Source organism: Stenotrophomonas sp. YJH_SMC_57 (assembly GCF_059369755.1).
On sequence record NZ_JCAFSZ010000008.1, the window covers coordinates 171053 to 228723 of the forward strand.

Genomic DNA, 57671 nt, shown 5'->3' on the forward strand with positions numbered 1-57671 from the left:
TCCGCACCGCGAAGAAGCAGCAGACCATCGTCGCCAAGCGCCGGCCGATCACCAAGGTCCGGGCCCAGCTGAGCAAGCTGGCCAAGACCGAGGGTTACACCATCGAGGAACTGTTCGGCGGCGCCCCCGCTCCGCGCGCCCGCAAGGTCGCCACTGCGACCAAGGCGCCGTCCAAGACGGCAGGCCGCAAGCTGGGCAAGGTCGCCCCGAAGTACCGCAACCCGGCCAACCCGAAGGAAACCTGGACCGGCCGTGGCAAGCAGCCGCGCTGGATGGCCGAGCTGACCGCCAAGGGCAGCAAGAAGCCGGAAGATTTCCTGATCAAGAAGGCCTGAGGCCAGATCGGTATGCAATGAAGAACGCCGGCGAACGCCGGCGTTTTTTCATTTCCCTGGAGGTGTGTGGAGCAACGGTCCACACCCACAGGAAGCAGCGCAGAAGGGCGATTACAGGGTTTTACGCGCGGGCATCAGCAGATTGCCGAACAGCAGGCCGGCGACCAGTGCCATCACCACGTTGAGCACGGTGAGGAACACGCTCTGGCCGGCACCCACGTCCTGTTGCTGGACCAGGGTCAGCACGCCACGCAGGCTGGTGCTGCCGGGCACCATCATGATGATGCCCGGCAGGCGGATGATCGCGCCGGGGCGACCGACCAGGCGGCCGAACAGATTGCCGCCGGCGGTCAACAGCATCGCCGACAGGAAGATGCCCGCCGGTGCCCCCCAGGCATGGCCACCGAACTTGGAAATGGCATAACCGGCCACCGAGGCGGCGATCACCCACGGGTAATCGCGGCGGTTGGCCTTGAACAGCATCGCGAACGCGAACGCGGCGGTCAGCAGCGAGCCCCACTCCACCCACGGCCCCTGGGGCCGCGCCGCACGGATCACCGGGTCCAGCCCGAGCACGTCTGCCAGGGTCACCGCGATCATCGCGCCGACGCTGAGCTTCATGATGGTGGTGAGTGCACCGGCGAAACGCGCGGTGCCCGACACCCAGTGCTGGCTGGCCAGTTCATTGACCGCATTGGTCAGCGACATGCCCGGCAGCAGCACCACCAGCGAGGCGATGATCACCGTGTTGAGGTTGAGCGCGCCGATGAACGACGCGACCAGGGTGGCGACCAGGCCCGCCAGCAGCGCGGCCAATGCTTCGGCCGCCTCGCGGGTGGCCGGGCGGCGGTCGGTGACCATGCCGAGCAGGCCGATCATCAGGCCGATGACACCGGCGGTGGCGATGTCCAGCCACGGCAGCTTCCACATGCCGGCCACACCAGCCGCGCCGAGGCTGAACGACAGGATGGTGCGCAGCTTGCCGCGCCGGCCCGGATCCTTGTCCAGCTGGCGCAGCGCGGTGTGGCCCTGGGCGATGCTCATCCGCCCGTTGGACACTTCCTCGGCGATATGGTCGGCGACGCTGAGCTTGTGCAGGTCGTTCTCGCCGGGCGCCAGCCGGATCACGCGGGTGATGTCACTGGAGCCGATCGCCTGCGCCGGGTCGCTGAAGCTGAGGATGATACCGGTGGGATTCGACCACGGTTCACAATCCAGATCGAGCTGGCGGGCCAGTGCCACGACTGCCGTTTCCAGGCGCTGGGCCGTGGTGCCGTAGCTGTGCAGCCGTCCGGCGATCTCGGAAACGAAGGCCACGCGCTGCGCGTAGGTGGCCTGGGGCGTGGGGATCGTGTGAGCGTCTGCGGACATGCGCCGTAGTATTACCTAGGCCGGGCCTTACCGGAGAAATTCATCCGAGTTCGACGCGATGCCCAAGACAGACCGGTTATGCTGCGACCCGAATGGCCCAAGTGACCCCGAACCTCGCCCCCCAGCTCGAACAGGACGCCCATGACCCGGGCCTGATCCGCCTGTCCGGCACCTGGACCCTGAAGACCGCGCTGGCCGCGGCCGAAGTCCTGCGCGGCGTTCCAGAAAAACTGACCGGCATCGATGCCACCGGCATCGAGCAGATGGATTCGGCCGGCGTGCTGCAGGTGCTGCGCGTGGCGCATCGCGCCGATCTTGGCGAGGATGCCCTGCAGTTCCGTCAGGACCACCAGGCGCTGGTCTGCACCATCGAGGAAGTGGCCGACGACAGGCCCAAGCCCAAGCGCGATTTCGGCGTGCTGGCGGCACTGGAGCGTCTGGGTGTCAGCGTTCATGCCACCGGCCACAACATCAAGGCACTGTGCAGCTTCCTCGGCGAGAACCTGGTCAAGGCGGCGCGCCTGGTCAAGGAACCCCGCCGCTTCCGCCTGACCGCCACCGTGCACCAGATGGAGCAGGTCGGGCTGGATGCGGTACCACTGGTGGCGCTGCTGTCCTATCTGGTCGGCGCGGTGATCGCCTTCCTCGGCTCGACCATCCTTCGTGATTTCGGCGCCGAGATCTACGTCGTCGAGCTGGTCAACATCGCCTTCCTGCGCGAGTTCGCCGTGCTGCTGACCGCCATCGTGCTGGCCGGCCGCACCGCCAGCGCCTTCACCGCGCAGATCGGCGCGATGAAGGCGCGCGAGGAGATCGATGCGATGCGCACCCTCGGCCTGGACCCGGTCGACCTGCTGGTGCTGCCCCGCTTGCTGGCGCTGCTGGTGACCCTGCCGCTGCTGACCTTCATCGCAATGGTTGCCGGCCTCGCCGGCGGCATCACCGTCGGCGCATTCGACCTGGACATCCCGCCACAGATGTACATCGCGCGCATGCACGAGACGATGGAAGTGCGGCACATGCTGGTCGGCCTGTCGAAGGCACCGGTGTTCGCGCTGGTCATCGGCCTGATCGGCTGCCTGGAAGGACTGAAGGTGGAAGGCACCGCGCAGTCGGTCGGCGAACGCACCACCTCCAGCGTGGTGCAGACGATCTCGCTGGTGATCATCATCGACGCCTTCGCGGCGTTGTGGTTCATGCACATGGACTGGTGACATGAGCACATCCGCCCGCCCCGAAATCCTCGACATGCGTGACGACCAGGGCCATGAACTGGCGATCCGCGTGCGCGGCCTGGTCAATCGCTTCGGCAGCCAGACCGTGCATGAGGACCTGGACCTGGACGTGCGCCGCGGCGAGATCCTGGGCGTGGTCGGCGGCTCCGGTACCGGCAAGTCGGTGCTGATGCGCTCGATTCTCGGCCTGCGCACGCCCGACGAAGGGCAGATCGAAGTGCTGGGCCGCGACGCACGTGCCGACGATCCCGAAAGCCGCCTGCACATCGAGCGCAACACCGGCGTGCTGTTCCAGGACGGCGCCCTGTTCTCCTCGCTGACCGTGGGCGAGAACGTGCAGGTACCGCTGAAGGAGCACCATCGTGAGCTGCCCGAGCGCTGGCACTACGAACTGGCACTGCTGAAGGTGAAGCTGGCCGGCCTGCCCGCCGACGCGATCAACAAGCTGCCGTCGCAGCTGTCCGGCGGCATGCGCAAGCGCGCCGGCCTGGCGCGCGCCCTGGCGCTGGATCCGCCGCTGCTGTTCCTGGACGAACCCACCGCCGGCCTCGACCCGATCGGCGCGGCCGCGTTCGACCGCCTGATCAAGACCCTGCAGGAAGCGCTGGGACTGACCGTGTTCCTGATCACCCACGACCTGGACACGCTGTACGCCATCTGCGACCGCGTTGCCGTGCTGGCCGACCGCAAGGTGGTGGCCAATGCACCGTTGCCGGAAATCGAGAAACTGGATCATCCGTGGATCCAGGAATACTTCCACGGACCGCGTGCGCGTGCCGCGCGCGGCGAACAGATCGAGAGTGCCTGAGCCATGGAAACCAAAGCCAACTACGTGCTGATCGGCGCGTTCACCCTGATCACCGGCCTGGCCCTGCTGGCCTTCGGCCTGTGGGCCGCCAAGTACTCCTCCGACCGTACCTGGCAGGAATACCGCGTGGTGTTCCGCGAAGCGGTGACCGGCCTGTCGGTGGGCAGCCCTGTGCAGTACAACGGCATCGCGGTCGGTTCGATCACCGAACTGAACCTGGTGCCGGACGATCCGCGCCAGGTGGTCGCACGCATCCGCCTGAACTCGACCACGCCGGTCAAGACCGATACCCGCGCCAAGCTGGCGATCACCAGCCTCACCGGCCCGTCGATCATCCAGCTCAGCGGCGGTACGCCGCAGTCGCCGGCGCTGACCACGGTCAACAAGGACCCGGCACCGATCATCCCGACCACGCCCTCGGCGCTGCAGAACATCACCGACGTGGCCAACCGCATCGTCGAGCGCATGGACCAGATCCTCAGCGACCGCAACGTCGCTTCGATCAATGCAACGCTGGCCAATCTTGAAACGATCAGTGGTGGCCTGGCCGATCGCGACCAGGGCACCCAGGCACTGCTGCTCAGCGCGCGCGATGCCGCACGCAGCCTGGACACCACGCTGAAGACCACCAACGGCACCATCGAGCGCCTGGACAAGAACCTGGTGCAGCAGCTGCCGGGCATCATCGACAAGCTCGACGCCACGCTGGGCAAGCTCGATTCGGCCGCCGGCAATGCCGATTCGATCCTGGGCGAGAACCGTGCAGCGATCAACAGCTTCGCCAACGACGGCCTCGGCCAGCTTGGCCCGACGCTGACCGAGCTGCGTGGCCTGATCCGCGACCTGCGCCGGGTCAGCGACCGCCTCGAGAACAACCCCGCGCGCTACCTGCTGGGCCGCGACGCACCGAAGGAGTTCGAACCCAAATGAGCACGACCACCCTTCCGCGCCTGCTGCTGGCGGCCTCGATGGTCACCCTGCTGGGCGGCTGCTCCATCCTTGGCAGCAGCGAGAAAACCGCAGTGACCCTGTACTCGCCTGCCGTGCAGGTGAAGGCCGATCCCGCGTGGCCACAGGCCAGCTGGCAGCTGGTACTGGCCAAGCCCAGCGCCGCGCGCATGGTCGACAGCCCGCGCATCAACGTGCGCCCGACGCCGTCGCAGATGGAGATCTACAAGGGCGCCAGCTGGGCACAGCCGGCCACCGACATGATCGAGGACACCCTGCTGCGCGGTTTCGAGGACTCCGGCCGGATCCGCGGCGTGGCGCGCAGCAGCGCGGGCATCCGTGCCGACTACAAGCTGTCCACCGACGTGCGCCGCTTCGAATCGGATTACCAGGGCCAGGCCACGCCGACCGTGGTCATCGAGGTCAACGCCAAGCTGATCCACGTCGCCGACCAGCGCGTGGTCGCCGACCGCACCTTCCGCCAGGCGCAGCCGGTCGGCAGCACCGACGTCCCGGCGGTCACTGCCGCGTTCGAACGCGGCCTGCAGCAGCTGGCGCAGGACGTGGTCGGCTGGACGCTGGTGAGCGGGCAGGCCGACCAGCCGGGCATCACGCGCTGACCCCAGGTAGCGCCGGGCGATGCCCGGCGGCCGCCCATCAGCGCGGCGCAATCCAGCGGAACGTCAGGTTGATGCGCTCTCCCTGCACCCGTGCCATCTTCGGTAGTGCGTGCTGGTAGAACCGCTGGGTCTGTCCGGCCATCAACAACAGATCGCCATGGCCAAGCAGGAACTCTGCCTTGCGCGTCGTGTCGTCTCGCCGCCGCAGCAGGAAACGCCGGGCCGTCCCCAGGCTCAGCGACGCGATCACCGGCGCCGGGCCCAGTTCGGGCTCGTCATCGCTGTGCCAGCCCATATGGTCAGTGCCGCCGCGATAGCGGTTCAGCAACACGCTGTTGAAGCAACCGATGCCCGCGGCCTGCAGGCGCTCACGCAGGGCCTGCAACACAGGTGGCCAGGGGTGTGGCACGAACTCGGCACCGGAGTAACGGTAGCGGGCCTGCGGGTCGCCGATCCAGCAGCTCAGCCGCGGCGAATCCACCCAGTTGCCGAACATGCGGATGCGATGGACTTCCCATGCCACTTCGGCCTGCAGCGCGGCCATCAGCCGGTCGGCGTCAGCCGAAGCCAGCCAGCCCGGCAGGTGCTGGACATCGGCATCGGGCAGGTCGTGGGGGAACAACATGGCTACACGCTAGCATGCTGGCGTTTGCCGTCACGGCCGCCAGCACCGAAAATGAACCCATGACCGTCGCCCTTATGCTGATTCACTCCGCTTGCCCTCCTCCGCGGGGCCTCGCCCGATGAGCGTGCGCCAGTCGCTGTTCCCGTTGCTGCGCGCCGTGTTCCGGGCCATGCCACTGTCCCAGGCGCAGCGTGACCGGATACGTACCCGCCTGCTGGCGCGGCATGGCGACTGGGTTCCGCCGCCACCGAAGGGTCAACAGGATTCCGCTGGCCCGCGTGCAAGCGCGCAGCTGCGCTGGCGCGCCGACGAGCCCGCGATTGGCCATCGCACATGGCAGCAGCAGGCGTTACCCACCTCGATGCCGGCAACCCTGGTCGCGTTCTACCTGCCGCAGTTCCACACGTTCCCGGAGAACGATGCCTGGTGGGGCAAGGGCTTTACCGAGTGGCGCAATGTGACCCGCGCCCTGCCGCAGTTCGAGGGGCACATCCAGCCGCGTCTGCCTGCCGACCTCGGGTTCTACGACCTGCGCAACCCGCAGGTGATGCGTGATCAGGCGCGCCTCGCCGCTGAGTACGGTATCGGCGCGTTCTGCTTCTACTACTACTGGTTCAGCGGCCGCACCCTGATGGAGGACCCGCTGCGTCAGTGGCTGGCCGACGACCGCATCGATCTGCCGTTCTGCCTGTGCTGGGCCAACGAAAACTGGGCACGGCGCTGGGATGGCCGCGATGAGGACATCCTGATCGGCCAGCAGCACAGCGCAGAGGACGATCTGGCCTTCATCGCCCATGTCGCGCCTTACCTGCGCGACCGGCGCGCGTTGAAGGTGGAGGGGCGGCCGATGCTGCTCGTCTATCGCCCGCACCTGCTGCCCGACGCCCATGCGACAGCCGAGCGCTGGCGTAGCTGGTGCCGCGACAACGGTGTCGGTGAGATCCACCTGGCCTACGTTCAGGGCTTTGAACGGCCGGATCCCCGCGACATCGGCTTCGATGCCGCCGTGGAATTCCCGCCGAACATGAGCAACCCGCGTTCCCTGTCGGCACAGCAGTGGCTGCTCAATCCGGCGTTCAACGGCGATGTCCGCGACTGGCGCGAACTGGCCGCAGAGATCGCAGCCCGGCCGCTACCGGACTATCCGCTCTATCCCGGCGTGAATCCGGGCTGGGACAACGAGGCACGGCGCTCCGGCCGCGGCCGCGTGTATCTGCACGCCTCACCGCGTGGCTATCGCGATTGGCTGCGCACCACGATCCATGAACGCCTGTCCGCAGTGCCGCAGACGCAGCGAATGGTCTTCATCAATGCCTGGAACGAGTGGGCCGAAGGCGCCGTACTGGAACCGGATGCACGCCTCGGGCATGCCTGGCTGCACGCTACGCGCAATGCGTTGATATCGGCCCCGGCACTGCGTCAGCAACCGGCAGTGCACGTCCACGCCTGGTATCTGGAGACCCTGCCGGAGGTACTGTCCGCGCTGCGCGAGGCAGCCCTGGACTGGACCATCGTGGTGACCACCCCGGAGCACCAGCTGGACCAGGTCCGGCGCGCCCTGCTGGATCACGGGTTGCAGGGCGACGTCATTGCCGTGGACAACCATGGCCGCGACATTCTTCCCTTCCTGCAGGTCGCCGAGCGGCTGATGCAGGCGGATCATGATGTTGTGCTGAAGCTGCACACCAAGCGCTCGACCCATCGCAACAATGGGGACCAGTGGCGGCAGGAACTGCTGCAGCGCCTGATACAGGATGGACGTGCCGCGCGCATCCACGCCGTGTTCCAGGCCGACCCCGGCCTGGGCATGGTGGTGGCGGAAGGACATCTGCTGCCCGTTGCCGATTTCGTAGGTGGTAACGGTCCTGCGCTGACAAGACTGCAGGCGCGGCTCGGGCTGAGCAAAGCCATAGACGCCAGCCAATTTGGTGCGGGCAGCATGGGCTGGTGGCGGCTGCAGGCACTTCGCCCGCTGCTGGACGCGCACCTGTATCGCAGCGACTTCGATTCCGAACAGGGCCAGGTCGACGGGACGCTGGCGCATGCTATTGAACGCGCGTTCGGCGCCTGCTGCGAACACGCCGGACTGCGCATCGCAACGGCGGCAGCGTGCCTTGGTGAGGCCGACAACAACGACGGCGAATATGCCTACGCGCGGCGCAGTTGAGGGCAAACGAAGGGGGCGCAAGCGCCCCCTGTTCACATCAATCAGGCGCGCTGGAACGGTACGCCGGTCTTTTCCGCCAACTCGCCATCGCTGACGCCCGGTGCCGCTTCCACCAGCAGCAGGCCGTTGTCGGTCACGTCGAACACGGCCAGGTCGGTGATGATGCGATCGACCACACCGACGCCGGTCAACGGCAGCGTGCATTCGGACAGGATCTTGTGCTCGCCGTTCTTGGCGGTGTGCTCCATCAGCACCACCACGCGCTGCACGCCGGCCACCAGGTCCATCGCACCGCCCATGCCCTTGACCATCTTGCCGGGCACCATCCAGTTGGCCAGGTCGCCCTTGGCCGTCACCTGCATGGCGCCGAGGATGGCCAGGTTGACGTGACCACCGCGGATCATCGCGAAGCTGTCGTGGCTGCCGAAGTAGCTGGCACCGGCACGCGCGGTGACGGTCTGCTTGCCGGCATTGATCAGATCGGCGTCGACTTCAGCGTCGGTGGGGAACGGGCCAATGCCGAGCAGGCCGTTTTCCGACTGCAGCCACACATCCACGCCTTCGGGAATGTGGTTGGCCACCAGCGTCGGCAGGCCGATGCCCAGGTTCACGTAGGCGCCATCGGTCAATTCCTGGGCAGCGCGGGCCGCCATCTCATCACGGGTCCACGCCATGTCAGTTGCCCTCCGCGCGGATGGTGCGCTGTTCGATGCGTTTTTCAGGGTGTGCGTTGTGCACGATGCGGTGCACGTAGATGCCCGGCAGGTGCACCTGGTCCGGATCAATGGCACCGACCGGCACCACTTCTTCCACTTCCACGATGCAGACCTTGCCGGCCATCGCACAGGCCGGGTTGAAGTTGCGTGCGGTCTTGCGGAACACCAGGTTGCCGGCCTCATCGGCCTTCCAGGCCTTGACCAGCGCCACGTCGGCGCGCAGCGCGGTCTCCATCACGTAGTGCTTGCCGTCGAACTCGCGGGTTTCCTTGCCTTCGGCCACCACCGTGCCAAAACCGGTGGCGGTGAAGAACGCCGGAATACCCGCGCCACCGGCACGCAGGCGCTCGGCCAGGGTGCCCTGCGGGTTGAACTCCAGCTCCAGCTCACCGGCCAGGAACTGCCGCTCGAACTCCTTGTTCTCGCCCACGTAGGACGAAATCATCTTCTTGATCTGGCGGGTTTCCAGCAGCTGGCCCAGGCCGAAGCCATCGACACCGGCATTGTTGGAAATCACGGTCAGGCCCTTGGCACCGCTGTCGCGCAGGGCGGCGATCAGCGCCTCGGGAATGCCACACAGGCCGAAGCCGCCCACGGCCAGGGTCTGGCCATCGGCGACCACCCCCTGCAGGGCCTCCGCCGCACTGGCGAAGCGCTTGCTGCGCTTTCCGCCGGTCGTTGCCGGGTTGCTCATCTACGCCCTCACCTCGTTGATGTAATCCGCCCATTCTAGGCCAGCACTGCAACCGGTCACGTGGCGTTGCGGCATGGAAACGATTCCCATACAGGTCTGGGACTACAATCGCAGGCTGAGCTCCCCAAGGATCCGATCGATGCCCCTGCCCGCCTTCAAGGCCTATGACATCCGCGGCCGCGTGCCGGAAGAACTGAACGAAGCGCTGGCTCGCCGCATCGGCGTGGCGCTGGCGGCGCAGCTTGCGCCAGGCCCGGTGGTACTGGGCCACGACGTGCGCCTGACCAGTCCCGCGCTGCAGGACGCGCTGGCTGCAGGCCTGCGGGGTACCGGGCGCGAAGTGATCGATATCGGCCTGTGCGGCACCGAGGAAGTCTATTTCCAGACCGACCACCTGGGTGCGGCCGGCGGCGTGATGGTCACCGCCAGCCACAATCCGATGGACTACAACGGGATGAAACTGGTCAAGGAAAACGCGCGTCCGATCAGCTCCGATACCGGCCTGTTCGCGATTTCCGATGCGGTTGCCGCCGATACCTCCGAGGCGCAGGCGCCGCGCGCCGGGCAGAGCGCCCAGCACGACAAGCGTGCGTACATCCAGCACCTGCTGAGCTACGTCGATGCCAGCAAGCTGCGCCCGCTGAAGCTGGTGGTCAACGCCGGCAACGGCGGCGCCGGTGCCATCGTCGATCTGCTGGCACCGCACCTGCCGTTCGAATTCATCCGCATCTGCCACGAGCCGGACGGCAGCTTCCCCAATGGCATTCCCAACCCGCTGCTGCCGGAAAACCGCGCCGCCACCGCCGATGCGGTGCGCGAACACGGTGCTGATTTCGGCATTGCCTGGGACGGGGACTTCGATCGCTGCTTCTTCTTCGACCACACCGGCCGCTTCATCGAGGGCTACTACCTGGTCGGCCTGCTGGCCAAGGCAATCCTGGCGCGCAACCCGGGCGGCAAGATCGTGCATGACCCACGCCTGGTCTGGAACACCGTGGACATGGTCGAGCAGGCCGGCGGCGTGCCCGTACAGTGCAAGAGCGGCCACGCCTTCATCAAGGAGAAGATGCGCGCCGAAGACGCGGTGTACGGCGGCGAGATGAGTGCCCACCACTATTTCCGCGAGTTTGCCTATGCCGACTCCGGAATGATCCCGTGGCTGCTGATCGCCCAGCTGGTCTCCGAAAGTGGCCGCTCGCTGGCCGACTGGGTCGAAGACCGCATGGCTGCCTACCCGTGCAGTGGCGAAATCAATTTCAAGGTCGCCGATGCCAAGGCCGCCGTCGCTCGCGTGATGGAGCACTTCGCGGCGCAGTCGCCCGTGCTGGACCACACCGATGGCATCAGCGCAGATTTCGGTGACTGGCGCTTCAACCTGCGCAGCTCCAACACCGAGCCATTGCTGCGCCTGAACGTTGAAGCCCGAGGCGATGCTGCGCTGATGCAGGCGCGCACCGACGACATTTCCCGCCTCATCCAGCAGTAACCGAGGAACACATGAGCAGCATCCAGCCCGTCATCCTGTCCGGTGGATCCGGTACCCGCCTGTGGCCGCTTTCGCGCGAGGCGTACCCGAAGCAGTTCCTGCCTTTGGCGGGCGAGCTGACGATGCTGCAGGCCACCTGGAAGCGCGTGGCGCCGATCGCCGCGCGTGGGCCACTGGTCATCGCCAACGAAGAACACCGTTTCGTCGCCGCCGAGCAACTGCAGCAGGTCGGCGCCGAGCCGGCCGCGATCATCCTTGAACCGGTCGGCCGCAACACGGCCCCGGCCATCGCCGTTGCCGCGCTGGAAGCCACCCGTGACGGTGGCGACGCACTGCTGCTGGTGCTGCCGTCCGACCATGTGATCACCAACGAGGCCGCCTTCCGCAGCGCGGTGCAGGCCGCAGCCGGTGCCGCCGAGGCGGGCAAGCTGGTGACCTTCGGCATCGTGCCGACCGGACCGGAAACCGGCTACGGCTATATCAAGGCCGCCGAAGGCCGGGGCCTGCGCGCGGTCGAGCGCTTCGTCGAAAAGCCTGACCTGCAGACCGCCTCCGGTTACGTCAGCAGCGGCCAGTACTACTGGAACAGTGGCATGTTCCTGTTCAAGGCCTCGCGCTACCTGCAGGAGCTTGAGCGCTTCCATCCCGCCATGCTGGCCGGCAGCCGCCAGGCCTGGCAGCAGGCGCGCCGCGATGCCGACTTCACCCGCCTGGACAAGGACGCCTTCACTGCGGTTGCGTCCGATTCGATCGACTATGCAGTGATGGAGAAGACCGCCGATGCGGTGGTGATTCCACTGGATGCCGGCTGGAACGATGTCGGCTCATGGACCGCGCTGCGCGATGTCTCGCAGCAGGACGGCGATGGCAACGCCCACCAGGGCGACGTTATCGCCATCGACTGCCGCAACACCTACGCCTACGCCCAGCGGTTGGTGGCCCTGGTCGGTCTGGACGATGTGATCGTGGTCGAGACCGATGACGCGGTGCTGGTCGGCAAGGCCGACCGCATGCAGGAGGTCAAGACCGTAGTGGCACAGCTGAAGGCCGAGGGTCGCAGCGAAGCCACCTGGCATCGCAAGGTCTATCGCCCGTGGGGCGCCTACGACTCGATCGACAACGGCGAGCGGTTCCAGGTGAAGCGGATCACGGTCAAGCCCGGCGGCACGCTCAGCCTGCAGATGCACCACCATCGTGCCGAACACTGGATCGTGGTCAGCGGCACCGCCGAAGTAACTCGGGGCAATGAGGTCATCCTGCTCAGCGAGAACCAGAGCACCTACATTCCGCTGGGCGTGACCCACCGCCTGCGCAACCCCGGCAAGCTGCCGCTGGAACTGATCGAAGTGCAATCCGGCAGCTACCTCGGCGAAGACGACATCGTGCGTTTCGAGGATACCTACGGGCGCAGTTGACCCGGCGCCCGCTGGTGGCTGCCGACCGTTGGTCGGCACGTCGCCTACCGGGTCAGGCAATCTCCGCCATCACCCGCTTCAGGCCGTCCTGCCATGCAGGCAACGCGATGCCGAAGTCCTGCTGCAGCTTGCGGTTGTCCAGCACCGACCAGGCCGGGCGCTTGGCCGGGGTCGGGTACTCGGAACTGGCAATCGCCTCGACCGTCGGCACCTTGGCCAACACGCCAGCCGCCAACGCTTCGGCGAAGATCGCCTCGGCGAACCCGTGCCAGCTGGTCTGGCCGCTGGCGGTCAGGTGCCAGGTCCCGGACAGCTGCCCCGGATGCTGCAGCGCCTGCACGGTGACATCAGCGATCAGCGCGGCAGGCGTCGGCGTACCGATCTGGTCGGCCACCACCCGCAACGCGTCGCGCTCGGCGCCCACCCGCAGCATGGTGCGCAGGAAATTCGCGCCATGCGAGGCATACACCCACGCCGTGCGGAAGATCAGATGACGGCCGCCGGCCGCGCGCACCGCATCCTCGCCATCGCGCTTGCTGGTGCCGTACACGCCCAAGGGCGCGGTCGGCTCGTCCTCGCGGTAGGCCGCGCTGCCCTGGCCATCGAACACATAGTCGGTGGAGTAATGCACGAACGGCACATCATGTGCCGCGCACCAGCGCGCGATCACGCCCGGCGCCTGCGCATTGGCAGCGAAGGCAGCTTCGACCTCCTGCTCGGCACGATCAACGGCGGTATAGGCGGCGGCATTGACCACCACTGTCGGCTGCAGGCGGTCCAGCAGTGCCGTCAGGCTGTCAGGCTGCGCAAAATCCGCCACTTCGCAGGGGCTGCCGTCGGGCAACTGGCCGCTGCGGGTGGTCGCCACCACCGCACCCAGCGGCGCCAGCGCGCGCAGCAGTTCCTGGCCAACCTGGCCGTTACCACCGAACACCATCACCGTCATGCGATGTATACCGGCAGTCGGTCTTCGGCGATGTCCTTCAGGAACGGCGCGTTCTCGTCCTTGGCCGAAAGCGTTGGTGCGCTCACCGGCCAGTCCACCGCGATGTCAGCGTCGTTCCAGCGGACACCAGCATCGAAATCCTTCAGATAAATCTCGGTGCACAGGTAACTGAACACCGCACGCTCGGACAACACGGCAAAGCCATGGGCAAAGCCCTCCGGGATCCAGAACTGCTTCTTGTTCTCCGCGCTCAACACCACCGCTTCCCACTGCCCGAAGGTTGGCGAGCCGCGACGGATGTCCACGGCCACGTCGTAGACCTCACCTTCCAGGACGCTGACCAGCTTGCCCTGCGGGCGCGGCCACTGGTAATGCAGGCCACGCAAAACCCCCTGCGCCGAGGTCGACACGTTGCTCTGCACGAAGCGGTCCGGCAGGCCCAGAGCAGCAAAGCGCTCGGCATTCCAGGTTTCGAAGAAATAGCCGCGTGCATCGCCGAACACGGCCGGTTCGATCACCACGCAGCCCGGCAACTTGGTTTCAATCACTTTCACGGAACGACTCCACGCAATGCGAGTTTGTGCAGGTACTGGCCGTAGCTGTTCTTGATCAACGGCGCGGCCAATGCTTCCAGCTGTTCTGCGCTGATCCAACCCTTGCCGAAAGCAATTTCTTCAGGGCAACACACCTGCAGGCCCTGGCGGGTCTGGATGGTCTCGATGAAGTTGGATGCCTCCAGCAGCGACTGGTGGGTGCCGGTATCGAGCCAGGCGTACCCTCGACCGAGCGCTTCCAGGTGCAGACTTCCCTCGTGCAGGTAGCGCTGGTTAAGGTCGGTGATCTCCAGCTCGCCGCGCGGCGACGGCTTGAGCTCGGCGGCGTAGTCGCTGGCATTGCCGTCATAGAAGTACAGGCCGGTGACCGCATAGTTCGACCGCGGATTCTCCGGCTTCTCGACCAGATCGATGACCTTGCCGTTCTTATCGAACTCGGCCACGCCATAGCGTTCCGGGTCGTTGACCCAATAGCCGAACACGGTGGCCCCATGGCTACGCTGATCGGCACTATCCAGCACTTCGCGCAGACCGTGGCCGTGGAAGATGTTGTCGCCCAGCACCAGGCAGCTCGGCTTGCCGGCCACGAAGTCGCGGCCGATCAGATAGGCCTGGGCCAGTCCATCGGGGCTCGGCTGTACCGCGTACTGGATGTCCATGCCCCACTGTGAGCCGTCGCCCAGCAGCTGCTGGAACAGCGCCTGCTCGTGCGGGGTGTTGATGATCAACACCTCGCGGATGCCCGCCAGCATCAATACGCTCAGCGGGTAGTAGATCATCGGCTTGTCGTACACCGGCAGCAGCTGCTTGCTGACGCCCTTGGTGATCGGATACAGCCGGGTGCCGGAGCCGCCGGCCAGGATGATGCCTTTACGCTGCGTCATTTTCTCTTCCGGATTCAGGCCGCAGTGCCGATGCGCTGCAGGCGGTAGCTGCCGTCGAGCACGCCGTTGACCCATTCCTGGTTGTCAAGGTACCAGTCGACGGTGAAGGCAATGCCCTGCTCGAAGGTATAGGCCGGCTCCCAGCCCAGGTCGTTCTTCAGCTTGGACGCGTCGATCGCGTAGCGGCGGTCGTGGCCCGGGCGATCGGCCACGTAGGTGATCTGGCTGCTGCGCGGCTGGCCGTCCTCGCGCGGGCGGCGCTGGTCCAGCAATGCACAGATGGCCTGCACCACCTCGATGTTCTGCTTCTCCGAGTTCCCGCCCACATTGTAGGTTTCGCCGACCTGGCCCTTGGCCAGCACGGTGCGGATCGCTTCGCAGTGGTCGGACACGAACAACCAGTCGCGTACCTGCTTGCCATCGCCGTACACCGGCAGCGGCTCGCCGGCCAGCGCCTTGGCGATCACCAGCGGGATGAGCTTCTCCGGGAAGTGGTACGGGCCATAGTTGTTCGAGCAGTTGGTGGTCAGCACCGGCAGCCCGTAGGTATGGTGGAACGCACGCACCAGGTGGTCCGAGGCCGCCTTGGACGCCGAGTACGGAGAGTTCGGGGCATATGGCGTGGTTTCGCTGAACTTGCCGGTTTCACCCAGCGTGCCATACACCTCGTCGGTGGACACGTGCAGGAAGCGGAACGCCGAGGCCTGTTCTGCCGGCAGCGCCTTCCAGTAGTCACGGACCGCTTCCAGCAGGCCAAGCGTGCCCACCACGTTGGTCTGGATGAAGGCGCCCGGGCCGTCGATGGAACGGTCGACATGGCTTTCGGCGGCGAAGTTCAGCACCGCGTCCGGCGTGTGATCGGCCAGCAGCCGGGTCACCAGCGCGGTGTCACCGATATCGCCCTGCACGAACACATGGTTGGGATTGCCGTCCAGGCTGGCCAAGGTCTTCAGGTTGCCCGCGTAGGTCAATACGTCGAGATTGATGACCTTGATGCCGCGAGCAACCGCCTCGAGAACGAAATTTCCGCCAATGAACCCGGCGCCGCCGGTGACAAGCCATGTGGGCACTACCCATTCTCCTGTTCGATATTCCATTACCGGAGCGCACACTGCGCCCGATAGAGCGACACAGGATACATCGCAGGCCTGCTCCAGACTGCCCGGATGACGTGAACGTGACAGGTTCAGGAACGCCTCCTGTCGGCCAGCATGCTGCGCCGCAGCACACCATACGCATTCGCATGGTCGCGCCGGGCCAGCTAGAATCGGGATCCCACCCCCGAACCGGTTGCTGTTGCAGGACCGGATGTTCCCCCAGCAAATGTGAGCCGGCCGGCGGCCGGCACTACAAGGACCCCGTACCAGATGAAAATCCTCGTCGCGTACAAGCGCGTGGTGGACTACAACGTCCGCATTCAGGTCAAGCCGGACGGTTCCGGCGTGGTCACCGACGGCGTCAAGCTGTCCCCCAATCCCTTCGATGAAATCGCCCTGGAAGAAGCCCTGCGCCTGCGCGACAAGGGCATCGCAAGCGAAGTCGTGGTTGCGACCATCGCACCGGGCGACGCCCAGGCGCACCTGCGCAACGGCCTGGCCATGGGCGCCAACCGTGCCATCCATGTGGTCACCGACCAGGCCATCCAGCCGCTGACCGCCGCCCGCACCCTGCTCAAGCTGATCGAGAAGGAACAGCCGGACCTGGTGATCCTGGGCAAGCAGGCGATCGACGACGACGCCAACCAGACCGGGCAGATGCTGGCCACGCTGTGGGGCCGTCCGCAGGCGACCTTCGCCAGCAAGCTGGACATCGCCGACGGCAAGGCCACGGTCACCCGCGAGGTCGATGCCGGCCTGGAAACGCTCGAAGTGGACCTGCCGGCGGTGGTCACCACCGACCTGCGCCTGAACGAACCGCGCTTCATCAAGCTGCCGGACATCATGAAGGCCAAGGCCAAGCCGCTGGAGACCCTGCAGCTGGCCGACCTCGGCGTTGAAGCCGCCGATACCTTCAAGACCACCCACTACGCCGCGCCGTCCAAGCGCAGCAAGGGTGTGATGGTCAAGGACGCAGCCGAACTGGTTGCCGCACTCAAGCAGAAGGGGCTGCTGTAATGAGCAAGATTCTCGTCATCGCCGAGCACCACGACGGCAAGCTCAATGCCGCCACCGCCAAGACCGTCAGCGCCGCCGCCGCCATCAGCGGTGCCAGCATCGACGTGCTGGTGCTGGCCGCCGATCCGGCCGCCGTCGCTGCGGAAGCGGCCAAGATCGCCGGCGTCGCCAAGGTCCTGACCGTGGCCAACGCCGCCAATGCACAGGCCATCGCCCAGGTGCTGGCACCGCAGATCGCGCAGCTGGCCACGGGCTACAGCCACGTGTTCGGCCCGTCGACCACCTTCGGCAAGGACCTGATGCCGTGCGTGGCCGCCCTGCTCGGCGTCAACCAGGTCTCCGACCTGATGAGCGTCGAAGGCAGCCACACCTTCAAGCGCCCGATCTACGCCGGCAACGCGATCATCACCGTCGAGGCCCCGGCCGACCAGATCGTGGTCGCCACCGTGCGCGCCGCTTCGTGGCCGGAAGCCGCCCAGGGCGGCAGTGCCGCCGTTGAAGCGGCCAGCGTCGATGCCGCGCTGCCGACCCATACCCGCTTCATCGGCCTGGCCGCCGGTGCCAGCGACCGCCCGGACCTGCAAAGCGCCAAGCGCGTGGTTTCCGGTGGACGCGGCGTCGGCTCGGAAGAGAACTTCAAGGTCATCTTCCAGCTGGCCGACAAGCTCGGCGCCGCCGTCGGTGCCTCGCGCGCCGCCGTCGATGCCGGCTATGTTCCCAGTGACCTGCAGGTCGGCCAGACCGGCAAGATCATCGCGCCGGAGCTGTACGTGGCCGTCGGCATCAGCGGTGCGATCCAGCACCTGACCGGCATCAAGGACGCCGGTACCATCGTCGCCATCAACAAGGACGGCGATGCGCCGATCTTCGAGATCGCGGATATCGGCCTGGTCGGGGATCTGTTTGCGATCCTGCCGGAACTGGAAGCAGCCCTTTAAGTTGGGCGAAGGCGGCTCCACCACTGCGCCCGCCCCGTCACGACGGGGCCGGGCACTGGGATGGTTGGCAGGCGTTGCCGTCGTGTACCTGGTGGCCTTGTGGTACCTGGATCGCGACAAGAATGTGCTTTCACGACTGAGCGACCTGGCCGCGCCTCTCATGTTGTGCGCAACTGCGCAGCTGGCCAGCTACGGGGTCCGTTACCAGCGCTGGCGCATGCTGCTGCACGCGCAGGGCCACTGCACGTTCGCATGGTGGCCAGGCCTGGCGGCCTATCTGGCTGGATTCGCCTTCACCGCTTCACCCGGCAAGGCCGGTGAGCTGCTCCGGATACGCTATTTTTCTCGATGGGGCGTACCGCCGCAGACCACGCTTGCGACGTTCATCCATGAGCGCGCATTGGATCTTCTGGTCATCACCCTGCTGGCGACCGGCGCTGCCGGCCTGGTGCCCCTGTTCGGCGTCCTGACCGCAGTGGTGCTGACCGTCATTCTGGGGTTGTGGCTGGCTGCGGGGTGCTCCGCACTCCAGCAGCTTGCACAGGGTGTGGTCGTGCGACTGCCCAGCCGGAGGCTACGCCAGCTATGCATGTTCCTGCTCGGCGGAATCCACGCACTGCGTCCCCTGCTTCGCCCCGGCCTGACCCTGAAAGCTGCGGTCCATGGCACCGCAGCATGGCTGCTGACTGCCGCTGCTTTCGCCTGGCTGTGCCACGCCCTGGGCATCACGCTCGCCTGGCAGCACGCTGTAGCCATCTACCCCCTGGCGATGCTGGTAGGCGCCCTGTCCTTCATCCCCGGTGGCGTGGGCACTACCGAAGCGGCGATCGTCGTGATGCTCACCCATACCGGTGCCGATCTGGACGTGGCACTGACGGCGGCGATCGGTATCCGGCTCGCCAGCCTCTGGCTGGCGATCCTGCTGGGAATGACCGCCATGGCTGGCCTGGAAGCGCGGCGACCGGATTGAAGCAGGCCCCCCTTCCTTCGCATGATCTTGCAACATGTATCCGTATACTGATTGGTCGAATCCCACGCGCGAGGCGCCCATCGCCATGTATTGCCCCGGCACGTTTGCAGGAGTTGCTTCGTCTTGAACGCTCAGAATCGCCGCGCGCTCTGTGTTGATCTGGACGGCACCCTGCTCCGTTCCGACATTCTGTATGAATCACTGCTTGCACTACTGGCGCGCAATCCGCTCTATGTGTTCCTGCTGCCGTTCTGGCTGCTGGGCGGAAAGGCCTCGGTCAAGCGCCAGCTGGCCCTGCGCGTTCAACTGCCCGCCGAGACACTGCCCTATGACGAAAGGGTGCTGGACATGCTGCGCAATACCACGCAGCGGCCACGCGTGCTTTGCACAGCCTCGGACCAGCTTCTGGTCCAACCCATCGCCGACTACCTGGGTCTGTTCGATGAGGTCATCGCCAGCGATGGCCATACCAACCTCTCCGGCCACAACAAGGGCAGGACTCTGGCGGCAAGGTTCGGCGAGCGCGGGTTCGATTACATGGGCAATGGCCGCGTCGACCTGCAGGTGTGGGCGCATGCCGGCGGCGCCATCGTGGTCAACAACGGTGCAGGGCTGGCCAACGCCGCAGCCAGGCACACCGAAGTACTGGCTCACCTGCCCTCGCAGAACGGTGGCCTGATCACGTGGATCAAGGCGCTTCGCATTTACCAGTGGCTGAAGAACCTGTTGGTGCTGGTCCCGTTGCTGACGGCGCACCGCTTCTTCGATCTCGATTCAATCATCGATGCAGGCGCGGCGTTCCTCGCCTTCAGCCTGTGTGCGTCCGGCGTGTACCTGCTCAACGATCTGCTCGACCTGACCCCGGATCGCATGCATCCACGCAAGCGCAAGCGGCCCTTCGCGGCCGGCAGGTTGCCACTGCTGCATGGCCTGCTGGTGGCTCCGCTGATCACCCTGGCGGGCTTCGCCCTCGCCCTGGCCTGCAGCCCGGCCTTCGCGGGCGTGCTGCTGTGCTACTACGTGATGACGCTGAGTTATTCGCTCAAACTCAAGCGCATTGTGATGATCGACGTCGTGCTGCTGGCTGCGCTCTACACCGTACGCATCATCGGTGGCGCGGTGGCCATCAACTCCGAACTGTCGTTCTGGCTGCTGGCGTTCTCGATGTTCGTGTTCCTCAGCCTGGCCATGCTCAAGCGCTATACCGAACTGGCGTCGGCGCTGGCCAGCGGCAAGGAAATGGCGATCGGCCGTGGCTACTCGGTCGCCGACCTGCCGCTGGTACAGTCGCTGGGGGCGGCCGCCGGTTACATCGGCGTGCTGGTGTTTGCTCTGTATATCAACAGCCCGGAAAGCCTGGCGCTATACGGCAACCCCAAGCTGCTGTGGCTGCTGTGCCCGATTCTGCTGTATTGGATCAGCCGCATGTGGATTGTCTCCCACCGTGGCGACATGCATGACGATCCAATCGTGTTCGCTGCCACGGACCGTGTCAGCCAGATCGTAATCGGGCTGTGCGTACTGATCGTGCTGATTGCAATATGAGTGCAGCGTCCGGCCAATCCTGGGGCCGCTACCCGCGCGTCGAGCAGCAGATCATTCCGGTGCTCGACCGCGCGTCGGTGCTGCCGTTGCCGCCGGGAGGCGGCACGGTGCTTCCGCATGGCAATGGCCGCAGCTATGGCGACAGCTGCCTCAATCCGGATGCCTCGCTGCTGATCAGCCGCGCACTGGACCGGTTCATCGGCTTCGATCCGGCCACCGGCATCGTGCGCTGCGAGGCCGGTGTGACCCTGGCCGACATCCTCGGCATCGCCCTGCCCCGCGGCTGGTTCCTGCCGGTCACGCCCGGTACCCGATATGCCACCGTTGGCGGGTCCATCGGCAACGACGTACACGGCAAGAACCACCATCGCGCAGGCACCTTTGGTCATCACGTGCGCTGCCTGGAGCTGCTGCGCAGCGACGGTTCACGCCAGCAGCTCACGCCTGCCGATGACAGCGGACTGTTCGCCGCAACGTTGGGGGGGCTCGGCCTGACCGGGTTCATTACCTGGGTTGAGCTGCAGCTGCGGCGTGTGCCAGGGCCCTGGATCGAAACCGAATCGATCCGCTTCGACAACCTGGATGCCTTTTTCGAGCTCTCACGCGAATCTGCCAGCGACTTTGAATACACCGTTGCCTGGATCGACTGCCTGGCCAGTGGAGCAAGACTCGGCCGCGGTCACTTCCTGCGTGGCGACCACGCACCAGGCGACGCACAGGCGGCCGCGCCCGGCTCGTCCCCTCGCCGCAGCATGCCCATCGTGCCGCCGGTGTCACTGGTCAATCAGCTCACCCTGCGTCCATTCAATACCCTGTACTACTGGCGCCAGCCAGCACGTCGCGCCCGCCACCTGTCGCACTACCAGAGCTATTTCTATCCTCTGGACGGCATCAATCACTGGAACCGCATGTATGGCCCACACGGCTTCCTGCAGCACCAGTGCGTCCTGCCGCCCGATGTCGCCCGCGACGCCACCGCCGCCCTGCTGGCGGAGATCGCGCGCAGCGGACGCGGCTCGTTCCTGGCGGTGCTGAAGGAATTCGGCGAACGCCCTTCGCCGGGGCTGCTGTCGTTCCCGCGACCCGGTACCACACTGGCCCTGGATTTCCCCAATGACGGACCGGATCTGCTGAAGATGCTCGACCGCTTGGACCGCATCGTCAGCGAGGCCGGCGGCGCGGTCTATCCGGCCAAGGACGCACGCATGTCCGGCGCACTGTTCCGCCAGGCCTACCCGGCCTGGGAAGCATTCTCCCGCTTCATCGACCCCCGATTCTCATCCGGCTTCTGGCGCCGGGTGATGGAGTAAGCATGCAGAAGATCCTGATCATCGGCGCCACCTCGGCCATCGCCGAATCCGTCGCGCGCCTGTACGCCACGCGTGCCGCAGCGCTCTACCTGGTGGGTCGCAGTGCCGGGAAGCTGGACGCCATCGCCGCCGACCTGCGCGTGCGTGGCGCCCAGCACGTGCATACCGGCGTGCTGGACGTGAACGACCTGTCCGCACACGGCACGCTGCTGGACGAGGCCTGGTCGGCGCTGGGCGGCGTGGATACGGTGCTCATCGCCCACGGCACGCTGCCTGACCAGGCAGCCTGTGATGCTTCGGTAGAGCTGTCGCTGCGCGAGTTCGCCACCAACGGCACCTCCACCATCGCTCTGGCAGCAGCCTTGGCCCAGCGCCTGCGGTCCGGCGCCACCCTGGCCGTCATTTCCTCGGTAGCCGGTGACCGCGGCCGCGCCAGCAACTACCTGTACGGCAGTGCCAAGGCGGCAGTCACTGCCTTCCTCAGCGGCCTGGGCCAGCGATTGCGTCCGGCCGGTGTCAACGTCCTGGTGATCAAGCCAGGTTTCGTCGATACCCCGATGACTGCAGCGTTCAAGAAGGGCGCGCTGTGGGCGACCCCGGACAAGGTGGCCGCCGGTATTCTCAAGGCCATCGGCAAGCGCCAGGCTGTCGCCTACCTGCCTGCCTTCTGGTGGGCGATCATGATGATCATCAAGAACATCCCCGAATTCGTCTTCCGCAGGATCAAGCTCTGACATGGCCGACAAGCACGCCAAGATCGTCATCACCGGAGCTGCCGGGCTGGTCGGGCAGAACCTGATCGTCGAACTCAAGCAGCAGGGCTATACCCAGCTGGTGGCCATTGACAAGCACGCGCACAACCTGGACATCCTGCAGAAACTGCACCCGGATGTCCGCGTGGTGCTGGCCGACCTGGCCGAGCCGGGTGCCTGGGCCAATGAGTTCAACGGCGCTGCCTGCGTGGTGCAGCTGCATGCACAGATCACCGGCAAGACCACCGACCTGTTCGTGCGCAACAACATCACAGCCACCAGCCATGTACTGAAGGCAACCCGGGATGCTGCCGTGCCCTACATGGTCCACATCAGTTCGTCGGTCGTGAATTCGGTGGCCAAGGATGACTACACCAACACCAAGCGCGAGCAGGAGGAGATGGTGGTCGCAAGCGGCCAACGCCACTGCGTGCTGCGCCCGACGCTGATGTTCGGCTGGTTCGACCCCAAGCACCTCGGTTGGCTGTCCCGCTTCATGGCACGTACGCCGGTATTCCCGATCCCCGGCGATGGGAAATTCATGCGACAGCCACTGTATGAACGTGATTTCTGCCGCTGCATCGCAAAATGCATCGGCACCGAGCCCAACGGAGAGGTGTTCGACATCGTCGGAGACACCCGGGTGGACTACGTGGATATCATCCGCACCATCAAGCGGGTGAAACAGCTGAACACCGTCATCGTGCACATCCCGATCGGATTTTTCGCCTTCCTGCTGAAAGTCTACAGCCTGTTCAGCAGCAAGCCGCCCTTCACTGCAGACCAGCTCAAGGCGCTGAGTGCGGGCGATGACTTCAAGGGCATCGACACGGAGGCCGTGTTCGGCGTCAAGCAGACACCGTTTGAAGAAGCCATCCGCGAAAGCTATACCGACCCGCGCTATTGCAAGATCGTTCTGCAGCGCTGATTCCCTGGAACTGAAGAAGACTTCTCACATGCGAAACTTTGCGATCATCGGCAGCGGCCCCATGGGCCTTATGGCAGCCATGGAACTGCTCAAGCAGGGGCATAAGGTCGACATCTACGAGCGCGATGATCGCATTGGCGGGATGTCGGCGGATTTCGATTTCGACGGCCTGCGCATCGAGCGCTACTACCACTTCATCTGCAAGACCGACTATCCCCTCTTCAAGCTGCTCGAACAGTTGAAGATGTCCGATCGCCTGCACTGGACGGATACCAAGATGGGTTACTACTACCAGGGCAAACTGCACAAGTGGGGCACGCCGTTTGCGCTGCTGGGGTTCCCGCACCTGGGGATCATCGACAAGATCCGCTACGCCCTGCATGTCATGCACACCAAGGGCATCCAGGACTGGACTGACCTGGACAGGGAGAATGCGCGCGATTGGATCACCCGCTGGATCGGCCCCAAGGCGTACAAGGTGATGTGGGAGAAGGCATTCGCGCTGAAGTTCTTCGAGTACCAGGACAAGCTGTCGGCTTCCTGGATCGGCACCCGCATCAAGCGCGTGGCGCTGTCCCGCCGCAACCTGTTCAATGAAAGCATGGGCTACCTGGAAGGCGGCTCGGCTGCACTGCTGCAGAAGATGGCCACCGAGGTCGAGCGCCTGGGCGGGCGCATCCTGCTGTCCCAGCCGATCGAGGAGGTGGTGTCGGTGAACGGCAAGGTGACCGGCATCCGCACCGCCGATGGCCATCAGGCGTATGACGCAGTGGTATCCACCGCTCCGATCCAGTATGTGCCGAAGATGGTCCCGGGGCTTCCGAAGGCCTTTGCTGATCAGGTGGGCGCGATCGAGAACATACCCGTCGCCTGCGTGATCCTGAAGCTGTCGAAGCCGGTCAGCGAGAACTTCTGGATGAACATCAGCGATGAACGTATCTCCATTCCCGGTCTTATCGAGTACAGCAATCTCAATCCGGGCAAGGGCCCCGGCGAACATATCGTGTATGCGCCGTACTACATGCCCAAGACGCACCCCAAGTGGCAATGGAGCAATCAACAGTTGATCGACGAAGTCGTCAGCTACCTGCCAATGATCAACCCTGCATTCAAGCCTGAGTGGATCCGGGCTACACATTGCCATCGCTATGAATTTGCCCAGACCATCTGCCCGCCAGGCTTCCAGGACATGCTGCCGCCGATGAAGTCGCCGGTCGAGGGCTTCTACATGGCCGATACGGCGTACTACTACCCGGAAGATCGATCGATCAACGAGAGCATCGATGTTGGCGCCAAGCTTGCCCACCTTGCGTCAGGCGTGAAGGCGTCGGCGTGATCACACGTCAGTTCCTGATGTTTCTTGTTGCCGGTGGTGTTGCCGCCGCCGTCAACTTTGGCTCGCGCATCATGCTCAGCGAATGGCTGCACTACGTGCCTGCCATCGTGATCGCCTACTGCCTGGGCATGGTCACAGCGTTTGTGCTCAACAGGGTGCTGGTGTTCCAGCAAGCCGCCAATGCACTGAAGCACCAGATCACCTGGTTCGTGATAGTCAACCTGGCCGCGGTGCTCCAGACCATTGCGATCAGCCTGCTCCTGGCCAGATGGCTTCTACCTGGCATCGGCGTGGATTTCCACAACGAGACCATTGCTCACGGCATCGGCGTTGCGATTCCGGTGGTGACCAGCTACTTCGGCCACAAATACCTTTCTTTTTCATCCTCCTCCGGCAAGCGCTAACGGAGCATGCAATTCATGCAGCGTCGGTGAAGAACTCATGGGGAAATGCTTGAACAGTCCATCCAGCTCCAGAAATGCGACGCTCGTCCTGTGCGCGCTCACCCTGGCGGCGGTATTCGTCGCACTCAGCTTCAGGTCGACCCAAGCGGTCGGCATCGATCTGTTCCATCCCGGCCTTTGGGGCGAGGATGGCAGCATCTTCGTCAATGAAGCCCGTGATGCCGGATTGGGCTTCCTGTTCAAGCCTTATGCCGGGTACATGCACCTGATACCGCGAGCCATCTCGTACCCCGCCTCATTCCTGCCGCTGGAGTATGTGCCGCTCGCTTTCCACCTTGCATGGATTGCTGCGTTCCTCACGACAATCTACATCCTGCAATCGCGACTGTCCTCCATTGGTGTACCCGCCGCGCTCTGTGTCTGGGCATTGGTGCTGGTAACGCTGCAACCGCAGGCCGGCGAGGTGTTCTTCACCCTGACCAACATCCAGTGGTTCACGGGGCTGGCGTTGATCACGTATCTGGCTTTCCCGATCACATCGCGCGTGAGCATCGGACAGCTGGCATTGCTGACCATTGCAGGCCTCACCGGGCCGTTCAGCGTGCTCGCACTGCCGGTGCTCGCGCTGCGGGCCGTTCTGTTCCGGGACCTGCTCACCAATCGCCGGGTCTACGTTACGGTCGCGATCTGTGCCGCCATTCAAATCGGCTTCATCGTGTTTTCTCCGCGACCGATTGCGTCCAACCCTTCCAGCTTCGATCCGGCGCACCTCCTCGCCGCCATGGTCAAGTTCGTCAGCTTCGGCGGCGTATATCCACTGGCGACCCTGTTTGCGTTCGTGTTCTGGGCGAGCCTGCCCTGGCGACGCATCTTCAATGCAACGGTGTCCCATGTCAGGAACCGGTCTGCACTGGATACCCATGCGGTGGCGCAGTTGACCGCCTTGATCCTGATCCTGACTGCGTTCGGGCTGATACTGGTCGGTTTCCTGCGCGATGATCCCGCCACGATGGGACCGGTGATCCTGCCGACGGGTGCTGCAGGAGGCAGTCGCTACTATCTCATTCCCTACAGCCTGTTGATCCTGGCTGCGGCAGTATCGAACCATCGGGATTACCCGCGCGCGATCGTCGCCCTGGCGGCCTTCTCGATCATCTGTGCCGCCAACCTTGTAAGGCCTGATCGCATCGACCACCAATGGCACGCTTACGCCCAACTCGCACGGGTGATGCCCGGTTCGACCATTCCCATCGCTCCCCGTACCGAGAGCATTCCCGGCTGGTCGGTAGACGCAAGCCAGGCCTATCAGCAGGGCGCCAAGCCAAAGGGCGAGGCCCTCATCCCGCTGACGGCCATGGAGGTCAGCAATGGCGAGGTCGCCAGTACCGACGGAAAGCTGGTCATCAGATCAACGTCCGACAGTCTTCTGCTCACACTGTCTGCCCGCCCCTGCCCCAGCAGCACCAGCATTGCACTGGAAGTCAAGGGTCGACGCGAGGCTGGCGGATGGATCCAGGTCCTTTGGGCCGCAGGTGAGGGGTTCAGTGATCGGGATGGCGTACTGCGGTTCTACCCTGCAGGAGACTTCACGGGCATGTTCGCCTTCGACCGCACGCTGGACCAGGACAAGGTCAGGATTCGCCCGGTATTCGCCCCTGGAAAGGCCGAGATCCATCAGGTCAGAATGATTTGTCTCTGATCTCCACATGGCTGCTGGCAGGAGCTGAACCGCCCGGGCCGCAGCGCGCCTTCGGCCGGAATCGCCGGGCCTGGGCCTGGGCCAGTTGACGTAGAATGTTAGGGATATACCAACTGAATCTACCAGCTCGCCAGCAGTCGTCCGTCTGACCGCTGGCCGAGCGCAGACATGGGATCGAAGGCAAAATGACGCGTCGCAAGAAGGTAATGATGGTTTTCGGCACCCGCCCGGAGGCCATCAAAATGGCTCCGCTGGTCGCCGCCCTGAAGAAGCGTCCGGACCTGGACACCATTGTTGCCGTGACTGCGCAGCACCGCCAGATGCTTGACCAGGTCCTGGAACTGTTTGAGATCACCCCGGATGAGGATCTCAACGTCATGCGGCCTGGCCAGACCCTGCCCGATCTGACCTCGCGTATCCTGCAGGACATGGGGAGGGTGATCGAAAAGCACGCCCCAGACATCGTGATGGTGCACGGCGATACGACGACGACCTTCGCTACGTCCTTGGCCGCCTTCTACCAGCGGACTGCCATTGGCCACGTCGAGGCCGGGCTGCGCACCGGCAACCTCTATTCGCCTTGGCCCGAGGAGGCCAATCGCAAGCTGACCGGCGTGCTGGCCAATCTGCATTTCTCGCCCACTCGGACATCTGCCGACAACCTGCTGGCAGAACAGGTGCCCGCCGCGAGCATCCACATCACCGGCAATACCGTGATCGACGCGCTGTTGACGGTTGTGGACAAGATCAGAGGCACGGCCAGCCTGGAGTCTGAGCTGGCCGCCCGCTTCCCGTTCCTTGATTCGTCCAAGCGCCTGATTCTGGTCACAGGCCATCGGCGCGAGAACTTCGGCGATGGCTTTGAGCAGATCTGCCACGCCCTGAAGAACGTTGCCTCGCGGGGCGATACCCAGGTGGTGTATCCGGTACACCTCAATCCCAACGTCCAGGAGCCCGTCAACCGCATTCTTCGGGATGCGCCTTCGGTACACCTGATTGAACCGCAGGAGTACCTGCCGTTCGTCTACCTGATGAGTCGCGCGCATATCATCGTCACGGACTCGGGCGGCATCCAGGAAGAAGCCCCTTCGCTTGGTAAACCCGTCCTGGTCATGCGCGACACCACGGAGCGTCCAGAAGCCGTGGCCGCCGGCACCGTGCGCCTGGTTGGCACCGACAGCACCCGTATTACGGCCGAGGTCTCGCGACTGCTCGATGACCCGGACGCTTACGAAACGATGAGCAAGGCCCATAACCCCTATGGTGACGGCAAGGCTTCGGAACGAATCGCGGCAATCGTCGCCAACAGCTGAATCCGCGCAATGAAAAGGCCAGCCCGGTAAAGGGCTGGCCTTTTCCTGATCAGCAACGGGATCGTTCTGCCGATGCTCCGTTGGCTTACTTGGCCTCCAGGGCCTTCAGCTTCTCGGCGGCCTGCGCGTTACCCGCATCTGCCGCCTTCTGGTACCACGAACGCGCCTCACCGGCGTTGGCAGGCACGCCCTTGCCTTCCTGGTAGATCTCGCCCAGCTTCAGGGCTGCATCGCCATTGCCGGCCTGACCCGCCTTGAGATACAGGTTCAGCGCCTCACCTTCGTTCTTCTCGATGCCTTCGCCCTCACCGTACATCGTCGCCAGCTTGTACGCGGCGTCAGCGTTTCCGGCGCCGGCCGATGCCAGCAGCAGGTTGACGGCCTCACCCGAGTTCTGCGCAACGCCCTTGCCCGCCTGGTAAAGCTTGGCCAGTTCGAACTTTGCCGCGGCGTTGCCCTCTGCTGATGCCTTCAGCAGCAGGTTGGCGGCATTCTCAGCGCTGCCCGGGGCATTGGATGCGATCAGGGCAAGGGCTTCCTGGTAGTTCTTGTCCGCTTCGCTGACCGGGGCAGGTGCAGTAGCGGCTGCACCTGCAGCGTCAGCGCCCTGCGATTCCGGAGCCGCCGCAGCGCCCTCCGGGGACGGCTTGGAGCAGCCAGCGACCACGGAAACCAGCAACAGCGAAGCAGCGGCAATAGTTACTTTCTTCATGACGGAGTACCGACTCGTTGGATTATTGGAGAGCGACGGGATGTTCTTTCAGCGCCGACAGCAGGCGCGCATACTTCATGTAGGCAGAATCCTTCTGCAGCGATGCAAGCTGCTTGCGATCAAAGCCTGGACGGACAGGATTACACCATACCTCGATCATTTTTTCCGTCAGATCGGACACGAAGCCGGCACGGGAAACCAGTCCATCTATTGAGCCCTGATAATCCAGGATATCAACCGCTGGCTCGACCAGATGCACACCGGGCAGGCCGTCGTACTCACCGGCAACTCCCACCCTCGGGAAGATCACAGGCAGATCACTGGCCAAGGCTTCGAGGAACGTCAACGGCCCACCTTCGAAGAAGCTGGCACCAACAAATGCATCTGCCATCGCATACAGCTCCCATGGCGCACTGGTCGGCTCAATGAGCAACACCCTTGATCCGAGCCCGGCCTGCTTCACCAGCGCCTGCAGCTCAGCATGCAGGCCCTTTTCGTAGACCGGGCCCACTACAACCAGCTTCGCATTGTCACAGCCGTGCACGGCGTGACTGAAAGCCCGGACAACATCAATGTGGTTCTTCTGATGATTGACTGCCGCCATATCAAGGAAGATGAAGTCATTGACTCCGATGTTGTGCTGGCGACGCAGCCGGCTGCGGACCGCCATGCGGTCGATGGAGGTGAAGCGGTCAACATCGATGCCGTTGTTGATCACGCTGCAGCGATCTGCCTCGACACCAATACGGCGCACCGAGTATTCCTTGACCGTCTCCGACACTGCAACGAACCGGGTAGTGAGCGCAGCCGCATCCTGGAAGCGCCGCAGCTCTTCGCCCGCCAGCCACATGTAGATGTTGTGGATGACCTGGACGACAGGCACATCCAGCTCACGGCAAACGTCGATCCCCTCGATCGAGTAGTGAGAGAGCAGCACTTTGGGCTTGAGCCTCTGCAGCACCTCGCGATAGGCCGACGCCGAGTACTCAATGGCAACCAGTTGCTGGCCGAGCCGGCGGGCGCGCTCAGCAGCGGGCCCCTGCGTTCCCAGCACCAGCAGGGTCAAGCGCATTCCGCAGCCACGGAGGAACTCGTTGAGTTCAACCACAACGTTTTCCAGGCCGCCGGCTTCAAAGTTGCCCACCTGCACCAGCACGTCCACCTCGGAGTGCTCCGGCACATCCTGGCCGATCGGCCTACCGGAATCGCCCAGCAGATAATCCGCCAGCGCCAGTGCTCCACGATCCCGCGCCGACTTGATCCGCTGGTAGACGCCGAAATTGAACTGAGCCATCTCGGAGATCCTGGCGCGGTCGGGAACGCGGCCGGCGTTGAACTCGTCAACCGGAATCGAGAGCATGCCCAGATCGGAGAAGTCACCGATCTGGTCCGAGTCGATGATGGGCACGATGCCGTTGGCAAGATATTCAACAATCTTGGTCGGGCACGCGACGTTGTTGACGACTGAATCCTCACGAAGGATGAAGCCAAAGTCGCACTTGCGATAGAAACGCATCAGTGCGTCGTGACTCATCGAGTCGAACACGACCTTGTTGTCCGGGTCGATATCCGCAGCGATCTCACTTGCGGTTTCCGGATCAGGGGAAAGGAAGTAGCTCGTGCAGTGCTCCTGTACAGCAATCATGCTGCGCAGGGTCTTCTCCGGCTGCTGCCACTTGTGCAGACCGCCGGCATAGACCGCAATCGGCTTCGCGTTGTTCTTCTCGCCGAGGAAGGGCACGAAGCTGGGGAACATCGGGAAATGCACGAATTCCGGAGACGGGTGATTCCGGTACTTTCCCTGCAGGTACTTCTGCATCACACCGGAAACGACCACCACCCGACCCGCGTGGGCAAACGCGTACTCTTCCAGACGCTCGTACTTGACCGCATTGAAATAGTCGTGATGCATCCGGAATTCTTCCGGAACCACGCCATGGATATCGACCACCGATTTAACGAACGGCAGCCGCAGCAGCCTGGAAACGCCCAGGCCACTCATCCGCAGCACGCTATGGAAATAGATCTTGCGGGAGCGGAGCACGAATGCCAGCACGGTTGCCCAGAGCACCGCCTTCTTCAGGCGGCTGCCGATCGGACGAATAACGATGACCCTGGGTTGCGGACGATCGATTACCGACGTACGGCCCACCAGGTCTGCGGTCTCGACATACAAGCGCCACTGGTCCGACACCAGCCGGTCCACCATCTGAATCCGCTGGAAGTAGCCGTCCTTCTCCCGCTCGGGATAGAAGTAGCCCCCGAAGAACACGGTGCCCCGGAAGTTCAGCAGCGTCTGCAGCCCTTTCCTGACTCCCCAGAGCAGCTTGCCAACTCCGGAGCGCTGGGCCCACTCCTGCTTCACCCATTCGGTACTGGCCGCGGCGGCCTGTGCGCCACCAGCCGCGCCCCCACGCAGCGAGGCATTGATGCTGAAGTTTGCATCCACCACAGACCAGATATGTTCCAGCAAACGTTCGCCACGGGTGACAAGTTCGGCGGGGTCAACGGCCGCATGGCCAGGTGACGACAGCCATTGCTTCACGTCAGCATTGAAGCCATTCCACTCAACGGCAAGAGGAGCGAACGCATCCGCACGTTCAATCGCCGTACGCACGCGCGTGGAACGCTTGGCGGAATGGAGGAATTCACCCTTCAGATTGACGAATTCGACGGCATGGTGGGCAACCAGCCTATCGACCGTGCCAAGGTGCAGCTGCAGCAGATGAACCTGATCCGCGCTGGCGTCATTGGCTTCGCGAACCACATGCCTGAAGTCCGCCAGGAAAGAGGCCAGCGGCTTCTCAGGTCGGCGTCGCCATGAAACCCCATGCTTCGATTCCAGATAACGCAGATTCTCCTTCGCGCGGCCTGCGAAATAGCTGTAGTCAAGCTTCCCGAATGATGCAGATCCAAAATGATGGATGTACACGTCGCGGGCAAGTGCAATGGCGTAGCCCTTCTCGCTCAGGCGCAGGCAGTAGTCGTCGTCCTCGAATCCACCGGGGAAGAATGTCTCATCGAGCAGGCCAACATCCTCAAGCGCTCCACGTTCAATGAAAACGCAGAAGAACGTGACGTCACATTCCTGTACGCAACCACGGAACTCCCTGTAACGCTGCTCCGCCTGGTCGGCTACCTGCTGGTACGCCTTGTCGAAGGCCTTTGCAGATGCGGCAACCTGCTGCAGGTCCAACGCATTGAGATCTGGAACGCATTGTTCGCTGTCGGCCCGATTGGTAACCGCGCTTACCACCGGATACCCATGCGCCAGCTGGCGGTCCATCCAGCCATTGGTGACGATGACATCGCTGTTCAGCAGACAGATCTGGCTGATCGTCGAGTCCTCGAGCAGCGCTTTGATCCCGACGTTGTTACCGCCACTGAACCCCAGATTCTTCTCGTTCTGAATGTAGGTCCACTGTCCGCTGGCGAACTCCGGAGCTGACGTGACGTACGCCTGGATCCTCTGGCGCTCTTCGGCGGAAGAGGCATTGTCGACAATGATCAACTTGTAGGTTGCATCATTCTTCGCCCTTGAAACACTCCGCAACGTAACAATCGCAGCGTCCGCAGCGTTGTACGTCACCATCACGATCCCTATCACTTCACTGCCCCTGATTCCATTGCGCTCATTACGGCACCACATCCATTTCTGTGAATTTGATCACACATACCGCCCCACTGGCTACCCGCCACCGAGAGAAGCATCATCGCTTCCGCAACTGCGTCTCAAGCATCGCGATAATCCTGTCGCGGGATGCAATTTCCGACTGCATCTCCCGGGCCAGATTCTGCGAGTGCGAATCGAGCTCAACGATCTTTCCAGCAAGCTCCTCGACCCGGCTGTGCTCCCTGATTACTTCACCAGCCAGTTCCTCGGCGCGGGCATTCTGGCGCATTATCTCGGCAGCCAGCTCGTCATTACGCTGGTTGCGCTCGATCACCTGCGAAGCGAGGGCATCGGCGTGGGCCTGGAGCCTCTGCATGCCCGCGTTCAGATCCATGGCCTCGAGCGTCTTGGCACTGTTACCGGAATGGACCGCTCTCAATTCAGCCTTGAGGTGATCAATCTGGCGCTCGAGGAATCCGCGGGACTCCCGCGCGAACGCGCCAGGACGTTCGGCAGCCGTTCCCACCACAGCCAGCATGTAGGCGGCACGCGCACTCTTGTCGAACAGCAAGGCCATTTCGGCGAGCCCGAAAGGCAGCGGCGCGTGCTCGGCACCTATGACGTTCAGCCATGCAGCCAGCCAACTGTTCTTCGGGCCACCTGTTGAAAGGCGCCGGACCAGACTGATGGATCGGTACAGCAGACCACGGACCTGATCGAATTCATTGCGCCCGGCATGGATCACCGCGCGCAGGAACAGCGCATCCAGCGTTTTGTTGCCGAGGATGGGGCTATAGGGAACGGGGTCAATTTCCGAGCAGACGGTGAGATAGTGCTCAGCCTCGGCCATATTGCTCTGGAGAAATTCCGAGAAGCCCCATGCATAGGCGATCGATACTCTCCAGCGACGCTGGTGAGGATTGGTCAACTTGCCTTCAAGATAGCGGTCAACCGCCCGCTTCAGCGCCTCGCGCTCATCACGCTTGCCACTTTCAATCTGCTCATAGACCAACCCGCACAGCGCGGCACCAGAATCAACGGACTGGGGCGGAGCGCTGGCGAACACCTTGCGACGGAAACGGGCAAGCAGGTTCGGATTGGTCGAACGCTGGCCAATAGCCACCATCGCCTTGACCAGCCACGGGTTGAGATAGTCACGCGCGAACGCAGACACATTGAAGCGCGACGAACTCGGTATCTCCCATGCGGTTTCCTTGAAAACCGCCCCACCCGGCTCGGTAGGATCCTTCATCCCGAGAAACACCACCCATTCGGCCTCTTCATATTCCGGCTTATTGACATCCACCTCGCGCCACGACCGGGGCGAGAAATGGCATTTCATCGCACCGCCAGCTACCTGGATGAAAGCCTTCTCCAGAAGGAACGTCGAAGAAACTTCAGCCCTCAGCTTGTCCCAGGTATAGACATGCAGATGGAAGGGATTCGGGTCACGCCCCGTCTCATCGGTCCAATCGTTGGGAGCGCAGAGCATGACCCTGCCGCCGGGTGCCAACACACGCTTCAGCTCGCGGAGATAGCGATCAGGATGGGGGACGTGTTCGATGGTTTCGAACGCTGCAATGAAATCAATGCTCGCATCAGCGATGCCGGTCAGCGATTCCGCATCTCCAACCGCATACTGGACCTTGCCTGGAAGCGCATAATGGGCACGAGCATACTCGATACCGAAATCGCTCAGATCCACACCAAGAACCGAACCGGCCAGCGTGGTTTCGAACAGCATGCGGGAGCCATAACCCAGGCCACAGGCGACGTCGAGCACGCGATCACCGGGCCGGATGTACTCGGCGGCGTATCGATACCGGACACAGTGCGCATCACTGCGCCGGCCCGTCTCGCGGAGCATATCGGTGTGCAGCAGGCGCTCTTCGTCCAGAACCTCGAGATTGAAGCTCTTCAGCGCATCATCGGGTACACGCTCGAAGGGCGCCACGAAGCACCCCTGGGCGACATTGAGCGATGCATATGGATTGACATCGTAGTAGGCCGCCGCTTTACGGTAACCGACAGTGATCACCCGTCGTTCCAGCGCCTCCCGCTCTCTCAGTGCGGCCTCAGCCTGCTCCTGGATATCGTGGATGACCAGAATGTAGCGGACGCGATCGGCATAAAGCTCTGGAAGGTTCGCAAGTACCTCATCCATTGCCCCCCGAAGATCGAGAACTACAGCATGTGGCACCTTCCCTTCGACAGGCTCATCGATCGCATCCAGCAGGTTCCCGCGCAGGGCTGCGGCGATTTCCTTTGCATCCCTACCGATGCAGAGGTAATAGCCAAATCCAAACGCATCGCGCACGTCATTGGAGAACCTGCCGATGTCAAAGGTACGCTCGGTCACCATGTAGCACTCATCCTCAGGTCGAAACTTCCGCCAAAATGGTAGGCCTTCTGGTCCAGGAACACCTGGAAAAATGCCGCTTCATCCTTCCAGTGAAGGATGGTCTGATCAGAGTAATCCGGCTGTCCTTCATGCGAAATGATGGCCTGGATCTCATAGAACCCTGGACCCAGCGGGCACACGAAGTCGAACAAGGCCGAGGCTTCTTCACCCTTGTCGAATTTCCGCTCCCAGAACACAGGCGCCTGACTCACCCCGGCCGCGACCTGCATGTCCTGGTTGAGTGTTCCCCACGAGTAGATCTTCAGGCCTTCGCGATTGCGGATCCGTAGCGATACGTTCAGGTTCTTGAGATCGACCTGCGCCTTGAACTGAATCTGGATCCTGACCTTCTCGCCCGGATAGAACACGGCACACGGCTCACCCGTTTCATCAAGGGTGACCACCCGCTGCACCAGTGCGTGCCCGGTTCCGGTCGACGTTTCATCGATCTCCGGAACCTCCAATGCGGTGACATCTTCGGTCACCGAGTCAGGTGCCACGGGCACATCCTCGGACGGCATGACGCTTGCCGGCAGCGCCACCTCGTTGCCGTCAGCCGAGGGGTCGATACCTTCAACCACGATATGCCGCTCCGCCAACGAGGCGAAGTACTTGGACTCTTCGTTGTTGATCAGGCGCCGGTACGCACGCAGCGTCTCCGAAGACGTGCCCATCGCAATGGCGCGCCCCTGGTGCAGAAGCAGCGAGCGCCGGGTAACCGTCCGCACTGTTTCCTGATCATGGGACACGAACAGGATGGTCACCCCATCATCGGCCAGCCGGTTGATACGGGCAAAGCAGCGCTTCTGGAACAGCGCATCACCTACCGCCAGAGCCTCATCGATGATGAGAATATCCGGATCGATCTGCACCTGCACTGCGAAGGCCAGGCGTACCAGCATGCCACTGGAGTAGGTTTTGATCGGCCGCTCGAGATGCTCACCGATATCGGCGAAAGCAGCAATTCCGTCGAAGCGCGCATCGATCTCCGCGCGCGACAGACCCAACAGCATGCCGTTGAGATAGACATTCTCGCGACCGGAGAATTCGGGATTGAACCCCGACCCCAGCTCGAGCAGCGCCGCAATGCGTCCACGCGTCTGCACCGAGCCCTGCGTAGGCGTCAGAACGCCGGTGATCAGCTGCAGAAGTGTGCTCTTGCCGCTACCGTTACGGCCAATGACGCCAAAGGCCTCACCGCGGGGCACTTCAAAACCGATGTCCCTGAGAGCCCAGAACTCGGAGAAATACTTGGGCGGCGTCCTTCCCAGTGCGCCATGGACGCGGTTGGCGAGCGCCTGCTTCATTCGCGTGGCGGGATTGGGATAGATCTGGTAGCACTTGCCCAGATCCTCGACTCGAATGGAAATATTGGTATCAGAGGACATCGGCAAACCCGGCTCGTGAACGCTGGAAGACCCAAAGTCCGAAAGATGCCACCACAACGGACACACCCAGGTAGATGAACCACTGTTTCCAGTCGATCATCACGCCGTGGTAAAGCAGTGCACGCACCTGCTCAACGGCAACACTGATGGGGTTGAGCATGATGGCCCCGCGGTACTTTTCGGGCAGGGCGGTGATGGGATAGAAAATGGGGGCAAGGAACATCAATGCAGCCAGAAGCCCCGTTACGATGTGGGTGATATCGCGAACGTAGGTGCCGAGGGCTGCAAGGCTCCAGCAGATCCCGAGGGTGAGAATGCCAAGCGGAATCAGCGGCAGAACCACCAGAGGTACAGTCGCGTGCAATCCGCCCTTGATGACGAGATAGAACACAACCCAGATCACAAATCCGATCAATGCATGGAACAGGGCACTGATCAGATTGATGATCGGCAGCAGCTCCAGAGGGAACACGATCTTCTTGACGTAGCTCTGATTGGTGAGGATCAGCGTTGGCGCCTTGGCCACGCATTCGGAAAAGAACGTGAACACCAGCAGGCCCGGGAACAGCACCAGGGAGAAATCGATGCTCGACTGCTGCGCGATACCCTGCCACTTCGAACGAAGTACTTCAGTGAAGAAGAAGGTGTACACGCCCAGCATGATCATGGGATTGAACAGCGCCCAAAGGACGCCCATGGTCGCGCCTCTATAGCGGATTTCGATCTCGCGCCGTGACAGGCCGACAATCAGATCGCGATTGTCAACCAGGGTCCGGCCGAGCTTCAGCAGAGACCCACTAAATTGTTGTGCCATCAAGCCAACTCCAAAGTTCCAATCAATTGCAGACAGGCATCGGTGCCTGGATGCAGCGCCCTGTCCAGGCGGGGCGCATGAAGCAAAGCGCATGCGCCCTCTCTGCGCCGGCAGTACTAGTGCGCTGCAACCAGTGCCCTTTCCAGATCCAGCTGCAGATCCCCCAGCTCTTCAACACCCACGCTCAACCGCACCAGCGCATCACTGATGCCCAGCTGTTCGCGGCGCGCCACCGGGATCGAGGCATGCGTCATCACCGCCGGGTGGTTGACCAGGCTCTCCACGCCGCCCAGCGACTCGGCCAGGGTGAACAGCTCGGTCTTCTCGCAGAAACGCTTGGCCGCCTCGAAACCGCCCTTGAGCACGATCGAGACGATACCGCCGTAGCCGGCCATCTGCTTGCCGGCGAGTTCGTGCTGCGGATGCGACGGCAGGCCCGGGTAGATCACCTTCTCCACCGCCGGGTGCTTCTCCAGCCACTGCGCCAGCGCCAGCGCGTTGGCACAGTGCGCCTTCATGCGCAGCGGCAGGGTTTTCAGGCCACGCAGGGCCAGGAAGCTGTCGAACGGACCCTGCACGCCCCCCACCGAGTTCTGCAGGAAGGCCATCTGCTCGGCCAGTTCGGCGTTGTCGCCCACCACGACCATGCCACCGACCATGTCCGAATGGCCATTGAGGTACTTGGTGGCCGAATGCAGGACCAGATCGGCACCCAGTTCCAGCGGACGCTGCAGCATCGGCGAAGCAAAGGTATTGTCCACCACCACGATCAGGCCATGGCGCTTGGCGATGGCGGCGACCGCGGCGATGTCGACGATCTTCAGCATCGGGTTGGTCGGGGTCTCGATCCAGACCATCTTCGTCTTCGACGTGATCGATGCCTCGAACGCAGCCAGATCGGTCAGGTCGACAAAGCTGAAATCCAGCCCGGCGGTGCGCCGACGCACGCGCTCGAACAGGCGGAAGCTGCCCCCGTAGATGTCATCCATCGCCACCACGTGGCTGCCGGCATCCAGCAGCTCGATCACGGTGGAGCTGGCCGCCATGCCCGAGGCGAAGGCGAAGCCGCGGGTGCCGCCTTCCAGCGACGCCACGCAACGCTCGTAGGCGAATCGGGTCGGGTTGTGGGTACGCGAGTACTCGAAGCCCTGGTGCTCGCCCGGGCTGGACTGGGCATAGGTCGAGGTGGCGTAGATCGGCGGCATTACCGCGCCGGTGCTCGGGTCCGGCGACTGGCCGCCGTGGATGGCCAGGGTGGCCAAGGCCAGTGCCCGGTCGGGCGAAGAAGGGTGGGACATGTCGTTTCCTGAATGGCGCCGACCTGCGGCGCCGTCAAAGGATCGGGAGTCTACCAGCGAGGCCTTAACGACCTTTGACGCAGATAAACCGGAATTCAGTGGCGATCTGTGACGATCTACAGGGATCTTCGGCTTACTGCACGCGACGGCGCAGATAGTTCAGCAGGTCGATGCGGGTGATCAGGCCCAGGAAGCTGTTTCCGTCCATCACGATCGCCACCTGGCCACGGTCGAACACCGGCAGCAGGGCCTCGATCGGCGACTTCACGTCCAACCGGTCCAGCTTGCTGACCATCGCGGTGGCGACGGTGTCGCGGAAGCGCGCTTCATCGCCATAGACGTGCAGCAGCACGTCGCTTTCGTCGACGATGCCGACCAGCTGATCGCCGTCCATCACCGGCAGCTGGGAGACGTCGTACAGCTTCATGCGCTGGTAGGCGGTGGTCAGCAGGTCGTTCGGGCCGATCACCACGGTGTCGCGCTGGCCGTAGGGGCGCAGGATCAGGTCACGCAGGTCGCCGTGCTGCGGGCGCTGCAGGAAGCCGTTGTCCAGCATCCAGTAGTCGTTGTACATCTTGGACAGGTACTTGTTGCCGGTGTCCGGCACCAGCACCAGCACCTTCTTCGGCGTGGTCTGCTCGCGGCAGTACTTCAGGCCGGCGGCCAGCAGGGTGCCGGTGGACGAGCCACCCAGGATGCCTTCCTTGCCCAGCAGCTCGCGCGCGGTGTGGAAGCTCTCGGCGTCGCTGATGGCATAGGCCTTGGTGACACGACTGAAATCGGAGATCGACGGCAGGAAGTCCTCGCCGATGCCTTCGACCAGCCAGCTGCCCGACTTGTCGTTGAGGTTGCCCTCATTGATGTACTCGGCCAGGATCGAGCCGACCGGATCGGCCAGCACCAGTTCGGTCTTCGGCGACAGCTTGGCGAACGCGCGCGACAGGCCGGTCATGGTGCCGGAGCTGCCGCAGCCGAACACGATGGCGTCCAGATCGCCGCCCATCTGCTCGAGGATCTCGGGGCCGGTGCCGAATTCGTGCGCGGCCGGGTTGTCCGGGTTGCCGAACTGGTTGATGAAGTAGGCGCCCGGGGTCTGCTCGGCGATGGTCTTGGCCAGGTCCTGGTAGTACTCGGGGTGGCCCTTGGCCACGTCCGAGCGGGTCAGGCGCACTTCGGCGCCCATCGCCTTCAGGTTGAAGATCTTCTCGCGGCTCATCTTGTCGGGAACGACCAGGATCAGCTTGTAGCCCTTCTGCTGGGCGACCAGCGCCAGGCCCAGGCCGGTGTTGCCGGCGGTGCCCTCGACCAGGGTCGCGCCCGGCTTCAGATCTCCCCGCTGTTCCGCTGCCTCGATCATCGACAGGCCGATGCGATCCTTGATCGATCCGCCCGGGTTGGCGCTCTCGAGCTTCAGATAGAGCTCGCAGACGCCGGTGTCCAGGCGCTGGGCCTTGACGATCGGGGTCTGGCCGATGAGTTCGAGGACGGAAGAATGGATGGGCATTCGGGGGCTGTCGGTTCGCGCCGCACGGGGCAGGACCGATGATTATCCGCCGGATGGCGTTGAATGTCAGGTCGGAATCGGCCTATCCGGACGCCCCCCCCCGAAAGAGATGCGGGCGGCCCCGGATCGACGAGGAGACCGGTACCGCCCGCATCGGTGAGTTGTGCCTGCAGGCCAAGGCACCACCGCCTGTGGTGCCTTGGCGCGGCCGCCTCATCGGCGGTGCCGCGATGCCGGGGCAGGAGCGCCCGGCGGGGCCATCACTGGCCGGGTCACGCCGTTCCAGGCGCGACGGAGTGCGTCAAAGCGTGGGGGACGTCATCGGGAGCGGTGTTTCGTACATTCGCAGAAGTCGTTGCTTGGCCAGCAGCTTCTCGCGCTTCATGCGACCCAGGGTGACATCATCGATCGGGAGTACGCCCAACTCCGCGTCCATGCACTTCTTGTTCAACTTGCGGTGCTGGTCATGGAGTGCCCTGAACTCCGGATCACGCGCGCGACGTGCGTCGATCTCGCTCTGGGGCTGATCTTCAAACATGATGGACCTCCTTCGACAGATACACGAACGCCCCGGCCGCAAGGCACGGGGCGTTGTTCATGGAGGAGTGCCGGTCGATGGCCACCTGGACGCCTGCAACGACCTGCGGCACTGGCCTGCGCACGTCGATCTGCTGCGGTTCGCGCCCTGCTTGCATCGGCCCGGCCCTCCCATCGTCCGGTCCGCGGCATTGCGTCCCGGACGATTGACCCTACGCCTGCTCCGGGCGGGGTTCAAGCCCCTGCGTCAAAAAGACCGAACCCCGCCGGGGCGGGGTTCAGGCTGAATGCTCATCGCAACGAAAAACAAACAATATCAATCAATTACGGGGCGATGATGACTTCGGCCGAGCGCGCCCGGGTGGAGGCTGCCTTCTTGCCGCTGACCTGGATCCGGTTGCTGGCAACACCGGCCGCGACCAGGGCGTCACGCAGCGCTTCGGCCCGCTTCTGACCCACGCCATTGGCGCTGTCGTAGGCCTCGATGCGCAGGCGGCCCTTCTTGCCGATGTTCAGGTACTCGGCCAGTGCCTTGGCCTGGTTGCGGGCGCCGCCGGACAGGCTGGAGGCACCTGCCGCGAACGCATCACCATTGAAGGTGAAGACCTCGCCGCGGCCATCGAACTTCGAGCCCGGCAGTTTCTGTCCGGACACCAGCTCGGCTTCCTCGCGGGCCAGCTTGGCGGCGTTCTGCTGGGCGGCGCTGAGGCGCTGCTGCTGCTTGCCGGCCACGCTGGTCAGGGCGTTCTCGGCGTCCTGACGGGCCAGGGTCTCGGCCTCGGCCGCCTGGCGCAGGCGCTCGGCCTCCTCGGCCTGCATCTGCGCCTGCATGCGCAGCTGCTCCGCTTCCTGGCGGGCGCGGGCCGCATCGCGGCGGCTGGCCTCGATCAGCAGATCGCTGCGGGTACGTTCCAGGCGGTCGACCTCACGCGCGGCCATCGCGGTACGCACGGCGGTCTCGGCGATCTCCACCCGGCGCTCGGCCAGATAGGTGGCCAGTTCCTGGTCGCGGCGCTTGGCCTTGTCCAGGGTGGCGATCGCCTGCTGGGCCTGCATGCGCTCGAAGGCGCCCAGCTCAGCGGTGTCGGGATTGGCCTGGATGGCCATCAGGCGCTGGCTCAGCTGCGCCACCATCGGGTTGTCGGCGGCCACGGCCAGGGTCGGCAGCGCCAGCAGCGCGGCCAGGGTTGCGGCGGTCATCGGCTTCACCGGCGGTCCTCCCCGGTCGACAGCTGGCGTTGCAGCTGGTTGACCTCGTTGCGGCGCAGCTGCAGCTGTGCGGTGACGGTGGCTTCCTCGCTGCGGACGCGGGCCAGGTCGGCGTCGGCGGCGGCACGCAGGGCCATCGCCGGGGCGTTCTTGCGCTCGCGGCGGTCGCCGGCGGCACGCTGGGCCTGCTCCAGTCCCTGGCGGGCCAGCCCGATCAGGTCCGGGGCGTATTGGTCCGCATCGGCCTGGGTGGCCTTGTCCACCGCCTGCCGGGCCTGCGCCAGTTCCAGCGCGGCGTCCTGCGCCCAGGCGGGGGCAGACAGTGCGAATGCAAACGCCATCACATACAGGCCATGGCGCATTCGTGCGAAGCTAAGTCGTTTCATTGGGGAGGCCGTACCGGTTGTCGGTTCACGGCCATTGTCGTCAAGCCGACACCGTGCTGGCAACGGGCGTCGGCCGTTTCGTTGGGGAAAATTCGCAATGGATATCGGCTACTTCCTGAAGCTGATGACCGAAAAGAACGCTTCGGACATGTTTCTGACCACCGGGGCACCGGTCTACATCAAGATCGAGGGGAAGCTCTATCCGCTGGGCAATACCGGCCTGCCGCCGGGCATGGTCAAGAAGATCGCCTACTCGCTGATGGACGAAGGCCAGGTGCCGCAGTTCGAGCGCGAGCTGGAGCTCAACATGGCCATCGCCCTGCCCGATGCCGGGCGCTTCCGCGTCAACGTGTTCAAGCAGCGAGGCGAGGTCGGCATGGTCATCCGCGCCATCCGCAGCCGGATTCCGAGCATCGAGGAGCTGAACCTGCCTCAGGTGCTGAAGGACGTCATCATGACCCCGCGCGGGCTGGTGCTGGTGGTGGGGTCCACTGGCTCGGGCAAGTCCACTTCGCTGGCGTCGATGATCGACCACCGCAACAGCACCACCACCGGGCACATCCTCACCATCGAGGACCCGATCGAGTACCTGCACAAGCACAAGATGTCGATCGTCAACCAGCGCGAGGTCGGGCTGGACACCCATGCCTTCCACAACGCGTTGAAGAACGCCATGCGTGAAGCGCCGGACGTGATCCTGATCGGCGAGATCCTGGACGCGGAAACCATGGAGGCGGCGATCGCCTTCGCCGAGACCGGCCACCTGTGCCTGGCCACCCTGCACTCCAACAACGCCGACCAGACCATCGAGCGCATCCTCAACTTCTTCCCGGAAAGCGCGCACAAGAACGTGCTGATGAACCTGGCGCTGAACCTGCGTGCGGTGATCAGCCAGCGCCTGGTGAAGAACAAGGAGGGCCGTCGCCTGCCGGCCACCGAGGTGCTGATCAACACGCCGATGATCCGCGACCTGCTGCGTCGCGGCCAGGTGCACGAGATCAAGGCGGCGATGGAAGGCTCGCTGGAAGAAGGCATGGAGAGCTTCGACCAGTGCCTGTTCCGGCTGGCCAAGGCGGGGGTCATCGATCAGGAGGAAGCGCTGCGTGCGGCCGACTCGCGCGATGGCCTTGCCCTGAAGTTCCGCCTGTCCGAGGGCAGCAGCGGCGAGCACGACCCGTACGCGGATTTCTCGGCCGGCGCACCCAGCATCACCCACGGCTTCTAGGAAAAGGGGACGGGGGAATCAAGTCGCAAATGCACTTACGACTTGATTCCCTCCGTCCCCTTTTTCTGAAGAGTTCAGGAGGTGTCTCATCCGATGAGACCTCCTGTCCGTAGGTTTCCTCAATGGAAACCATCCGCAAGCTGGCCATCCTGGCCGATGCCGCCAAATACGATGCGTCCTGCGCTTCCAGCGGCTCGGGGAAGCGCGACTCGCGTGCCAGCGGCGGCATCGGCAGCACCGAGGGCATGGGCATCTGCCACAGCTATACGCCTGATGGCCGCTGCGTATCGCTGCTGAAGATCCTGCTGACCAACTTCTGCGTCTACGACTGCGCCTATTGCGTGAACCGCGTTTCCAGCAACGTGGCCCGCGCGCGTTTCAGCGTGGACGAGGTAGTCACGCTCACCCTGGATTTCTACAAGCGCAACTACATCGAAGGGCTGTTCCTCTCCAGCGGCATCATCCGCAATGCGGACTACACGATGGAGCAGATGGTGGAGGTCGCCCGGCGGCTGCGCGAGGAGCACCGCTTTGCCGGCTACATCCACCTCAAGACGATTCCCGAAGCCTCGCCCGAGCTGCTGGCCAGTGCCGGGCGCCACGCCGACCGCCTGTCGATCAACGTGGAGCTGCCCACCGAGGCCGGCCTGACCACACTGGCGCCGGAAAAGACCGTTCATTCGATCCGCGGCGCGATGGGCGAACTGCGCTGGCGCATCGAGGAAGCGCAGGAGGCACGCAAGGCCGCGCCCGCGCTGGCGCCGGCCGTCACCCGCAGCGCGCGGCCGAAGCCACCGCGTTTCGCGCCGGCAGGCCAGAGCACGCAGATGATCGTGGGTGCCGATGGCGCCAGTGACCAGCAGATCCTGACCAGCGCCGACAGCCTGTACGGCAACTACCGCATGCGCCGGGTCTACTACTCCGCGTTCAGCCCGATTCCCGATGCAAGCCGGCAACTGCCCCTGCAGCCCCCGCCGCTGCAGCGCGAGCACCGGCTGTACCAGGCCGACTGGCTGTTGCGCTTCTATGGCTACGGCGTGGACGAGATCACCGACACCACGCAGGGCGGAATGCTCGATCTGGATATCGATCCGAAGATGGCCTGGGCGATCCGCCATCCCGAACGCTTTCCGGTCGATCTGAACCGTGCGCCGAAGGAAATGCTGCTGCGGGTGCCCGGCCTGGGCGTGCGCAATGCAAAGCGCGTGCTGATGGCGCGCCGTCATGGGCGCCTGCGCGTAGCCGACATCGCCCGCCTGAAGGCTCCGATGAGCAAGTTGCTGCCGTTCGTGCTGCTGGCCGACCACCATCCGCGCAAGGCGCTGGATGACCCGGCCGCGCTGCGCGCGCAGCTGGCCCCGCCTCCGCGCCAGGGATCGCTGTTCGATGCACCGCCGGCAGCCTGACGCGCAGCGCTGGTCGCAGCGGGTGGACCCGGCCTGGTCACTGCAGGCCTGGCGCGACGGCGCGCGTGATGCGTTGCTGCGCGGCGTGCCACCCGAGCAGCTGGACTGGCTCGAAGGCAGCGAAGCGTCGCTGCTGGATGCGCCGCCGGTGCAGCAGGCAGCGGTGCCGGCAGGTGCAACCGCTCCCAACGTCCCGCGCGAATTCCTCGACCTGGCCGCAACCTGCCTGTGCCATAGCGAGCCGCAGCGCCTGTCACTGCTGTATCGGCTGCTGTGGCGGATCACCCATGGCGAACGTGCGGTACTGACCAACCCCGCCGATGCCGATGTGCTGCGTGCGATGGCACTGGCCCAGGCCGTCCGCCGCGACACGCACAAGATGAAGGCGTTCGTTCGTTTCCGCGAGGTACCCGGCCAGCCCGAGGCGTTCATCGCGTGGTTCGAACCCCAGCACCACATTGTCGATCGGGTGGCACCGTTCTTCGCGCGCCGTTTCACCGGCATGCGCTGGGCCATCCTGACGCCCTCGCGCAGCGTCGCGTGGGATGGGCAGGCGCTTGCCTTTGGCCGAGGGGCACGGCGTGAGGACGCCCCGGCCGAGGACGCCCGCGAGGCCCTGTGGCAGACCTACTACGCCAGCATCTTCAATCCGGCCCGGCTCAATACGCGGATGATGATGCAGGAGATGCCGGCCAAGTACTGGCGGCACCTGCCGGAGGCGCAGTTGCTGCCGCGCCTGGTGCGCGACGCAGGCGATCGCGTGCAGGAAATGCATGATCGCCCCACGCAGCCTCCGCAGCGCAGGATTCCGCTGCGTGAAGACGCGGCGATATCGGCCACCGATACCCGCAGCCTGCAGAATCTGCGGCAACAGGCCAGCGCCTGCCGCCAATGCCCACTGTGGGAGAACGCCACGCAGACCGTGTTCGGCCAGGGGCCGGCCGATGCCGGCGTGATGCTGGTGGGGGAACAGCCTGGTGATACCGAGGATCTGCGTGGCCTGCCGTTCGCCGGCCCGGCCGGGCAGCTGCTGGACCGCGCCCTGGCCGAGCTGGGCATCGATCGCGCCACGCTGTACCTGACCAACGCGGTGAAGCACTTCCACCATGAGCGCCGCGGCAAGATCCGGCTGCACAAGCGTCCGGAAAGCCGCCACATCCAGGCCTGCCGGCCGTGGCTGATGGGCGAGATCGCGCGGGTGCGGCCACGGGTCATCGTCTGCCTGGGCGCAACCGCGGCAGCCTCGGTATTTGGCCGTGACTTCAATCTGTCGCGCGACCGTGGACGCTGGCACACACTGGAGGACGGCACCCGCGGCTACGCCACCGTGCACCCGGCGTGGGTGCTGCGGCAGGGCGATGTCGTACGCCGCGAGAAGGCCTATCGCCTGTTCCGCGATGACCTGGCCCAGCTGCTGCAGAAAGGGGACGGAGGGGATTAAGTCGTTTGTGCCACAAATGACTTAATCCCCTCCGTCCCTTTTTTTCTTTCAGGCGGCGTCGGGCTGGTTTTCCGGGCGGGCGCGGTCGAAGGCGTCCAGCGCCTGGCAGGCGGCTTCGATGCGGCGCAGGGTCGGGTACGGCGTCAGGTCCAGGCCGAAGCGGTGGGCGTTGTACAGCTGCGGCAGCAGGCAGAGGTCGGCCAGGCCGGGGCGGTCGCCGTGGCAGAAGGTGCCGGTGTCGCGACTGCTGGCCAGCATCGCTTCCATGGCATCGAAGCCTTCGGCGATCCAGTGCAGGGTCCAGTGCGTGCGGGCATCGGCTGGCAGCTGCTGGCTGCGCTCCAGGTACTGCATCACCCGCAGGTTGTTGATCGGATGGATATCGCAGGCCACCAGCTGGGCCAGCGCACGCACCCGCGCGCGGCCGGCGGCGTCGGCCGGCAGCAGCGGCACCTGCGGGAAGCGCTCGTCCAGATACTCGACGATCGCCAACGACTGGGTCAGCGTGTGCCCGTCATGCAGCAGGGTGGGCACCAGCTGCTGCGGATTCAGCGCGCGATAGGCGTCGAGGTGCTGCTCGCCGCCCTCGCGCACCAGGTGCACCGGCCGTGCGTCCCAGGCCAGGCCCTTCAGCTCGAGCGCGATGCGCACGCGGTAGGCGGCGCTGGATCGCCAGTAGGTGTACAGCGCGATGCCGTCGTCGACCGGGATCTCCATTGCCGCCTCCATGCTCAGGGCTTGGCCGCCTGCTCGATGCGCTGCTCGATCGCACCGAAGATGCTGTTGCCAGCGGCATCGAGCATCTCGATACGGACCACGTCACCGAAGGACATGAACGGCGTGCTCGGCTTGCCATCGCGCAGGGTCTCGACCACGCGCTGCTCGGCAAAGCACGAGGCGCCCTTGCTGGTGTCCTCGTTGGCGATGGTGCCGGAGCCGACGATGGTGCCGGCGCCGAGCGGACGGGTCTTGGCCGCATGCGCGACCAGCTGGGCGAAGTTGAACTGCATGTCCACGCCCGCTTCCGGCGCGCCGAACCACGTCCCGTTGATATGGGTCAGCAGCGGCAGGTGCACCTTGCTGTCCTGCCAGGCAGCGCCCAGCTCGTCGGGGGTGACAAACACCGGCGACAGCGCCGAGCGCGGCTTGGATTGCAGGAAGCCGAAGCCCTTGGCCAGTTCGCCCGGAATCAGGTTGCGCAGCGAGACGTCGTTGACCAGTCCGACCAGCTGGATGTGGCCCGCCGCCTGTTCCGGCGTTGCAGCCATCGGCACGTCGTCGGTGATGACCACGATCTCCGCTTCCAGGTCGATGCCGTAGTCCTCGCTGACCACCTTGACCGCATCACGCGGGCCGTAGAAGCCTGCGCTGGTGGCCTGGTACATCAGCGGATCGGTGTAGAAGCTCTCCGGCACCTCGGCGCCACGGGCACGGCGCACGCGCTCGACATGCGGCAGGTAGGCGCTGCCGTCGACGAATTCATAGGCGCGCGGCATCGGCGCGGCCAGCGCCTGCGGGTCAAGGTCGAACACACCGTCGGCATCGCCGGCGTTGAGCGATTCGTACAGGGCGTTCAGGCGCGGCGCGATGCGGCTCCAGTCCTCCAGGGCCTGCTGCAGGGTGGCGGCAATGCCGGTGGCGCGCACGCCGTGGCGCAGGTCACGCGAGACGACGATCAGGGTGCCGTCGCGGCCGCCTTCCTTCAAAGAACCAAGCTTCATGGGTGGGTGTCCGGAGTCGTGGGCAAACAAGTTTCAAGTGTAATCAAATATGCAGCGGCGCCAAGCTGCAGCGCGGCATCGGCCCACCCTACCGCAGGAGGGGGTTCGGCAGGGCTGCGCCCTGCACCCGCCGAAGCAACGTCAAATGCCAGAGCGGCTCTGGGTTGTCTGTGGGCTGGGCGGGGCGGTGTCGGATTGCGGGGACGCCGTAAACCCGTCCATGGGGGCTTGGCCGCGGCATCCATGCCGCGGACACCCCGCAATCCGACACCGCCCCACCCCCGACAATTTCCCGATGACGGATCCAACATCCACGTCATTCATCGTCGAAATCCATCAGATATCGAAATTGATCGAATGAGATTCGACAGATCGCGGAAAACTGTCGAAGGCGGGGTGGGTCCGGTGGCAGGGGCGTGAGCGGCATGGATGCCGCGACCGAGCCTACATGGACGTATTTACGGCGCCCCCTGCCACCGGACCCACCCCGCCAACCCACAGGAACCCGGCTTTTGATCTTGCTCCGGCCATGGCTCTGGCCTCTGCGGGTGCAGGGCGCAGCCCTGCAGGCAGAACCCTTACCTGAACAGGCCTTTTTGCGTGAAGTCTCAAACATCGTTTAGACTTGCGGGGTCTGCAGCGGCCGTCCGTTTCCCTCCGGGATCGCCGGCGACCAGGGTCCGCCCTCTTCGCCCGCCCCCACTCCGACGCCGTTCGTCACGCATTCCAGCCTGCGCTTCGTGCCGGCTGCACCCAATTCTCGCAGCGCGGTTCACGGGAACGCTCCGAGTCAGCCGATCAGTTTGATCTGCCCCCGTCTGTCCAGTCGGACAGGCGTTTCTTGTACTTGGAGCAAACTCAATGTCTTTTGAATCGCTGGGCCTGGCGCCCTTCCTGCTGCGTGCGCTCGCCGAGCAGGGCTACGAGAACCCGACCCCGATCCAGCAGCAGGCGATCCCGCTGGCGCTGGCCGGTCGCGACCTGCTGGCCGGCGCTCAGACCGGTACCGGCAAGACCGCCGCCTTCGGCCTGCCGCTGCTGCAGCACCTGGGCACCGCCTCGCAGGAAGTGCGCAGCGGCCCGCGCAAGCCGCGCGCGCTGATCCTGGCCCCGACCCGCGAACTGGCCACCCAGGTGCATGACAGCCTGCGCGGCTACAGCAAGTACCTGCGCATCCCCAGCGCGTGCATCTACGGCGGCGTCGGCATGGGCAACCAGCTGGACATCCTGCGCCGCGGCGTGGACCTGCTGGTGGCCTGCCCGGGCCGCCTGATCGACCACCTGGAGCGTCGCAGCATCGACCTGTCCGGCATTGAACTGCTGGTGCTGGACGAAGCCGACCGCATGCTCGACATGGGCTTCCTGCCGTCGATCAAGCGCATCCTGGCCAAGCTGCCGAAGCAGAACCGCCAGACCCTGCTGTTCTCGGCCACCTTCGAGGACAACATCCGGCAGCTGGCGCTGGAGTTCATGCGCAACCCGGAACAGATCCAGGTGACGCCGAAGAACACCGTGGCCGAAACCATCACCCACCGCGTGCACCCGGTCGATGCCGGCCGCAAGCGCGACCTGCTGCTGCACCTGCTGGCGCAGGACAGCCGTGAGCAGACCCTGGTGTTCGCACGCACCAAGCATGGCAGCGACAAGCTGGCCACGTTCCTGGAGAAGTCGGGCATCAAGACCGCGGCGATCCACGGCAACAAGAGCCAGGGCCAGCGCCTGCGTGCGCTGGGCGACTTCAAGGCGGGCCGCGTGACCGTGCTGGTGGCCACCGACATCGCCGCGCGTGGCATCGATATCAATGAGCTGCCGAAGGTGATCAACTTCGACCTGCCGATGGTGGCCGAGGATTACGTGCACCGCATCGGCCGTACCGGCCGCAACGGTGCCACCGGCCAGGCGATTTCGCTGGTGGCGCAGGATGAAGTGAAGCTGCTGCGCGCGATCGTGCGCCTGCTGGGCCGCGACATGGACATCCGCGACGTACCGGGTTTCGAGCTGCAGACGCCGATCCGCTGGGGCAACAGTGCACCGGGCAAGGCCGAGCACGATACCGGCGAGCGCGCACCGCGCAAGAACCACGCGCGCCGTCCGCACGGTGATGCGCCGCGCCATGCGCATGCCGGCCCGAAGAAGTCCGGCGGCGGCCGTCGTGAGGGCGGTGGCAATGGCCAGCAGCGTGCGGGTGCAGGCGCCGGTCAGGGCCAGCGCCGTGGCGGTGGCGGTAATGGTGGCGGCCGTGGCCGCGGCCAGGGTGGTAACGGCGGCGGTCGCGCCGGCTGATCGCAGCTGAGAGTTGTTGTGCTTCCCGCTGCGCGGGGGGCTATCGAGGGACGGCGCTGAGGCGCCGTCCTTTTTTTTTGCCGGCTACCGTGAGTAGAAGCAGGCGGTGTGTTTGTGCTGAGGGCGGATGGGCGTGGGGCCAGCGCAAAACACGCCGTAAACCCATCCATGGGGGCTCGGTCGGCGCATCCATGCGCCTCACGGTTTTGCGCTGGCCCCACGCCCATCCGCTTCAAGCATTGCCTGCGCCTTCTTCTCCCGCCGGGTAGCCGGGAGAAGAAAGATCAAATTCAAATTCAAATTCAAAGGCAAAAGCCGAAGTCGCAATTTCTGACTTTGCTTTTGCTTTTGCCCTTGCTCCCGCCTTGGGGTTCGATGCGTCCGCGCCCGCAGGAAACTGTCGAGGGGAGGCCGGGCGGGCTGCGCAGGACCGTGAGGCGCATGGATGCGCCGATCGAGCTTACATGGACGTATTTACAGCGTGTCCTGCGCAGCCCGCCCGGCCTCCCCCACACGCATCAATCAAGGCGCTAAACGCCTCAACCCCGCGCTTTACTCGGATTCACCTGATTCCCGAAGAAGATCGCGTTGATCAGCAGTCGATCCGTCCCGTGCCAGTACTTGCGATGCGCCGGATCATCGGCAAACAGCACCACGTTGCCCTGCCCCTGCGCCGACACCAGCAGCCACGCGCTGCCCGCCACCCGCGCGCGGTTGCGCTCGGACAGGTAACCATTCACCCGCGGCGTGGTGTCGATGCGCACCACTGTCGAGAACGGATTCGCGCTTGGCTGCAGCGTCACCGTGTTTTCCTTGTTGATCGCCAGCTGACGACGCGGCACGCCGAACGCCAACGGATGGCTGGTATCCACGTCGGCACTGAGGATGTTGCCGCTGACCCGCTCGATCGCGGCAATATCGCGCTGGTCGCCGAACGCACGGCGGCTCTCACCAGCAGCCTCTTCTTCCTTGCCAAGCGTCTCGCCGTCGGCCAGCTTCTGTTCGATCGCCCACTTCGAGGCACTGCCGTAGGTCACCAGGGAACCACCGGCCTGCACCCAGCGCTTCAATGCTGCCACCGCGGTGGCATCGACGCCGGTATAGGTACCGCCGGACAGCACGATGGTGGTGTAACGATCCAGCGGCACTTTGCCCAGCTGCTGCGGATCCAGCTTGCTGGCCGGAAGCTGCAGTTGCTGGTCGAGCAGGAACCAAGCCGAGCCAATCTCGGTGGCGGCCACGCCCTCGCCCATCACCAGTGCCACGGCTGGCTTGCGCAGCGCCTTGACGCCGTCGCTGCCCAGGTCAACGCCCTCGCGGCTGCGACCAGTGGACAGCGCATGCACCTGCACGCCTGCAACGCGGGCTGCGGCACGTACCGCGTCCAGCAGCGCCACGCCCTGCAGCGGCTGCCCGGCCACCGGAATGACGATGCTGCCGGCAGCAAAGTCCGCCTCGCCCTGTGCGGTGGCTGCGGTGAACGGCTGGAAGGCTGCGCGTGCACTCAGGCCCTTGCCCTGCAGCACCGCCAGCGCCCGGCCCGCGTTGTAGTCGCGCCAGTCGATGACATAGGCAAAGCCGGCCTGGCCGCCAAGCACCTCGCCCTGTACCGGCGGAAGCCCCGCGATGCGGGCGCCACCGTCGATGCGGCTGCGACTGCCCGCGAACGCCACGCCGTAGGCCGGTGCGATCGCGTAGCTGGTGCTGCCGTAAAACACGTCGCCCTTGATCGGCGGCGTCTCGGCGAAGATCGAATGCACCAGCCGGAACTGCGCCTGCTGCACCGGCACCACGTAGGCGTTGCCCGGCGCGAAGTGCTGCCCATCCACGGTGACCGCACGATCCAGCGCGCGCACTTCGATGCGATGCAGCAGCAACAGCTCCAGCAAGCGCCGGGTCAGTGCCGGGTCATGCGCATCGCCGAACACGAAGCTCTTCACCGGCTGCTGTGCAGCCTGCTTCAGCGCGCTCTGGAAGAACTGCTTCTGCAGGTCGAACAGGCCACTGCGCTCGGCGACCGCGCCACGCACTGTGCCCAGCCCTGTAGCAACCTGGTTGCGGATGGTGAACGGGAACGTCAACACGCCATTCACCGATTCCTGCACGCGGCCCCGTGAACTGGCCTGCTCGACGGTCACGCCGACCGCGCCGTGGAAGTCCGGATAGGTGGAGCCATATACCGGCGAGAAGTTGTCGAAGTTCTCGCCGGTGTAGTACAGCGAACCCAGTGCATCCAGCGCCTGCGCGTGGTACTTGGCCAAGGTCTTGTTGAATTCGTACGATGCCGCCGGGATCAACGGGCTGTGCATGCTCTTCGGCGACGGCTCGAAGTAGTAGGTGCTGTCCTTGCCCATCTCGTGGAAGTCGATCTGCACGTTCGGGTACCACTGGTGGAACACCTCCACCTTCGGCCGTGAATCCTGCTGGGTCAGCGCAAGCCAATCACGGTTGAGGTCGGTGAAGTAGTGGTTGGTGCGGCCCTGCGGGAACGGCTCGACGTGTTCCTTGTCGGCCGGGTCGGCCGAAGCCGGGTCCGAGGCCCATGCGTTGTGCCAGTTGGCCGCGCGATCACGGCCGTCCGGATTCTGCGCCGGGTCGAACAGCACCACGGCCTGCTGCAGCCAGCGCTGGGTTTCTGCACTCTGGTTGGCCACCAGGTAGTACGCGGTCAGCATCGCGGCTTCGGCACTGGAGGTCTCGTTGCCGTGCACGCTGTAGCCCAGCCACACCACCACCGGGCTGTCGCCGGCGGCGCTGCGTGGCTGCGCCGGATCGACCAGCGTCGCGTGCTGCTGGCGGATCTGTTCCAGTCGCGCCTGGTTGCCCGCCGCAGTGACCGTGGCGATCAACAGCGGGCGTCCCTCGTAGCTGCGGCCGATCTCGCGCACGCTTATCTTGCCCGAGCGTTTCGCCAGTTCCTGGAAGTAGGCCACCAGCTGGTCATGCCGGGTGTAACGGCTGCCGACCGGATAGCCAAGGAACTGTTCCGGCGTGGGAATGGACGTATCGAATGCGGCCGCTTCGGTGGCCTGCGGGAAGAAGTACGCACTCTGTGCCTGCGCCGGCTGCGGCGAGGACAACGCGGTGATGGCAGCAATCAGCAACGGAAGAACGGCACGGCGATGCAAGGACACGGTGGCTCCCCTGGAACACAACGGCGGACAGTCGCGCGGCCGGCTCCCCGGGGAAGCCGGCCGCGACGGATGGATCAGAAGCGGTAGTCGAAGCCCAGCGTGAAGTAGCGGCCGCGCAGGTCGTACTGGCTGAAGTCGTACGGCGCGCGGATGCCCGGGAACGAGGCGTCGTACGGCGGCGTCTTGTCGGCCAGGTTCTGCACCTTGGCGTACACGGTGAGCTTGTCGACGCCGGTGTAGGCCAGGTACAGGTCGTACTGGCTGTAGCTGCCGACACGCTGCTGCACGGCCTTGGCCGCAGTGCCGGCTTCCTGGCGGTAGCTGCTGGTGTAGTACCAGGTCACCGCCGCGTTGAAGTCGCCGTACGTCCAGTCCAGCGTGGTGGTGGCCTTGTCCTTGGGCAGGGTCGCGCCGAGGTTGCTGCCGGCGTAGTCCACCAGCGGGCCGCCGACTACGGTCGGGCGACGGTAGTCGCGCACGTGGGTGTAGGCCGAAGACACGGTGAAGTCACCCAGCGCTGCGGTCGGGATGCGCTGGCGCAGCTCGACATCGATGCCCGAGGTCTTCAGCTCGCTGAGATTCTGGTAGCGGTTGTAGACCGCCTGCAGCTTGCCGCGCTCGTCGCGCTGCACGGCGCCGGCCACGTTGTCGTTGACCAGGGTCTGGGTGTTGTTGGTGCCGACCAGGTTGTCCAGCTGGATGCGGTAGTAGTCCACGCTCAGGTTGGTGTTGGCCCACGGCGACAGCACCACGCCGAAGTTCACGCTCTTGGTACGCTCCGGCTTCAGTGCATTGTTGCCGACGGTGAAGAAGGTCGGGTTCTGGCGCGAGCCCGGCACATCGGGGTCACGCGGATCCACCACGCTGCCGTAGGCGATGCTGGTGCTGTTGGAGTTCTCCGACAGCGACGGCGCGCGGAAGCCCTTCGAGGCCGAAGCACGCACCAGCAGGAAATCCAGCGGCTGCCAGCGCAGGCCGAGCTTCGGCGAGAACGCATTGCCGAAGTCATCGTAGTGGTCGGCACGTGCGGCCGCCGACAGCTCCAGCGTCGAGGCCAGCGGCACATTCACTTCGGCGTAGGCGGCACTGACCTGGCGCTGGCCGTGCACTTCGGCGATGGCCGGGCGCACCTGCAGGCCGGCATCGATCTGCCACGGGTTGTTGGAATCGAGCTTCTCGCGGCGCCACTCGGCACCGGCGGCGAAGCCGATCTCGCCGGCCCAGGTGTGGCCCAGGCTGCCGGAGATCTTCGCGTCGAAGCCCTGCAGCTTGGACTCGGCCGGACGCAGCGTGGCGATGTTGATCGCATCACGCACCGACTGCGGCGTGGCCGCCGGGTTGAGCAGGTTGTAGCTGCCGGTGGCCAGTGCATCGGCCAGCGCCCAGCGGTTGGCGAAGCCACCGGACACGCTCTCGCGCTCGCTGCTGCGCGCCCCGAACGCGGCCACTTCCCAGTCCCACTTCGCGGTAGTGCCACGCAGGCCGAACACGCCGCGATAGGCGGTGGAACGGTTGGTCTTGAGGGTGCCGCCAAGGTCGAAGAAGGTGTACTCGATCGGGATCGCGCGGCCGTACGGGTTGTACGGATTGTTGGCCGGCAGCAGCGACGACACCGGCTCGGCCAGGCCACTGTCCGCGTTCAGTGCGAAGCGGCCGCTTTCCAGGGTGAAATACGGGCTGCTGCCGAACCACGCGGTGCTCTTGATCTGGCTGTACAGCACTTCGCCGAACGCTTCGACGTTGTCGTTCAGGCGGAAGGTACCGTTGGCGTACGCCTGGTAGCGCTTGGTCGACGGAATCAGGGTGGTGAATGGCGCCTGGTTGAAGCCGCAGGTATCGCCGGCCAGGCCGTCGATCGGCGCGCTGGCAACGCGGGTGGTACCGGTCGGGCAGTTGCCGTTGGCATCGAGCATCGGCACCGACACGCCGTTCACCAGATAGCGCGCGCCCTTGGCCGACCAGCCGTTCCAGCGGCCGCCCGGCTTGTCGGTGTAGATGCCGCTGCTGGTCAGGTTGCGTTCGTCCTGGTCCAGGCGCTCGCGGTTGTAGCCCTGCAGGCTGAACAGGATGTTGTAGCCATCGGTGTCGAGATCACCGAGGCCGCCGACGAACTTCAGGTTCTGCTCGTGCAGGCCGCCCTGGTCGGCGCCGCCGAAGCTGCCACCGATCTCGGCGCCTTCGAAGTTCTGCCGGGTGATGATGTTGACCACCCCGGCCACCGCATCGGAGCCGTAGACGGCCGAGGCGCCGTCCTTGAGCACTTCGATGCGTTCGACCGCGACCAGCGGCAGCGCGTTGAGATCGACGAAGGTGTCGGACAGGCCACCGGCCGGGAAGCCGTAGTTGGCCAGGCGGCGGCCGTTGAGCAGCACCAGCGTGTTCTTCTGCGACAGGCCACGCAGGCCGATGCCGGCCGAGCCGGAGGCCCAGCCGTTGTTGGTGGTTTCGTTGCTGGCGTTGCCGGTATTGGCCGAGATCGAGCGCAGCACGTCGGCCACGGTGGCCTTGCCGGTCTGTTCCAGCTGCTGGCGGGCGATCACCTGCACCGGGTTGGAGGCCTCGGTATCGGTGCGCTTGATGTTGGAACCGGTGACGCGCACGGCGGCCAGCGTGCTGGCTTCGCCACTGGCATCGGCGGAGGATTCGGCGGCGGCGGACAAAGGCGCGGCCAGAGCGACGGCCAGGGCCGCCACGAGCAGGGTGTGCTTGGGCATGACGATGTGGGGGAGGTGGTAAGGACGACGAAGTTCCGCAGTAGTCCATGCCTGGCCGACGTCCGGCCAATAACATCTCTTCATACGGATATAAGAGAAGCTATCATCTCTTCATCCGGATGGAAAGAGTTTCTTCACGAACAGCCAACATCCACCCGGCCAGAGGCGACAGCTGCGGCGTACAATCGCCGCCATGGAAATCTTCAAAGTCTTCATGCTCGAGGCGGCGCACCGCCTCCCCAACGTGCCGCCGGGGCACAAGTGCGCGCGCCTGCACGGCCACTCGTTCCGGGTGGAACTGAAGGTCGAGGGCGAGCCCGGCGCGCAGACGGGCTGGATCATGGATTTCGGTGACGTGAAAGCGGCTTTCCAGCCGATCTACGAGCGCCTGGACCATCACTACCTCAACGACATCCCCGGCCTGGAGAACCCGACCAGCGAGAACCTGGCGGTGTGGATCTGGAACGAGCTCAAGCCCAGCCTGCCGGCGCTGAGCGAGATCACCGTGCACGAGACCTGTACCTCCGGCTGCCGCTACCGCGGCCCGGCCATCTGATCAAATCATTGATCTGAAAGGTTTTCTGAAGGCGCCATGGGCGCCTTCGTTATTTTTGTTGCAATGCGGCATCAACGGCGTATGCTGCATTGCATCAAGTCACACTCTGATGCCCATGGCCGCCGCCTTCAGCGATCGCTTCAGTGATGCCACCCGCCAGCTTGCTGCCGCGGCAACGCGTGCGAACCGGTTGGCGTTGGAGAACGCCGAAAGCATGTTCGGCGTGCAGCTGAAGGCGCTGGAGCGGAACCTGACCGCGACCGGTGGCTGGCTGGGTGAACTGGCCCGCAGCGACGATGCGGCCGGGGTGCTCAGCAAGGGCACGCAGCTGTGGCAGGACAACCTGCAGCGGCTGGGCCAGGCCCAGCAGGACGTGGTCGGCCTCGGCCTGCAGGCCGGCAAGGCCTGGTCCGAACTGGTGCAGGGCTACAACGAATCAAGCGCGGACGCGAACAGCCACTGACGCGACGCAACGCTCATTGCGTGGGTCCCTCCCCCCACGCAATCCGGACCCGGCAGATCCCTCCCTCTGCCGGGTCTTTTTTTGCCTGACGTTTGGATTCCGAGGCACTTCTTCGTCTGGACTCTCTGCGAGCTGAAGGGCCCCGCCGGGGTGGGCAGGGACCTGGGCAAATGTCCCCCGGCGCCGGCCGTTGGCCGTCACCTCCTCCTTTACTTTGCCCAGACCCCTGCCCACCCCGACGAGGCTCGGCTTGCGGCAGGTAAAGCGCAGTGCTCGCGGCAGCCTTTCAAGGAGGCGCCGACGAACTCCGAACGCAGGGCGGAGGCCCTTGCGTACGAAGTAAAGGGGGAGGTGACGGCCAACGGCCAGCGCCGGAGGACATTCGTACGCGAGGGCCTCCGCCCTGCGCCATGCAGAACAATCCGCGAAGGAACCTCAGCGCCCGCGACCACCGTGCCAGTGCTGGTGCCACGCCTGGAACATCAGCACGTTCCACAGGTGCGTGTGCCACTTGCGCTCACCGCGCAGGAACGCCTCCCAGATGCCACGCACGCGCACCGCATCGAAGCAGCCCTGGTTGCGCAGCAGCTGCGGATCCAGCAACGCCTCCGCCCAATCGCGCAGCGGACCCGCCAGCCAGCGCGCCATCGGCGGGCCGAAGCCGCGCTTGGGACGGTACACCAGCGGCTCGGGCAGATAGCGCGCCAGCAGGTGCTTCAGAATCAGCTTGTGCTCGCCATCGTGGTATTTCAG

Annotated in this window: 48 protein-coding genes (2 of these 48 running past the window's edge); 25 read left to right on the forward strand and 23 right to left on the reverse strand. The window is 64.6% G+C overall.

What is annotated here, in order from left to right; all coding sequences use genetic code 11:
• Positions 1-335, forward strand: the 3' portion of a protein-coding gene (locus AC5P7U_RS12675; RefSeq protein WP_004154120.1) for an H-NS histone family protein. 49 nt of this gene lie to the left of the window's left edge; only the last 335 of its 384 coding nucleotides appear in the window; its start codon lies beyond the left edge, outside the window; the stop codon is at positions 333-335.
• 111 nt (positions 336-446) lie between these two features.
• On the opposite strand, the gene AC5P7U_RS12680 is transcribed toward AC5P7U_RS12675, so the two are convergent.
• A complete protein-coding gene (locus AC5P7U_RS12680) occupies positions 447-1706 on the reverse strand; it encodes a threonine/serine exporter family protein (RefSeq protein WP_004154117.1) in 1260 nt (419 codons plus the stop codon).
• A 92-nt stretch (positions 1707-1798) separates the two neighbouring features.
• Between AC5P7U_RS12680 and AC5P7U_RS12685 the strand changes: the two genes are divergently transcribed.
• From AC5P7U_RS12685 to AC5P7U_RS12700, 4 genes are read left to right on the forward strand one after another with little or no spacing between them, the layout of a single operon-like run.
• Positions 1799-2920: an ABC transporter permease gene (locus AC5P7U_RS12685; RefSeq protein WP_004154116.1), complete on the forward strand. Its 1122-nt coding sequence runs from the start codon at positions 1799-1801 to the stop codon at positions 2918-2920.
• 1 nt (position 2921) lies between these two features.
• A complete protein-coding gene (locus AC5P7U_RS12690; RefSeq protein WP_004154115.1) occupies positions 2922-3749 on the forward strand; it encodes an ABC transporter ATP-binding protein in 828 nt (275 codons plus the stop codon).
• Between the two features lie 3 nt (positions 3750-3752).
• Positions 3753-4679 carry an MlaD family protein gene (locus AC5P7U_RS12695; protein ID WP_004154114.1) on the forward strand — a complete coding sequence of 309 codons (927 nt, stop codon included), beginning with the start codon at positions 3753-3755 and terminating at the stop codon, positions 4677-4679.
• Positions 4676-5317, forward strand: a complete 642-nt coding sequence (locus AC5P7U_RS12700) for an ABC-type transport auxiliary lipoprotein family protein (RefSeq protein WP_197563765.1) — start codon at positions 4676-4678, stop codon at positions 5315-5317. Before AC5P7U_RS12695 ends, AC5P7U_RS12700 begins: the two co-directional genes overlap by 4 nt.
• 37 nt (positions 5318-5354) lie before the next feature.
• Here the strand turns inward: AC5P7U_RS12700 and AC5P7U_RS12705 are convergent, their stop codons facing one another.
• The gene (locus AC5P7U_RS12705) at positions 5355-5942 is read right to left on the reverse strand and encodes an alpha-ketoglutarate-dependent dioxygenase AlkB family protein (RefSeq protein WP_495221174.1); all 588 of its coding nucleotides are present in this window, start codon (positions 5940-5942) and stop codon (positions 5355-5357) included.
• A 118-nt stretch (positions 5943-6060) separates the two neighbouring features.
• Between AC5P7U_RS12705 and AC5P7U_RS12710 the strand changes: the two genes are divergently transcribed.
• On the forward strand, positions 6061-8109 hold the full coding sequence (locus AC5P7U_RS12710; RefSeq protein ID WP_004154110.1) for a glycoside hydrolase family 99-like domain-containing protein: 2049 nt from the start codon (positions 6061-6063) through the stop codon (positions 8107-8109).
• Between the two features lie 41 nt (positions 8110-8150).
• On the opposite strand, the gene AC5P7U_RS12715 is transcribed toward AC5P7U_RS12710, so the two are convergent.
• Complete coding sequence (locus AC5P7U_RS12715) at positions 8151-8783, reverse strand: CoA transferase subunit B (RefSeq protein ID WP_004154109.1); 633 nt, start codon at positions 8781-8783, stop codon at positions 8151-8153.
• Position 8784: 1 nt separating this feature from the next.
• Entirely contained in the window at positions 8785-9519 is a 735-nt protein-coding gene (locus tag AC5P7U_RS12720) for a CoA transferase subunit A (RefSeq protein ID WP_004154108.1), read from the reverse strand.
• A gap of 139 nt (positions 9520-9658) precedes the next feature.
• Here AC5P7U_RS12720 and AC5P7U_RS12725 point away from each other — a divergent pair, with 139 nt between their 5' ends.
• Entirely contained in the window at positions 9659-11005 is a 1347-nt protein-coding gene (locus AC5P7U_RS12725; RefSeq protein ID WP_197563768.1) for a phosphohexomutase domain-containing protein, read from the forward strand.
• Between the two features lie 11 nt (positions 11006-11016).
• Entirely contained in the window at positions 11017-12420 is a 1404-nt protein-coding gene (locus tag AC5P7U_RS12730; RefSeq protein WP_004154105.1) for a mannose-1-phosphate guanylyltransferase/mannose-6-phosphate isomerase, read from the forward strand.
• A gap of 52 nt (positions 12421-12472) precedes the next feature.
• Here the strand turns inward: AC5P7U_RS12730 and rfbD are convergent, their stop codons facing one another.
• From rfbD to rfbB, 4 genes are read right to left on the reverse strand one after another with little or no spacing between them, the layout of a single operon-like run.
• Entirely contained in the window at positions 12473-13366 is an 894-nt protein-coding gene (gene rfbD, locus AC5P7U_RS12735) for a dTDP-4-dehydrorhamnose reductase (RefSeq protein WP_004154104.1), read from the reverse strand.
• A complete protein-coding gene (gene rfbC, locus AC5P7U_RS12740) occupies positions 13363-13920 on the reverse strand; it encodes a dTDP-4-dehydrorhamnose 3,5-epimerase (protein WP_004154103.1) in 558 nt (185 codons plus the stop codon). The genes rfbD and rfbC overlap by 4 nt, the downstream gene beginning before the upstream one ends.
• Positions 13917-14804 carry a glucose-1-phosphate thymidylyltransferase RfbA gene (gene rfbA / locus AC5P7U_RS12745; protein WP_197563769.1) on the reverse strand — a complete coding sequence of 296 codons (888 nt, stop codon included), beginning with the start codon at positions 14802-14804 and terminating at the stop codon, positions 13917-13919. Before rfbA ends, rfbC begins: the two co-directional genes overlap by 4 nt.
• Positions 14805-14818: 14 nt before the next feature.
• A complete protein-coding gene (gene rfbB / locus AC5P7U_RS12750) occupies positions 14819-15874 on the reverse strand; it encodes a dTDP-glucose 4,6-dehydratase (protein ID WP_133933742.1) in 1056 nt (351 codons plus the stop codon).
• Positions 15875-16171: 297 nt separating this feature from the next.
• Here rfbB and AC5P7U_RS12755 point away from each other — a divergent pair, with 297 nt between their 5' ends.
• The 11 genes from AC5P7U_RS12755 (at position 16172) to wecB (ending at position 28113) form a co-directional block, all read left to right on the forward strand.
• Positions 16172-16918: an electron transfer flavoprotein subunit beta/FixA family protein gene (locus AC5P7U_RS12755; protein WP_049458171.1), complete on the forward strand. Its 747-nt coding sequence runs from the start codon at positions 16172-16174 to the stop codon at positions 16916-16918.
• Complete coding sequence (locus tag AC5P7U_RS12760) at positions 16918-17856, forward strand: electron transfer flavoprotein subunit alpha/FixB family protein (protein WP_004154100.1); 939 nt, start codon at positions 16918-16920, stop codon at positions 17854-17856. Before AC5P7U_RS12755 ends, AC5P7U_RS12760 begins: the two co-directional genes overlap by 1 nt.
• A gap of 1 nt (position 17857) precedes the next feature.
• Positions 17858-18826, forward strand: a complete 969-nt coding sequence (locus AC5P7U_RS12765; RefSeq protein WP_495221176.1) for a lysylphosphatidylglycerol synthase transmembrane domain-containing protein — start codon at positions 17858-17860, stop codon at positions 18824-18826.
• Between the two features lie 123 nt (positions 18827-18949).
• Entirely contained in the window at positions 18950-20371 is a 1422-nt protein-coding gene (locus tag AC5P7U_RS12770; RefSeq protein ID WP_004154098.1) for a UbiA family prenyltransferase, read from the forward strand.
• A complete protein-coding gene (locus AC5P7U_RS12775; RefSeq protein ID WP_197563771.1) occupies positions 20368-21681 on the forward strand; it encodes an FAD-binding oxidoreductase in 1314 nt (437 codons plus the stop codon). Before AC5P7U_RS12770 ends, AC5P7U_RS12775 begins: the two co-directional genes overlap by 4 nt.
• Positions 21682-21683: 2 nt before the next feature.
• The gene (locus AC5P7U_RS12780) at positions 21684-22415 is read left to right on the forward strand and encodes an SDR family oxidoreductase (RefSeq protein WP_004154095.1); all 732 of its coding nucleotides are present in this window, start codon (positions 21684-21686) and stop codon (positions 22413-22415) included.
• A 1-nt stretch (position 22416) separates the two neighbouring features.
• Positions 22417-23361 carry an NAD-dependent epimerase/dehydratase family protein gene (locus tag AC5P7U_RS12785; RefSeq protein ID WP_004154094.1) on the forward strand — a complete coding sequence of 315 codons (945 nt, stop codon included), beginning with the start codon at positions 22417-22419 and terminating at the stop codon, positions 23359-23361.
• 28 nt (positions 23362-23389) lie between these two features.
• The gene (locus AC5P7U_RS12790; RefSeq protein WP_197563775.1) at positions 23390-24697 is read left to right on the forward strand and encodes an NAD(P)/FAD-dependent oxidoreductase; all 1308 of its coding nucleotides are present in this window, start codon (positions 23390-23392) and stop codon (positions 24695-24697) included.
• Entirely contained in the window at positions 24694-25101 is a 408-nt protein-coding gene (locus AC5P7U_RS12795; protein WP_004154092.1) for a GtrA family protein, read from the forward strand. Before AC5P7U_RS12790 ends, AC5P7U_RS12795 begins: the two co-directional genes overlap by 4 nt.
• 49 nt (positions 25102-25150) lie before the next feature.
• On the forward strand, positions 25151-26800 hold the full coding sequence (locus AC5P7U_RS12800; protein WP_197563772.1) for a hypothetical protein: 1650 nt from the start codon (positions 25151-25153) through the stop codon (positions 26798-26800).
• A gap of 185 nt (positions 26801-26985) precedes the next feature.
• A complete protein-coding gene (gene wecB / locus AC5P7U_RS12805) occupies positions 26986-28113 on the forward strand; it encodes a non-hydrolyzing UDP-N-acetylglucosamine 2-epimerase (protein WP_312560062.1) in 1128 nt (375 codons plus the stop codon).
• Between the two features lie 85 nt (positions 28114-28198).
• Here wecB and AC5P7U_RS12810 read toward each other — a convergent pair whose 3' ends face one another.
• The 10 genes from AC5P7U_RS12810 to AC5P7U_RS12855 form a co-directional block, all read right to left on the reverse strand.
• Positions 28199-28825: a tetratricopeptide repeat protein gene (locus AC5P7U_RS12810; RefSeq protein ID WP_004154087.1), complete on the reverse strand. Its 627-nt coding sequence runs from the start codon at positions 28823-28825 to the stop codon at positions 28199-28201.
• Positions 28826-28847: 22 nt separating this feature from the next.
• Positions 28848-32414 (reverse strand): glycosyltransferase, encoded by a 3567-nt coding sequence (locus tag AC5P7U_RS12815; protein WP_414555081.1) that lies wholly within the window; start codon positions 32412-32414, stop codon positions 28848-28850.
• A gap of 121 nt (positions 32415-32535) precedes the next feature.
• Complete coding sequence (locus tag AC5P7U_RS12820) at positions 32536-34800, reverse strand: class I SAM-dependent methyltransferase (protein ID WP_197563774.1); 2265 nt, start codon at positions 34798-34800, stop codon at positions 32536-32538.
• Complete coding sequence (locus AC5P7U_RS12825; protein WP_004154082.1) at positions 34794-36227, reverse strand: ABC transporter ATP-binding protein; 1434 nt, start codon at positions 36225-36227, stop codon at positions 34794-34796. The genes AC5P7U_RS12820 and AC5P7U_RS12825 overlap by 7 nt, the downstream gene beginning before the upstream one ends.
• On the reverse strand, positions 36217-37041 hold the full coding sequence (locus AC5P7U_RS12830) for an ABC transporter permease (protein WP_004154081.1): 825 nt from the start codon (positions 37039-37041) through the stop codon (positions 36217-36219). Before AC5P7U_RS12830 ends, AC5P7U_RS12825 begins: the two co-directional genes overlap by 11 nt.
• A 116-nt stretch (positions 37042-37157) precedes the next feature.
• Positions 37158-38339, reverse strand: coding sequence for a cystathionine gamma-synthase (locus AC5P7U_RS12835; protein ID WP_004154079.1), 1182 nt, complete (start codon positions 38337-38339; stop codon positions 37158-37160).
• Between the two features lie 133 nt (positions 38340-38472).
• Entirely contained in the window at positions 38473-39843 is a 1371-nt protein-coding gene (locus AC5P7U_RS12840) for a pyridoxal-phosphate dependent enzyme (protein WP_004154078.1), read from the reverse strand.
• 301 nt (positions 39844-40144) lie between these two features.
• Positions 40145-40381 (reverse strand): HP1242/YdcH family protein, encoded by a 237-nt coding sequence (locus tag AC5P7U_RS12845; RefSeq protein WP_004154075.1) that lies wholly within the window; start codon positions 40379-40381, stop codon positions 40145-40147.
• A gap of 323 nt (positions 40382-40704) precedes the next feature.
• The gene (locus tag AC5P7U_RS12850; RefSeq protein ID WP_133933728.1) at positions 40705-41589 is read right to left on the reverse strand and encodes an OmpA family protein; all 885 of its coding nucleotides are present in this window, start codon (positions 41587-41589) and stop codon (positions 40705-40707) included.
• Entirely contained in the window at positions 41586-41951 is a 366-nt protein-coding gene (locus AC5P7U_RS12855; RefSeq protein ID WP_005415160.1) for a DUF4398 domain-containing protein, read from the reverse strand. The genes AC5P7U_RS12850 and AC5P7U_RS12855 overlap by 4 nt, the downstream gene beginning before the upstream one ends.
• 121 nt (positions 41952-42072) lie before the next feature.
• Here AC5P7U_RS12855 and AC5P7U_RS12860 point away from each other — a divergent pair, with 121 nt between their 5' ends.
• The 3 genes from AC5P7U_RS12860 (at position 42073) to AC5P7U_RS12870 (ending at position 46047) form a co-directional block, all read left to right on the forward strand.
• On the forward strand, positions 42073-43200 hold the full coding sequence (locus AC5P7U_RS12860) for a PilT/PilU family type 4a pilus ATPase (protein ID WP_004154068.1): 1128 nt from the start codon (positions 42073-42075) through the stop codon (positions 43198-43200).
• Between the two features lie 122 nt (positions 43201-43322).
• On the forward strand, positions 43323-44606 hold the full coding sequence (locus AC5P7U_RS12865; protein WP_004154067.1) for a putative DNA modification/repair radical SAM protein: 1284 nt from the start codon (positions 43323-43325) through the stop codon (positions 44604-44606).
• A complete protein-coding gene (locus tag AC5P7U_RS12870) occupies positions 44587-46047 on the forward strand; it encodes a UdgX family uracil-DNA binding protein (RefSeq protein WP_495221178.1) in 1461 nt (486 codons plus the stop codon). The genes AC5P7U_RS12865 and AC5P7U_RS12870 overlap by 20 nt, the downstream gene beginning before the upstream one ends.
• 48 nt (positions 46048-46095) lie before the next feature.
• Here AC5P7U_RS12870 and maiA read toward each other — a convergent pair whose 3' ends face one another.
• Together maiA and AC5P7U_RS12880 are read right to left on the reverse strand one after the other, a co-directional pair.
• A complete protein-coding gene (gene maiA / locus AC5P7U_RS12875; RefSeq protein WP_004154065.1) occupies positions 46096-46764 on the reverse strand; it encodes a maleylacetoacetate isomerase in 669 nt (222 codons plus the stop codon).
• A 14-nt stretch (positions 46765-46778) separates the two neighbouring features.
• Positions 46779-47768, reverse strand: a complete 990-nt coding sequence (locus AC5P7U_RS12880) for a fumarylacetoacetate hydrolase family protein (RefSeq protein ID WP_004154063.1) — start codon at positions 47766-47768, stop codon at positions 46779-46781.
• Positions 47769-48629: 861 nt separating this feature from the next.
• On the opposite strand from AC5P7U_RS12880, the gene AC5P7U_RS12885 reads away from it, so the two are divergent.
• Positions 48630-50051, forward strand: a complete 1422-nt coding sequence (locus tag AC5P7U_RS12885) for a DEAD/DEAH box helicase (protein ID WP_049455876.1) — start codon at positions 48630-48632, stop codon at positions 50049-50051.
• Between the two features lie 539 nt (positions 50052-50590).
• On the opposite strand, the gene AC5P7U_RS12890 is transcribed toward AC5P7U_RS12885, so the two are convergent.
• Both AC5P7U_RS12890 and AC5P7U_RS12895 read right to left on the reverse strand, forming a co-directional pair.
• Complete coding sequence (locus AC5P7U_RS12890) at positions 50591-53185, reverse strand: M14 family metallopeptidase (RefSeq protein WP_495221180.1); 2595 nt, start codon at positions 53183-53185, stop codon at positions 50591-50593.
• 74 nt (positions 53186-53259) lie between these two features.
• Complete coding sequence (locus tag AC5P7U_RS12895; RefSeq protein ID WP_495221181.1) at positions 53260-55899, reverse strand: TonB-dependent receptor; 2640 nt, start codon at positions 55897-55899, stop codon at positions 53260-53262.
• Positions 55900-56092: 193 nt separating this feature from the next.
• Between AC5P7U_RS12895 and queD the strand changes: the two genes are divergently transcribed.
• Both queD and AC5P7U_RS12905 read left to right on the forward strand, forming a co-directional pair.
• Positions 56093-56455 (forward strand): 6-carboxytetrahydropterin synthase QueD, encoded by a 363-nt coding sequence (gene queD / locus AC5P7U_RS12900; RefSeq protein WP_053448692.1) that lies wholly within the window; start codon positions 56093-56095, stop codon positions 56453-56455.
• 115 nt (positions 56456-56570) lie between these two features.
• Complete coding sequence (locus AC5P7U_RS12905; protein WP_049455872.1) at positions 56571-56918, forward strand: phasin family protein; 348 nt, start codon at positions 56571-56573, stop codon at positions 56916-56918.
• A gap of 435 nt (positions 56919-57353) precedes the next feature.
• Here the strand turns inward: AC5P7U_RS12905 and asnB are convergent, their stop codons facing one another.
• A protein-coding gene (gene asnB, locus AC5P7U_RS12910; protein WP_495221182.1) for an asparagine synthase (glutamine-hydrolyzing) crosses the window boundary here: on the reverse strand, positions 57354-57671 show its 3' end. The gene runs 1584 nt beyond the window's last position; the window shows 318 of its 1902 coding nt (coding positions 1585-1902); its start codon lies beyond the right edge, outside the window — the gene reads right to left on this strand; the stop codon is at positions 57354-57356.

What these genes read in the sequence shown, in the direction of transcription:
- AC5P7U_RS12680 (WP_004154117.1), bottom strand. Translation starts at nt 1,706, where the DNA reads ATGTCCGCAGACGCTCACACGATCCCCACGCCCCAGGCCACCTACGCG.
- AC5P7U_RS12685 (WP_004154116.1), top strand. Translation starts at nt 1,799, where the DNA reads ATGGCCCAAGTGACCCCGAACCTCGCCCCCCAGCTCGAACAGGACGCC.
- AC5P7U_RS12690 (WP_004154115.1), top strand. Translation starts at nt 2,922, where the DNA reads ATGAGCACATCCGCCCGCCCCGAAATCCTCGACATGCGTGACGACCAG.
- AC5P7U_RS12695 (WP_004154114.1), top strand. Translation starts at nt 3,753, where the DNA reads ATGGAAACCAAAGCCAACTACGTGCTGATCGGCGCGTTCACCCTGATC.
- AC5P7U_RS12700 (WP_197563765.1), top strand. Translation starts at nt 4,676, where the DNA reads ATGAGCACGACCACCCTTCCGCGCCTGCTGCTGGCGGCCTCGATGGTC.
- AC5P7U_RS12705 (WP_495221174.1), bottom strand. Translation starts at nt 5,942, where the DNA reads ATGTTGTTCCCCCACGACCTGCCCGATGCCGATGTCCAGCACCTGCCG.
- AC5P7U_RS12710 (WP_004154110.1), top strand. Translation starts at nt 6,061, where the DNA reads ATGAGCGTGCGCCAGTCGCTGTTCCCGTTGCTGCGCGCCGTGTTCCGG.
- AC5P7U_RS12715 (WP_004154109.1), bottom strand. Translation starts at nt 8,783, where the DNA reads ATGGCGTGGACCCGTGATGAGATGGCGGCCCGCGCTGCCCAGGAATTG.
- AC5P7U_RS12720 (WP_004154108.1), bottom strand. Translation starts at nt 9,519, where the DNA reads ATGAGCAACCCGGCAACGACCGGCGGAAAGCGCAGCAAGCGCTTCGCC.
- AC5P7U_RS12725 (WP_197563768.1), top strand. Translation starts at nt 9,659, where the DNA reads ATGCCCCTGCCCGCCTTCAAGGCCTATGACATCCGCGGCCGCGTGCCG.
- AC5P7U_RS12730 (WP_004154105.1), top strand. Translation starts at nt 11,017, where the DNA reads ATGAGCAGCATCCAGCCCGTCATCCTGTCCGGTGGATCCGGTACCCGC.
- rfbD (WP_004154104.1), bottom strand. Translation starts at nt 13,366, where the DNA reads ATGACGGTGATGGTGTTCGGTGGTAACGGCCAGGTTGGCCAGGAACTG.
- rfbA (WP_197563769.1), bottom strand. Translation starts at nt 14,804, where the DNA reads ATGACGCAGCGTAAAGGCATCATCCTGGCCGGCGGCTCCGGCACCCGG.
- AC5P7U_RS12755 (WP_049458171.1), top strand. Translation starts at nt 16,172, where the DNA reads ATGAAAATCCTCGTCGCGTACAAGCGCGTGGTGGACTACAACGTCCGC.
- AC5P7U_RS12760 (WP_004154100.1), top strand. Translation starts at nt 16,918, where the DNA reads ATGAGCAAGATTCTCGTCATCGCCGAGCACCACGACGGCAAGCTCAAT.
- AC5P7U_RS12775 (WP_197563771.1), top strand. Translation starts at nt 20,368, where the DNA reads ATGAGTGCAGCGTCCGGCCAATCCTGGGGCCGCTACCCGCGCGTCGAG.
- AC5P7U_RS12780 (WP_004154095.1), top strand. Translation starts at nt 21,684, where the DNA reads ATGCAGAAGATCCTGATCATCGGCGCCACCTCGGCCATCGCCGAATCC.
- AC5P7U_RS12785 (WP_004154094.1), top strand. Translation starts at nt 22,417, where the DNA reads ATGGCCGACAAGCACGCCAAGATCGTCATCACCGGAGCTGCCGGGCTG.
- AC5P7U_RS12790 (WP_197563775.1), top strand. Translation starts at nt 23,390, where the DNA reads ATGCGAAACTTTGCGATCATCGGCAGCGGCCCCATGGGCCTTATGGCA.
- wecB (WP_312560062.1), top strand. Translation starts at nt 26,986, where the DNA reads ATGACGCGTCGCAAGAAGGTAATGATGGTTTTCGGCACCCGCCCGGAG.
- AC5P7U_RS12810 (WP_004154087.1), bottom strand. Translation starts at nt 28,825, where the DNA reads ATGAAGAAAGTAACTATTGCCGCTGCTTCGCTGTTGCTGGTTTCCGTG.
- AC5P7U_RS12820 (WP_197563774.1), bottom strand. Translation starts at nt 34,800, where the DNA reads ATGGTGACCGAGCGTACCTTTGACATCGGCAGGTTCTCCAATGACGTG.
- AC5P7U_RS12825 (WP_004154082.1), bottom strand. Translation starts at nt 36,227, where the DNA reads ATGTCCTCTGATACCAATATTTCCATTCGAGTCGAGGATCTGGGCAAG.
- AC5P7U_RS12830 (WP_004154081.1), bottom strand. Translation starts at nt 37,041, where the DNA reads ATGGCACAACAATTTAGTGGGTCTCTGCTGAAGCTCGGCCGGACCCTG.
- AC5P7U_RS12835 (WP_004154079.1), bottom strand. Translation starts at nt 38,339, where the DNA reads ATGTCCCACCCTTCTTCGCCCGACCGGGCACTGGCCTTGGCCACCCTG.
- AC5P7U_RS12840 (WP_004154078.1), bottom strand. Translation starts at nt 39,843, where the DNA reads ATGCCCATCCATTCTTCCGTCCTCGAACTCATCGGCCAGACCCCGATC.
- AC5P7U_RS12845 (WP_004154075.1), bottom strand. Translation starts at nt 40,381, where the DNA reads ATGTTTGAAGATCAGCCCCAGAGCGAGATCGACGCACGTCGCGCGCGT.
- AC5P7U_RS12855 (WP_005415160.1), bottom strand. Translation starts at nt 41,951, where the DNA reads ATGCGCCATGGCCTGTATGTGATGGCGTTTGCATTCGCACTGTCTGCC.
- AC5P7U_RS12860 (WP_004154068.1), top strand. Translation starts at nt 42,073, where the DNA reads ATGGATATCGGCTACTTCCTGAAGCTGATGACCGAAAAGAACGCTTCG.
- AC5P7U_RS12865 (WP_004154067.1), top strand. Translation starts at nt 43,323, where the DNA reads ATGGAAACCATCCGCAAGCTGGCCATCCTGGCCGATGCCGCCAAATAC.
- AC5P7U_RS12870 (WP_495221178.1), top strand. Translation starts at nt 44,587, where the DNA reads ATGCACCGCCGGCAGCCTGACGCGCAGCGCTGGTCGCAGCGGGTGGAC.
- maiA (WP_004154065.1), bottom strand. Translation starts at nt 46,764, where the DNA reads ATGGAGATCCCGGTCGACGACGGCATCGCGCTGTACACCTACTGGCGA.
- AC5P7U_RS12880 (WP_004154063.1), bottom strand. Translation starts at nt 47,768, where the DNA reads ATGAAGCTTGGTTCTTTGAAGGAAGGCGGCCGCGACGGCACCCTGATC.
- AC5P7U_RS12885 (WP_049455876.1), top strand. Translation starts at nt 48,630, where the DNA reads ATGTCTTTTGAATCGCTGGGCCTGGCGCCCTTCCTGCTGCGTGCGCTC.
- AC5P7U_RS12895 (WP_495221181.1), bottom strand. Translation starts at nt 55,899, where the DNA reads ATGCCCAAGCACACCCTGCTCGTGGCGGCCCTGGCCGTCGCTCTGGCC.
- queD (WP_053448692.1), top strand. Translation starts at nt 56,093, where the DNA reads ATGGAAATCTTCAAAGTCTTCATGCTCGAGGCGGCGCACCGCCTCCCC.
- AC5P7U_RS12905 (WP_049455872.1), top strand. Translation starts at nt 56,571, where the DNA reads ATGGCCGCCGCCTTCAGCGATCGCTTCAGTGATGCCACCCGCCAGCTT.